The following is a 57,671-nucleotide window of genomic DNA, read 5'->3' on the forward strand; positions in this document are numbered from 1 at the left end:
CATCAGGAACTGGACAGCCGGATTACGCTGCGTGAGGTGTTCCAACACTTTACGATTGAGCAGCAAGCCCAGCTCATCGCAACGCACGGCACAGACACCTATACGGTGATTCCTGCGGCGGCGCAACAGGCGTACTACCCGGTTTCCTCGGCTCAAAAAAGACTGTACATTTTGAGCCATCTGGAAGGTGGGGATCTCAGCTACAATATGCCGGGTGTATTAACCGTGGAGGGGCCGCTTCAGGCCGATCGGCTGGAGGATGCGTTCCGTCAGTTAATAGCCCGCCATGAAACGCTGCGGACTTCTTTTGAAATGGTGGAAGGCGAGGTCGTTCAGCGGGTGTACGATCAAGTGGAGTTTGCAGTAGAGCACCTGCAAGCCAGGGAGTCCGAAGCCGATGCCTATATCGAGTCCTTTGTACGCAGCTTTGACCTTCGCCAGGCACCACTGCTGCGTGTCCGTCTTATTCAAACCGGACCAGAGCGCCATCTCCTGATGTACGACATGCACCATATTATTTCAGACGGTGTATCGTCGAACAATATCGTGCAGGAGTTGGTACAACTGTACGAAGGACAGGCATTGGAGCCGCTGCAAATTCAGTACAAAGACTACGCCGTGTGGCAGCAGCAGGAGATGCAGCGTGAATCATACCAACGCCGGGAACACTTCTGGCTGGAGCATTTAGCTGGAGAGTTGCCGGTACTGAATTTGCCAATTGCTTATCCTAGACCTGCTGTTCGCAGCTTCGAAGGTGCGATGTATGAATTTACAGTGGACGCGAATGTATCCGAGCAACTGCACCGAATTGCGACACAAACCGGAAGTACACTGTACATGGTGCTGTTGAGCGCCTACACCGTTCTGCTGTCCAAATACAGCGGTCAGGACGATTTGATCATCGGTACGCCAGTAGCAGGCCGCTTGTTGCCTGAGCTGGAGCCACTGATCGGAATGTTCGTCAATACGCTAGCCATCCGGCATCAGCCGAAGGGCAACCAAACGTTCCACAGCTACTTGCAGGAAGCCAGAGATCGTACGCTGCAAGCCTTTGAGCATCAGGATTATCCACTGGAAGAGTTGGTGGAAAAGCTGGATGTAGCACGGGATGCAAGCCGTAACCCGTTGTTTGACACCATGTTTGTACTGCAAAATACAGAGTCGCAGGAAACGAAGCTAGAAACGCTGTCCTTCAGTCCATATGTTCAGGAGCACAGCATCTCCAAATTCGATTTGACCTTGTCTATGAGTGATGAAGACGGGGAAATCAAGGGTTCGTTTGAATATTGCACGAAGCTGTTTGGGGCCGACGCTATTGAGAGATTAACCAGAGATTTGATAGCGATCCTGTCCCAGATTGGAATCGATCCAGATTTGCTGTTAGGCGATATTCAGGTTAACTCGGACGAGCGGCCGGAAGGCTTCTCACCGGATTCCATCGACTTTGTTTTTTAAATCCGTTTTCTAAAATGCAATGAGTTCACTTTGCGTGTGCAGAGGGCGGCGGCTTGTCCGACTGCCCTTGCCTGCAAAGTATTCTTTTTCTGACACAACGCTCATGTACGTAACAACGCACCATCCAACCGGGGAACAGGCCCCGAGAAGCAGGAGGGATGTCATTGAAAGCCTTATTTGAGAAGGAAAAAAATTACTGGAGTCATAAACTGGAATCTGAGGATCATACCATCTGCCTACCATACACTAACCATGTGTCCAGAAGTACAACTGTAACGAGTTTAAATTCCCATATGTACACGCTCACATTTCCAACTGAAATTTCCCAAAGAATATCATCTATAACAGGTGGCGCTCCATGGGCCGTGTTTATGGTCCTGCTTGCTGGAGTAGAGAGCTTATTGCATAAATACACAGGTGAGGAACGTGTGCTGCTGGGCATTCCGGTAGCCAAGTCTAGCAACGGTGCTACAAAGCCGATCAACCATCTACTTTTATTGAAAAATACGCTGGATTCCAGCACAACCTTCAAAGCCTTGCTGTCTCAAATCAAAACCTCTGTCGGCGAAGCTATTGAACATCAAAACATTCCTTTTTGGAACTATTCTGAATTACTTGACATTCAACGTGATGAGGATGGAAAGCCTCTTATTCACACCACAGTATCCTTGCGAAATATTCATATTTCTGATTTTTTGGATCACGTACAATCTGAACTAGATTTCCAGTTTCAATGGGAACATGAAGCGGTTTCCCTAAACGTAAAGTATAGTAGCGACCGTTATAGCGAGACGACGATTGAGCACTTTGTTGAGCAGCTTCTGCGGCTGTACACTATTGTTTTGCAGCAGCCAGAGTTGGCGATTTCCACAGCACAAGTGCTGTCAGAGCAAGAAATAGAGCAGCTGCTCCATACCTTCAACGATACAAATGTGGATTATCCACGTCATGCGTCTATTCATGAATTGTTCGAGAAACAGGCGAAGCAGACACCACAGCAGGTGGCGGTAGTGTATGGGCAAGATAGCCTAACCTATGCAGAATTGAATGAAAAGGCCAACCGACTGGCTCATTCTTTACGTAAGCAGGGAATCCGCACCGAGCAGACAGTCGGCATTGTAGCTGAACGCTCGATTGAGATGATTGTCGGTATGCTCGGAATTCTCAAAGCAGGTGGAGCGTATGTACCCATTGATTCTGATTACCCGGATGAGCGTGTACGCTATTTGCTGAAGGATTCCGGTGCGGACATACTGCTCGTGCAGCGAATGGAACATCGGCCCACTGATTTTAAGGGAATGGTGCTTGACCTTAGCGATGCCGCAATTTATGGAACGGATGATGCTGATCGTTACGATCCCATTTTGTCGAATGAGCACGGGACGAATACTGATTCGGGATACGTGGACTGCCTAGATCCGTTCTACTCCATTTCCGCCAGTCCCGAACTTGCTTCTACGACAACCATACAACCAGAAATCATGCAACCAAAAGCTACGCAATCAGAACAAGCAGAACCAGAACAAATACAGCAGACTTATGCAGCTAAAGAACAACCACAGGCGAGCGCAGCTGGTCGCTTGGCCTATATTATGTACACCTCAGGGACTACAGGCCAGCCCAAAGGGGTTATGGTGGAGCACCGTAATGTCGTGCGTTTGGTGACAAACACAAACTATGCACGCTTGAATGCCGACACACGCATTTTGCAGACCGGGTCTGTTGTCTTTGACGCGTCCACCTTCGAAGTTTGGGGTGCGCTATTGAACGGTGGACAGCTGGTGCTGGTGAGTCAGGATGTTATTTTGGACGCGCCCAAGCTCAAGGAAGTTGTCCGCAATCACGGCATTACCACGATGTGGCTGACCGCACCACTCTTTAATCAGCTATCCCAGCAGGACTTGGAACTATTTGAGGGGATGCGGGAGCTATTGGTCGGTGGTGATGTGCTGTCCGTACCGCATATTAATCGGGTATTGGAGGCCCATCCGAATCTACATATTATTAACGGCTACGGTCCGACGGAAAATACGACTTTTTCTACCACACAAGCCATTACTGGCGTTCAATCGGGATCTGTGCCCATTGGTAGCCCGATCTATAACTCGACGGCATATGTCGTGGACGGTTCGATGCAGCTCCAGCCTGTTGGAGCGTGGGGGGAACTGATTGTCGGCGGTGACGGGGTGGCTCGCGGATACCGCAACCGCCCAGAACTGACGACCGAAAAGTTCATTGACAGCCCGTTCCGTGGTGGCGAACGCTGCTATCGAACAGGGGACCTGGTGCGTTGGAATGCGGACGGGACGCTGGAATATAAGGGACGGATCGACGCGCAGGTAAAAATCCGGGGCTACCGGATCGAGCTGGGCGAGGTGGAAGCACAGCTGTTGAAGCTGGAGGCAGTCCGAGAAGCTGTTGTAATTGCACATGAAGATGAACAGGGGCAAAAGCTGCTCTGCGCATATGTGGTCACCCATGCGGAAGTAGCGACAAGTGAGCTGCGTAGCGCTTTGAGTCAGGAGCTGCCGGGCTACATGGTACCGTCGTATTTTGTACAGCTAGAGCAATTGCCACTGACGCCCAACGGCAAGGTGGATCGCCGAGCGTTGCCACAGCCAGAGGGAGGTGTAGGCTCAGGCGCAGAATCTGTACCTCCTCAAAATCAATTACAAGCACAACTGGCTAGCATCTGGAAAGATGTGCTTGAGCTTGAGCGCATTGGCATTAAGGATAACTTTTTTGAGGCAGGAGGACATTCCCTGCGGGCGACACATGTCATATCACTCATCTATAAAGAATTGCATAGAAATGTGCAGCTAAAGGATCTGTTCCAGCATCCGACCATTGAACAGCTGGCGCAAGTTATTGAAGCACTGGAGCAAACCACTTATGAATCCATCCCTGTTACGGAGAATAAGCCATTTTATGCGGTCTCTTCGGCTCAAAAACGGATGTATATCCTCAATCAGCTTGATGGAGCGGGAATTAGCTATAACATACCTGGTGTCCTGACTCTGACCGGTTCACTTAATCACAAGGCACTGGATAGCGCGTTCCGTCAGCTTATTGACCGTCATGAAACATTGCGCACAAGTTTTGAGACCATGAACGGTGAACCTGTCCAGCGAGTACATGACGAGGTTCCTTTTTGCATGGAATTGACTAATGCTCACGGAGCTACCCCAAAGGAAACGGATGAGCTGGTACGTAACTTTGTCCAACCATTCGATCTGGGGCAGGCTCCGTTATTCCGAGTTGGTTTGATTGAAACAGACCCAGAGCATCATATTTTGCTCATGGATATGCATCATATCATTTCGGACGGCACCTCTATAAATGTACTAATTCAGGACTTCATTCATTTATATGCAGGCGACACGCTGCCCTCGTTACGCATTCAGTATAAAGACTACGCCGCTTGGCAACAGAAGCAGCAGCAAAGTGAACGCTACCGGGAACAGGAAAACTACTGGCTCAATACCTTCGCAGGAGAGCTACCAGTGCTTGATCTACCGACTGATTATCCACGGCCAGCGGTGAGAAGCTTTGAAGGAGATGTGCTGGAATTTACGCTTGACCAACGACAAAGCGCAGGCTTAAAAAGCATTGCGGTGCAGACGGAATCGACATTATATATGGTGCTGTTGGCAGCCTATTCGGCTTTGCTTAGCCACTATAGCGGGCAGGAGGATATTATTGTCGGTTCGCCAATTGCAGGGCGGCCCCATGCGGATCTTGGCAGTCTGATCGGGATGTTCGTGAATACACTGGCAATCCGTAATTATCCAGAAGGCGGGAAAACGTTCCGCGATTATGTGTTGGAGGTCAAGGAAAACGCGTTAAAGGCTTTTGAACATCAGGATTATCCGTTTGAAGAGCTAGTGGAGAAGCTGGGCGTGGATCGAGATTTAAGCCGTAATCCGTTATTTGATACCATGTTTGCACTACAAAACATAGAGCAAAAAGAGCAGCAGCTGGCGGGGCTGCAATTGGCATCTTATCCAAGTGAGCAAACGACGGCCAAATTTGATTTGAGTCTGTTCGCAGTGGAGGATGGAGAACAAATTTCCTGTGCTCTTCAATACGGAACTCGGCTGTACAAACGAGAAACCATTGAACGACTGACTGAACATTTGCAGCAGCTTATCAATGCGGTTACTCAACAGCCGGATATCGCTCTTTCGGCTATAGAAATGGTTTCGGCCCAAGAAAAAGAGCTGCTTGTGCAGAGATTCAATGATACGGTAGCAGACTATCCGTATCCACGAGATCAAGCACTGCATGTGCTGTTCGAGGAACAGGTAGCACAATCACCTGATCGGCTGGCCATCACCTTTGCGGACATGCAGCTTACCTACCGTGAGCTGAATGAACGTGCCGACCGTCTGGCACGCATTCTCGCTTCCCATGGGATACGGCGCGGGTCCGAGCCAGAGACACAGCGAGTAGCAATTATGGCTGAACGCTCCATTGAAATGGTCGTCGGTATGCTGGCGATTTTGAAGGTCGGAGGGGCTTACGTTCCCATTGATCCTGATTATCCTGAAGAGCGTATCCGTTATTTACTGGAGGATTCCGGTGCGGGGCTGTTACTGTTACAACGACGTGAGCAGATGCCTTTTGAACCAGGCATTCCGGTCATCGATTTGAGTGATGAACAACGATGGAGTACCAAATCTGAATTTGACGCTCATACGGATGGAACACTTCCGATTACAACAGGGGGATCTTCCTCGGATCTTGCGTATGTGATCTACACCTCTGGTACGACAGGCAAGCCGAAGGGCGTGATGATTGAGCACCGTAATGTCGTGCGCCTAGTGAAAAACAAAAGCTATGCCACGCTTGATGAAAATACACGTATGCTGCAATTGGGCGCAGTTGTGTTCGATGCCTCCACATTTGAAATCTGGGGAACGCTGCTGAACGGGGGACAACTGTATGTGGTAAGTCATGACACTATTCTGGATGCCTCCAAGCTCAAACAGGCAATTGACAAGTATCGTGTTAACACGATGTTCATGACCACGGCTTTATTCAATCAATATTCGCAGCAAGAAATCGGAGTGTTTGCGTCCTTGAAGGAGTTGCTCGTGGGTGGTGATGTGTTGTCTTTACCGCACGTCAATCGTGTGTTGAAGGAGTACTCGCAGCTTCGCCTAGCCAATATTTATGGGCCGACTGAGAACACCACCTTTTCCACCATCTATGACATTACAGAACCGCAAACCCAGGCTATTCCCATTGGACGTCCAATTGATCACTCGACCGCTTATGTGGTCAATCGTTCGTTGAAGCTGCAACCTATCGGGGCCTGGGGGGAACTGATCGTCGGTGGTGATGGTGTTGGGCGTGGATATCTGAATCGGCCCGAGCTTACGGCGGAAAAATTTATTGAAAGTCCATTCCGGTCTGGAGAATATTGCTATCGTACAGGGGACTTAGTGCGTTGGCGTGCTGATGGTGTACTGGAGTACAAGGGAAGAATGGATGAACAGGTCAAAATTCGCGGCTACCGCATTGAACTGGGTGAAATTGAAACCCGTTTGTCCACGATTCCAGGTGTGAAGGAATCAGTTGTTACCGTGCGGCAGGACGATCACGGACAAAAACAGCTATGTGCCTATTTTGTAACAGATAGCGAACTGAGCGCCAGCGACTTACGTAACATTTTGTCGCAGGATCTGCCTGGCTATATGGTGCCGTCCTACTTTGTGCAGCTCTCCAGACTGCCTTTGACGCTGAATGGCAAAGTAGACCGCAGGGCACTGCCCGCACCTGAGCACAATCTCGATACAGGTATGGACTATGTGGCACCCGAGACGGATGTCCAACAGGCACTGGCTACAGCTTGGGGAGCCATTCTTGGTATCCCGAAAGTCGGAATACAGGATAACTTTTTCCATTTGGGTGGTGACTCCATCAAGGCCATTCAAGTATCGTCCCGCTTATTTCAGGCTGGATACAAGCTGGAAATGAAGGACTTGTTCAAATACCCGACAATTGCAGGACTAAGCACATATATTCAGCCTGTTAACCGAATAGCCGAGCAGGGCGAGGTTACAGGAAATGTAGTGCTTACACCGATTCAGCGCTGGTTTTTTGAACAGCCAACGGGAGAACCACACTATTTTAACCAATCTGTCATGCTCTATCGTCAGGAAGGCTATGACGAACAGGCACTACGGCGGGCGCTCCATCAGATTACATCGCACCATGATGCACTGCGTATGGTTTTTAGTTTGTCGGAGAACGGATGTACAGCATGGAACCGCAGTGTAGAGGAAGGCGAACCGTACCATCTAGAGTGCTTTGATTATAATGACAGCGATGTAAACCAGCAAGATTTGGCGAAGATAATTGAAGCGAAGTGCAATGAAATTCAATCTGGTATTTCTCTAAGTGAAGGTCCGCTGATGAGACTGGGGCTGTTCCGTTGCCCGGATGGAGATCATCTGCTGGTCGTGATTCATCATTTGGCGGTGGACGGGGTATCTTGGCGCATTTTATTCGAGGATTTGGCGACTGCCTATGATCAAGCTTCCAAGGGTGAACAGGTGATTCAGCTGCCTCATAAAACAGATTCGTTCCAAACATGGGCCGAGCAGCTGCACGCTTATGCCAACAGCCCAGCTATGGAACGTGAGCAAGCGTATTGGGGGAAACTTGCACAAGCGGAACGGACTCCTTTGCCGCAGGATTACGGGTATAATGAGCACGAAAAGCCATTGATTGGCGATAGTGAATCGGTTACTGCTTTGTGGACACACGCAGAGACAGAGCAGCTGCTCAAACAGGCCAATCGTGCCTACCGTACAGAAATTAATGACCTGTTGCTAACGGCGGTAGGAATGGCATTGCAAGCATGGAGTGGAAATGATCGGTTCCTGATTAATCTGGAGGGACATGGACGTGAAGCCATTTTACCAGAGGTGGACATTACCCGGACGATAGGGTGGTTTACAAGCCAATATCCTGTTTTGCTCGATATGCCTGAAGAACTGGCACTTTCGCAACGGATTAAGCGGGTGAAGGAAGGACTGCGCGGCATCCCGCAAAAAGGGATTGGCTACGGTGTACTGAAATACTTAGCCGATCATCAGACACAGGCACCGGAGGCATCTCCAGCCCTATTTACGACAGACCCCGAAATCAGCTTTAACTATTTGGGACAGTTCGATCAGGATATGAAAGGGAACGACTTGCAATCATCCTCATATGAGGGTGGGATGCCGCTGAGCCCGACCATGGCTCGAACGTATACGCTGGATTTTGGTGGCATCATTTCGGGAGGTCAACTGGGTCTGACGATTAGCTATAGCCGTACCAGCTATAGACCGGAGACGATCGAGCGATTGGCGAAATTACTGGAATCGAGCCTGCGCGAAATTTTGGTGCATTGCATCCATAAAGAACACCCGGAGCTTACCCCAAGTGATATTTCCTATAAAGGAATGAGTGTGGAGGGCTTGGACAGCCTCTTATCTGAAATGGGTGCTGCAGGTGAGATCGACAATGTATATGCACTGACCCCGATGCAGAAAGGGATGCTGTTTCACAGCCAGCTAGATAGTCAAGCAGCCGCGAATGACGCGTATTTTGAGCAGGTTTCTTATGATATGCGAGGTCAGATGGACATTCGGGCTTTTGCAGAAAGCCTGAATATTCTGGTTCGGCGACATGAGGCGCTGCGTACACATTTTTATTTTGGCAGAGATACGGAACCGTTGCAGGTGGTGTATCGAAATCAGGATTGCGGCTTTCAATATGAAGATTTACACCATCTGGAGAAGGATGAAATAGATACCCGGGTGAAAAATTTCAAGCTACAAGATAAAGCACGAGGCTTTGATCTGCGTAGGGATGTTCTGCTGCGTGTAGCGATTTTACGTACCGGAGAAGACAGCTATCATTTTGTATGGAGCTTCCATCATATCGTCATGGACGGCTGGTGTCTGTCCCTTATAAATAAAGAAGTGTTTGAAAGCTATGCAGCACTTCAGGAGGGCAGAGTACCAGAGCTAGCACCCGCAGTGCCGTACAGCCGCTTTATTGAATGGCTCGAAGCACAGGATCGCAAGGCGGCAACCGACTACTGGAGCAGCTATTTATCCGGATATGAGCAGCAAACAGCATTACCAGCTGTAAAATCCGGTCGCAAGAGTGGAGGCAACACGGCTAGTGATTGGGTGACGGTTTTGGAACGTGAGTTGACCCTCCGGGTGGAGGAGACGGCTAAGCGATATCAAGTGACCATGAATACGTTATTACAAACCGTCTGGGGGATTGTGCTGCAAAAATATAACAACCACAGTGACGTCGTATTTGGCAGTGTCGTCTCAGGCCGTCCATCGGATATTATCGGGGTAGAGGATATTATCGGCTTGTTCATTAATACCATTCCTGTTCGCATCCTTAGTGAGGCAGGGGAATCTTTTGCAGAAGTTATGAAGAAAACGCAGGAGCAGGCTCTGGCTTCTCATGCGTATGATACGTATCCACTGTTTGAGATTCAGGCATTGACCGATCAGAAACAGGATTTAATTAACCATATTATGGTATTTGAAAATTATCCGGTAGATGAGCAGGTCGAAGAACTGGGAAGTGACGGGCAGGAACTATTCCCGATTTCCAACGTGGTGGCTGCAGAGCAGACTAACTATGATCTGAGCTTAGTCGTTATGCCAGGAGAATGCATCAAGATTCGTTTTATGTATAATGCGTTAAGTTATGATCAAACAGGCATTAAGCGTCTGCATGGACATTTTGTGAATCTGTTGGAGCAAGTTTTGCTTAACCCGAATGTTTGCATAGAAGAGCTGGAACTGGTTACAGCGGCGGAAAAACAACAAATTACAGGAGAGTTTAATAACACTGCCTCTGCATATCCAAGCAATCACACGATCCAAAAATTGTTTGAGGAGCAGGCAGAGCGTACGCCGGATCATATTGCCGTCGCTTTGGGTCATCAATCATTGACCTACCGGGAGCTCAATGAGACAGCCAACCGATTAGCGCATACGCTGTGTGATGCAGGGGTGAAACCCGATGAACCTGTTGGCATTTTGACGGAGCGCTCGCTGGATATGATTACGGGAACACTCGCTATTTTGAAGGCTGGTGGCGCGTATGTGCCGGTAGATCCACAATATCCGGAGGACCGTATCCGTTATATGCTGGAGGACTCGGGAGCCAAACTGCTGCTGGCTCAACAAGATTTGCTGGATCGTTGCTATTTTGACGGACAGATTGTTAATCTGAATGAGGATACGTCCTACAGTGCAGATGCTTCCAATCTGGGTATAGATGGAGCGGGTAATCATGCTGCTTATGTTATTTATACCTCAGGCTCAACAGGTAAGCCTAAGGGTGTCGTTGTTGAGCATCAAAGTGTCGTGCGCCTTGTCCGCAATACCGATTATGTGCCATTTGATGAATCGACTCGAATGCTGCAGACTTGCGCGTTTGTATTTGATGTATCTACGTTTGAAATTTGGGGCGCGCTGCTGAACGGCGGTCAGCTTGTTCTTGTGCATAAGGATGATCTATTGGACGCGGCCAAGCTTAAAGAGACGATACGGGATCATAGCATCACCATGATGTGGCTGACCACACCGTTATTTAATCAGCTTTCACAGCAGGATAGTAAACTTTTCGGCGATGTGAAGTATTTGCTGGTTGGTGGTGATGTTTTGTCTGCACCCCATATTAACCGGGTTCTGCGTGATAATCCGGACATGAACATCATTAACGGCTATGGACCAACGGAAAATACAACCTTTTCGACGACGTATCACATTACGGAAGAACAGCTGGATTCTGTGCCGATCGGACGTCCCATCTGCAATTCGACGGCGTATGTTGTGGATTCGTCATTTAACCTGCAACCGGTCGGAGCCTGGGGTGAGCTGGTTGTCGGCGGAGACGGAGTTGCACGTGGTTATTTAAATCGTTCTGAGCTGACGGCTGAGAGATTTCTTGCTAACCCGTGGGTGGACGGAGATCGCCTGTACTGTACAGGAGATCTTGTTCGCTGGCGTGAAGACGGCATATTGGAATACGCCGGACGGATTGATCAACAGGTTAAAATTCGCGGTTACCGGATTGAGCTGGGCGAAGTGGAGGCGCGGCTGGCAAGTGTACCGTCCGTGCGGGATAGCGTCGTTATCGCTTTGCGGGATGGAACGGGTCAACAGCAATTATGTGCTTACTTCACTGCCGATGAACAGCTGACCGTCCGTGAGATTCGAGCTGCGATGTCGGCCAGTCTGCCGAGCTATATGATTCCATCCGCATTTGTACAACTGGATCGGCTTCCGCTGACGACAAACGGCAAAATCGATCGCAAAGCTTTACCTGTGCCGGACAAAGGGCTGCACACGGGTATAGAATATGTCGCCCCGCGAACCGATGTGGAGCAGTTGCTGGCATCCATTTGGCAGGAAGTGCTTGAAATTCCACAAGTGGGTATCCATGATGACTTTTTCACGTTGGGTGGACATTCCTTGAAAGTACTGGAGCTTATACGCAAAGTTCACCTTGCCACAGACATTGAGCTCCCCATCCGTAGTGTTATGGACTTCCCGACTATAGAAGAGCAGGCGCTCACATTATTGAAAGCGGATCTGGAATACAAGGCCGATAGTCCAATCATACGGTTGAATGAACACGGTCCGATCTCCATCTTCTGCTTTCCTCCTATGCTTGGATACGGGCTGTCGTTCGCGGAGCTGGCCAAACAACTGGATCAGGACGCAGTCGTGTATGGATTGGAGTTCGTGGATGATGCTGCCGATGAGCAGGCCATGCTGGCACGTTACGTTGATTTGATCGTCAGCACGCAAGCGCAAGGTCCGTATGTACTGCTTGGTTATTCCATAGGTGGTAATCTGGCGCATAAGGTTGCTGACACACTGGAACGTCAAGGTCATACCGTATCAGATATTTTTATGCTCGATTCGGTCAAAAGGGCGGAAGCCCTGCCCTTCACAGCTGAAGAAACAGAGCATGAAATTCATGACATGCTGGAACAGGTTCCCGACTCCTACCGTGAGCTGTTGAATGAAACGTACCAACGTAAAATGATCGCTTACGCGGTGTATGGCAACCAGCTTGTGAATACAGAGAGCGTTCAGGCGAATATTCACGGCTTTGTCGCCGTTGGATCGGAAACGGTGAGGGGTACAGGAGATAATCGACTTTTATGGAAAGACGCTACACAAGGTAGCTATGAAGAGCATAGCTTGATTGGTAATCATTATGAACTACTGGAACCCGGATTTATCGAGAAAAATGTAAAAAGTATCCGTGCCGCAATACAAAAGATAACTCGGAACACGGACAAAGACATGACACAAGATTTAGCACATCATAAATCTTGAAAATCTACGGTTGATGATTTTAAGAACTGAATCACTAATTTTTTAATCTGTAACACATGAATCCTGATCGACAGGTAAGATGCCGTCTGCTTACACGACTCGATCAGGATTCGCTTTATTATGTGCACTCCCGCGATGGGAAGTGCGATGATTCCATAGCGCCATGCTGATGGCTTCCATACGGAGTATAAATATCTGCTCGCTATGCAATCACCGCACGGTTCAAATCATTAAATCAACTTCATACGTAAGGATGGTACTTCAATATGAAGAGTAAAGGCATTTGCTACCTATCCGCATTTTTAGCAGCGTTGTTTCTCTGGAACCTGCTCATTGCTCCGGCATGGGCAATAGACAGCATAACACCTAATTCATTGGAAAAAAAAGTGGACGATATCATGGTTACAAAATTGGAAAAATTGCATATTCCGGGGGCTGCGGTCGTCGTGACTCAGGGAACCCAAATTCTTTTTAGTAAAGGCTACGGATATGCAGATCTGGAGCGGAAAATGGCATTCGATCCAGCAAAGACCATTGTTCGTGTCGGCTCTCTAACCAAATCATTTAGTGCAAGCGCCACGATGCAGCTGGTTGAGCAAAACAAGCTTGATTTGAATGAAGACGTGAATAACTATCTCCACAGCTATAAAGCTACGCAATACCAGAATCAGCCTTTCAATTTGCATCAGCTTTTGACACATACCTCAGGATTGGATGAAGCGCTGTACGACATTAACAGCTCGACTCGGGCAGGCGTTTTACCCACAGAACAGTATCTCAGCACGTATTTTCAAAATCAGCCACCTATCCGCAAACCTGGAATTCAGTATGAATACAGTAATGTCGCCTTCGGTCTGATCGGTAATATCGTGGAGCAAGTAAGCGGTCAGGGACTGAATGATTACCTTCGTACACATCTGTTCCAGCCGATGAATATGCCCAGCGCGACACTGGAATTGCCGTTAAATCATCCTGCACAGGCCCAGTCGTATCAGTGGAAGGATGGAGCGTATTTGAAACAGCCTTTGTCGTATATCAATCTGCCCGGAGCAGGAGCGTTGAACGTCACACCCAACGAGTTTTCCCATTACTTGATCACTCATTTAAACCAAGGCAAGTATGAGGGCAAAGTGGTGCTCCAACCACATACGGTAAAAGTGATGCATGCGCAGCAATTTGCAGTCGATGCACGCCTGGATGGCGTGGGCTACGGATTTTTTCGTGGTCATTTGGAGACAGGAGTACCTATGCTGTGGGCTACCGGGGAAATTGATGATTTTATTTCCGAAATGGTACTGATTCCGTCACAAAAGATCGGTATTTTTGTGATCATTAATTCAGCTGACACGGACACTCTGCTTCATGGAAAAGTCATCGATGCGATAGCCCAAATGCTGCCCGCAAATCCGCAGGCCGCTTCTCAGTTACTGGCTCGTTCTACCACGCAAGTGAAGCTTTCGCCAGAGATTGAGGGCGTATATCAGGTGGATTCTAATCCTGTTCATGGGTGGGGAAAATGGATTCGAATACTGGGAAACATTACATACACCGTGCGAATTCAAGATGATCATACGTTAATTGTTAAAGGAAAATACCCAAATGAGAATGAAGCAACAGACAAAGTTTTTCAAGCAGCAGGCGATGGATTGTTTGTGGAAAAGGAGGGCCAGCTTAAAATTTTGCTGTATCAGGAAAACGGTACGTGGATGATGGTTGCCCCGGATAGTAAAACCATGAAGCAAACGACACTTTGGCACCGCACCTGGACTCTGCTTGTCAGCTATGCAGCCGCCTCCTTATTTTTCATCACAACCTTGCTGATTTGGATCGTAAGATATGTGATCAAAGCTATCCGTAAAACGAATAATCACATTTCGTCCAACCTTGCATTCATTGCGTCACTAAACACGATTTTTCTCGGAGTGCAGGTCGTCTATGGTAACAATCAGATCGTGTATGGCTATTCCGCGTGGTATATCTGGGGAATTTGCACACTGCCACTCATTTCAGCACTCATTGCCGTGTGGGTATTGATCGTGAATGGCGCAAAGCTGATTACAGGGGAAAGAAGAACCCGGGCTGCCGGGAAAATCCTATTTGCGGTGCTCACATTGCTGCATACAGTGTATCTCTTTTATTGGAATTTCCTTCCTATCCATTATTCCTAAAGATTTACAAAACAATGCATATTCGAACATAAATGAATGCTAAAATTTGTATCTGATGCCCCCAGAAGGGCTTTAAACCAACAAACAGGAGGGAAAGAATGGGAATCTTTCGTCGTTTTACATCCCGTAGCTTCAAATATGCAACTGCTATGGTTTTCACTTTATCGTTGTATGCTGGTGTTGCGGGCAGCATGCAACCGGTACGGGCAGAAGGTCCGGCGGACCCAGCCCCCTTCATTGCAGCGAAAGTGGTCAATGAGAACGCTGGTAAAAAAGTGCTGTTTGATAATACTCATGGACAGACAGCTGGCGCAGCAGATTGGGTGATTGATGGTGGATTTTCAGACTTCGGCCAAGCCCTCGCGAGCGATGGCTATGATGTACACGAGCTTCGCCAATCTACGCCCATTACTTACAATGATCTAAAGAATTATGATGTATTTGTTACAGCAGAGCCGAATATTCCTTTTAAACAGAGCGAACAGGCTGCAATGGAGCAGTATGTAAAAGCAGGCAATAGTATTTTTTTCATTGGAGATCATTATAACGCGGACCGCAACAAGAATCGCTGGGACGGATCGGAGAGCATTAATGGCTATCGTCGTGGTGCATGGGAAGACCCTGCGAAGGGAATGAGTGCGGAAGAAAAAAGCTCGGCAGCAATGCAGGGCGTAGTCAGCTCAGATTGGCTGGGCAGCCAGTTTGGTGTGCGCTTTCGCTACAATGCATTAGGCGATATCACGGCCAATCAGATTGTCGAGCCAGCACAGGCGTTCGGCATTACAGCTGGAGTGAGTAATGTGGCAATGCATGCAGGATCAACACTCGCAATTATCGACCCAGCGAAAGCCAAGGGAATCGTATATCTTCCTAAAACCAATCAGGCTTGGGGCAACGCGGTAGATCAGGGCGTGTATAATGGAGGCGGCATTCCGGAAGGACCTTATGCAGCTGTATCGAAAGTAGGACTAGGCAAAGCTGCTTTCATTGGGGACTCGTCTCCTGTCGAAGATGCAACGCCAAAATATTTGCGCGAAGAGACAGGAACCAAGAAGACAACGTATGACGGCTTTAAGGAGCAGGATGACGCCGAGTTACTGGTCAATATCGTAGACTGGTTGTCCAAGAAGGAGGAGTATACCAGCCTGACGGAAGTGAAAAGCTTACAGCTGGACCAGCCGACGGCATTACTGCCTTTTGAAGAGCCACAGGCTTCCACGGAACCACAAGCCGAGCCTTGGTCCGCTCCCGCAGCTGGCTACAAATGGTGGGATCAGCGAACCTTCAAAGCAGGGTCCTATGGCGGACCTACAGCCAGTGCGCAGCCTGTGTACAACATCGTTCGTCAAGAGCAGCTGCCCAATGCACAGCCTTTTCAAATTCGAGTTACTGCCGATCAGCTGGCTCCCAATAGTACGATTAGCGGATTCAGCACAGGTATTTATATAGAGGGCGGCAATCAAGTAGCCCAGATTCAAAATCCGGATGGAAGCTGGCCAACCTCTTACGGCTATAGCGGAACATTTAGTCTGGAGTCCAACGGCAAAGGGCATGCCTATAAGGACTTGACGGTGCGAATCAAGCCGGGAACCAGTGGTTCAGCTAATCTTAGACTGAGGCAAAACGGCAGCAATCTGCTGACTCAATCCGTCGTGTTGGCTGATGTCCCGGCCCAGCCGTTGCCTGAGGAAGGCAATACGGTTCCAGCTCGTATCAGTGTCGCAGAAGCACGGAGTCTCCCGGCTGGTAAAGTCGTGACCTTAGAGGGTGTTGTGACGACAGAACCAGGTGTATTCGGTGGTCAAGCCTTTTACATGCAGGATGAAAGTGGCGGTATTTATGTATATCAGAACCAAAGCGGCTTTCACCAAGGGGATCGAGTAAAGCTTACAGCAAGCTTGGCACTGTTTAATAGTGAGCTAGAGTTAACCGATCCAGTGGCAATTGAAAAAACGGGAGAAGGACAACTTCCAGAAGCTGTACAAGTCACCCAACTCAGTGATGCGAGCCAAGGACAGTTGGTTGAGCTTCCTACGGCAATGATTCGTAATGTGATAGACGCGACTCCCGTAGGTTCGTTTGAATTTGATGCAGTATCAGGTGAAGTAAGTCACCATGTGCGTGTCGATGCACGTACAGGCTTAACACGGACAACTTTTCCATATCAAGAAGGACAGCACGTGAAGCTAAAAGGAATTTCGGCGATTTTCAAAGGGAATTATCAGTTGAAACCGCGTGGACTGGATGATTTTTCAGCTCAGGCAGGTGCAGAGTTGCAAGAAGTAGAGCTTTCACTGGATCAAACGACCCTCAACATTGGGGATACGGCAGTGACACATCTCAAGGGTACGCTGACAGATGGCAGCGAAGCAGATTTAAACCGCGCTTCTGTTCAGTATGTCAGCAGTCATGAATCCGTTTCGCTGGATACGTATGGAGAACTTAAGGCCCTAAAAGAGGGGAGCGCGGAGATTACAGCCAGCGTTACCTTGGATGGTAAAACGGTCGTATCCAATCCTGTAACTGTTAGAGTCGAAAAGACTGGTGTAGGTGAAGTGCCGAGTAAACCTGTGCTGTCGCATGATAACGGGCAGGACACTGGGCTGAAGGATGGCAATTACAACATCACTATGGATCTGTGGTGGGGTACGAATGGTGATGAACTCAAGTTGTACGAAAATGACAAGCTGATTGGCACTCAATCGTTGCAAGCGGCTTCTCCTGGAGCACAGCATGCAGTCATTCCTGTTACAGGTAAGACCAACGGTACCTACACGTATACTGCAGAACTGATCAACGCTTCTGGTAAAACGACCAGCGACCCGTTAACTGTCGAAGTGACCGATGCTTCTCCTGGCATTCCAGTGCTGTCTCATGACAATTGGGATGGTGATGGTGCCTATACTCTTGCTATGAACATGTGGTGGGGCACAAATGCGACGAAATACAACTTGTATGAAAACGGAAAGCTGATCGACGCGCAGGATCTGCTGAGCCAAAGTCCGCAGGCCCAAAGTGCAGTGACCAGCATCCAAAATCAAAAGCCGGGTACATATGAGTACCGGGCCGAGTTAGTCAATGCTTCAGGAGAAGTTTCTAGTCAAACGATAAGTGTAGAAGTAAAGGGCCATGAAGTAGAAATGATGGGCCGTTAAAAAGTAAGAGCATCTATTGACCTCGTGAGAGTCTATAGATGCTTTTTTATTTTTTACGAAGCGGGAATTATCATTTTAGGATTGGGTTGGCGAAGCGGAAAGTCCCTCTATATCTGAGGAGCCATAGAAGAACATGGCAACTAGAATCACAATAATGACAACCTCTGCAAAATATTCTCCATCAAACTCACTCACCACATAAGTCTCCTTTCGCCACTTGTTAATTATTTATTTTCTGTGAAAAGGCTTGTATCACCTGGTCCAGTGTCATATTCCCGTTATCATTTAAAAATTTCACCATATTATCGACATTGGATGGAGTGGATGCTAGTGTTTTGTATTTTCCTGTGAGTCCTAAAAACAATGTTGCTTGTCTGTATAAAGTCACCGAATCGACGTTTAGTTTTCCTGTTAGTAGGAGGGCTGCCACAAGGACCTCCACATTTTTTCCTTGAAGCGCGGAAAAGATAGCCGAATTACTGTTTAATCCATTTTTCTTTTGACCGTTAGGTGGGGATTTGGATTTACGATTCCCGTTTCCATTGCCATTCCCATTGCCGTTCTTTCCTAAGGAAGCCATTGAATCTTCCTCCCGCCATATACTGTTCTTGCCTGGTTTTTATGAAAATTCGGGACAAGGACAGCGGCACTACAGTGCTCATCAAAATACGTTATGATCATACGATATGCGAATAAGAGAGCATTGGTTACTATAAGAATCACCCTGGCTGAAGGCAGTTGGCTACTGTTATCCAGTAATTTATTTCGCATGTTGGTCCGATTTAGAGTAAACTACAATAAAGCAAGCCAAATGATCAATTGCATAAATCCCAGAGCGTTTTCAATCAGCAATGTTTAGACTAAAACGGTTTAGTTCGTTTATTGTATTTTTGAGCGTTGAATTGGAATTAAGCAAAATGCTGAAATAGGAGTTGTAGATAAAATATGTCGAATGAAGAAGTATTGTTAACTAAAGAGGGATTGGCCAAGCTGGAGGATGAGCTAAAGGAACTGAAGACCGTAAAACGCAAGGAGCTAGCCGAACGCCTTAAGTTGGCTATCAGCTACGGCGATTTGAAAGAAAATAGTGAGTATCACTCAGCCAAGGACGACCAAGCGTTTATGGAAACCCGCATTCTCATATTGGAGAAGATGCTGACCAAAGCCCGGGTCGTGGATGAGAGTAATTTAGACCTTAGAACCGTTAGTATTGGATCGACTGTCATTTTGAATGACATCGAATTTTCAGAAAAGATGGAATACAAAATTGTAAGTCCTGCTGAGGCGGATGTTCTTGATAACAAAATTTCCTATGAGAGTCCTTTAGGCAAGGCACTTTTGGGAAAAGAAGTGGGCAGTATCATTCATGTGGATGCACCCATGGCTGTAATTAAATATGAGCTGCTTGAAATTAAGCTCACATAGTTCATTCCCGATTCCCTTATATGAGGGGGCCGGGATTTTTTTATTTCTCGCTGCTTACATACCGTCCATGTGGAGCACAGTTGCACTCCACATACACTGGACAGGATTTTCTTTACTCCGCTAAGCGCACTAAGTTAGTCCGTCATTAGGAAGCCTGCTTGCTCCAATGCAGCGCAGGCATCATTAATTTTATCTTCATCCGAGGCATTCAAGGTGTGCAGGTGGATGCCTCCCGTCAGCTGGGACAAATAAGTGGCCTGGGTGGAGCTGATTTTACGGATAAAATCGTCCACTTCCTTGCGAGTTCCAACCCGTATCGGAGCAGTCAGATCCCCGTATACCGGATGCTCAACAATAACATCCTGCACACTTACACCGTAGTCCACAATCAGCTTTAGTTCCTCTTCTGTCTGTTCAGGTCGATGTTTACACACAATAATACGTGAGGCTAAGGGAGTTGCCTGACCCGCAGGCTCCATATAAATGTATCCTTGACTCGTTGCAAGGATAGGCTCTTGGCTTGCTTTTAACAGGGAAATATCCTGTACAATTACTTGTCGGGAGACGGAGGATCTGCGCGCCAGTTCGCTCCCGGTCAGTGGTGATTCGCTCTTGAGCCACAATAGTAGCTGTTCGCGGCGATCCGTACCTGACCGTTTTAAAGATTCAGTCAACGGGATAAGCTCCTTTCTTTTCGATGCGTCAGGTCTGTCAAAATATCTACCAATACATTCAATTCCTCGATGGTGGTCGTTCTTCCGAAAGAAACACGGATAAATTGTAACGCTTCACGGCCGGATGCTCCAAGCGCCTGTAAGGCAGGCGAAGGATCGTGGTGTCCGGCAGCACATGCGCTTCCAGTGGATATACAGACACCTCTGCGATTACATTCCAGCATAACATATTGTCCCTCGTAACCGTGAAAAAAACAGCCTACTATATGATGAAGCGCTGCTTTATTCTCGCTTTCCTGTACCACCCAACGTAACGGAATGGATCTTTCCTGAATTTTCGTAATAAAGTGTCTTCTCAGGGTAGCATATCGCTCCTGATGCGACTCCATCTGTTCGGTCATCATTTCTGCCGCCGCGACAAAGGCTGCAATCCCGGGAACATTAACCGATCCAGGACGAAATCCGTTTTCATGTAGTGTATCAGGGTACACGGGACGCCATGGGGTTCCGGGTTTGAGATATGCAGCACCGACGCCTTTGGGGCCATACACTTTATGGCTCGATACAGAGAGTGCATCTACTCCCATGGCTTCTACATCTACGAGAATATTCCCAAATGTCTGTACCGCATCACTGTGCAGCAAAATACCCCGTTCGCGTAGCAGGGGAGATAAGGCAGCAAGGTCCTGAACTAGTCCCGTTTCCGAATTGGCGTGTTGTACGGAGACAAGTCCGGTGTTTTCTCTCAGGTGAGGTAAAAGAGCTTCGCGAGACATTCGTCCTTCCCGATCCGGTTGCACAATGGTCAGTTCATAGCCCTGACGTTCCAGCAAAGTAGCAAGATTGTACATCGAGTGATGCTCCAAAGCGCTCATGATCCAATGCTTTTTATGCTGCGGCAACCCGTTCAGGATCGATTGCACAATCAACATATTGGATTCTGTTCCCCCTGTTGTAAAATAGATGCCTTCCTTTTGCCCGCCAATCATATTTGCTATTCGTTGCCTGCTGTAATCCAGCGTGTAGGCTGCTTGACCGCCCGCATCATGAAGGCTGCTGGCATTTCCGAACATTTCCTTATTTAATACGTTATACATATTTAAAGCTTCACCACACATGGGTGTAGAAGCGGCATAGTCGAGATAAATCACACCAAATCCTCCCTGCTTAAAAATAATTCCATTCAAAAACTCTTGAGATTATTGTAGGCATGTGTAAATATAAGTGTCAAGACACTTGTAAATATGAATGTACACAAAGCGGTTATCTGTTCACTGAGAGCGGAACGATCAGCCGCATCGATATGGAGGGATTCTAATGTCTATGCTTGACGTTTTACAAGGAAATCGAGGGCTTATGCCAGAGCATTATAAGACACTGACGGTTGCTGAAATGGAGCAGCGAGTGGCCGAACTGAAACAAAAATGGGGACCCAAGCTGCTTATACCGGGCCACCACTATCAGAAGGACGAGGTTATTCAGTTTGCTGATATAACAGGAGATTCTCTACAGCTTGCTCAAATGGCTGCACAAAATCAGGAAGCGGAGTTCATTGTATTTTGTGGGGTCCATTTTATGGCGGAGACAGCGGATATGCTAACTACCGATCGACAGACTGTTGTCCTGCCGGATATGCGTGCAGGTTGCTCGATGGCAGATATGGCGAATGTGGAACAGACAGAACGAGCATGGAAGCATTTACAGGAGTTGGTAGGAGATACGATCATTCCGTTAACGTATGTAAATTCCACAGCAGAGATCAAAGCCTTTGTAGGACGGCATGGTGGGGCTACCGTGACTTCTTCGAATGCTAAGCAAGTGCTGGAGTGGGCGCTGAAGCAAAAGGAACGTATTTTGTTTTTGCCGGATCAGCATTTAGGTCGCAATACAGCTTACGATCTTGGAATTCCGCTAAATGAAATGGCCGTGTGGAATCCAATGACAGATCAGCTTGAGACTGAACAGGACCCAGCAACCGTAAAAATTATTTTATGGAAAGGGCATTGCTCCGTTCATGAAAAGTTTACAGTAGATCATATTCGCAACGTTCGCGAGCGTGATAAGAACGTCCGGGTCATCGTTCACCCCGAATGCTCTTATGAAGTCGTACAGCTCGCAGATTGCGCGGGCTCCACAAAATTCATCATCGATACCATCCGTGCGGCAGAGCCAGGGACCCAATGGGCTGTTGGCACAGAAATGAATCTCGTGCAACGAATCAAGCAGCAGTACCCTGAACAGCACATTGAATCGCTCAATCCAGATATGTGTCCCTGCCTGACCATGAACCGGATCGATCTTCCCCATTTGCTGTGGGCAATGGAACAGTTTGACCGGGGTGAGCCTGTGGGTGTGATTCGTGTGGATGCTCAGATCAGACAGGATGCTGTACTAGCATTGAATCGTATGCTTGCTATCCGTTAAGTTTTTACCGTAATATAGAGCGTCCTTCCACCGGATTTGAGCATTAGACCGAAGGAGCAGAAATAATTATTTCAGTTGCTTGTGATCCAACCCGTATCTCTAATTAAAGATTAGTCGCTTGTCCGGTTTCGTGCTATAATTGTAGCAACAAACCGAAGGAGGTGAATCCCTTGTTTGAGCTTCAAGACCTACTCCCTTATTTATTTACAATCGGCTTGCTGTGCACAGTGACTTATACGTATCTCGCTCATTTGCACGGCAATGTACCCGAATGCTGGGTCGAAGGTGGGCCCGTGAGGTCTCATGCCTCTCCGCAGATGCCGATGTCTGCCCGTGGACAGGACATGCCTGTCCGGCTGGCCCGACATATCCGGCGTAAAGAAGCGCCGGATGAAGATGCATCCGATTGTTCTCCCTCGTTGAACGATGGCACAGCCAATCAACGAGGAGGAACATATGAAACGATTCAAGGGATTCACCTTTTGGGGTAAAAAAGAACGGATATTTGGATTAATGGTAGCGTTGGCGGTGGTCATGCTACTGTCTGGTTGTGGTGCGAATGCTGCGGAGATAAATGCACAGACACCCGGATTTTTTAATCATTACGTGGTGTTCCCGCTTTCTTGGCTTATTCAGCAATTGGCGCAATGGTTTGGTGGAAGCTTTGGGCTGGCGATTATGACATTGACATTCATTGTCCGTCTGGCCTTACTGCCTCTTATGATGCGTCAAACGCGTGCCCAGCAGGGTATGAAGCGCAAGATGAGCGCTATGCAGCCCGACTTGGACCGAATTAAGAAGAAGTATGAAAACAAGAAAGATACCACCAGCCAGCAGAGTATGCAGCAGGAAATGATGTCGCTTTACAAAGAACATCAATTCAATCCGCTTAATATCGGTTGTCTGCCTATTCTCATTCAGCTCCCGATCTTGAGCGGTATGTATACAGCAATCCGCTTAACCCCGGAGCTCGCATCTCACTCTTTCCTATGGTTCCGGCTCGGACAGCCGGACTGGATTTTGTCAATCGTCGTCGCAATTGTATACTTGGCACAGGCCAAGCTTTCTCAGTTTCAGATGACGCCTGACCAGCGCAAGCAATTTGCGATCATGGGCTATCTTTCACCGATTATGATGGCGGTCTTTTCCTTTAATGCCCCTGCTGCCATGCCATTATATTGGACAGTAAGCGGCACCTTCTTGCTGCTTCAGTCGCTGTGGTTCCGCAGACGCTATCCAATAGAGGAAGCAGAGAGTAAGGTTAAACTTGGAGAAGTCACACCAACCTAATTAGTAGATGATGCTTGTTTAACTTGGGAATTACGTTTGTAGTATGCCACGTGTAATCATAGGATGTCATTCGAGCCGTTTATAAGGCTTGAATGGCGTCCTTTTTTGTTGTTGCTTTTTTCGCTACAGTCCGCTTGCGATTTTGTAGTCAATATGAATTTCTTATATTATAAAATGATTCTGAAAGTGATATTTTTTGAAAACGGGTTTCATTATGTGGAGGATGCAACTAATTCTTTTAATGAAATGATAAGGGAAAAGTGGGCAAAGTAAGACCTATATCTAAGCTAATGCTGCACTTTGTTTTATCACGCAATGAATATTATGGAGGAACTACAGAAAATGAAGCAAACATCAACAAAGCTGCCCATTTCCTTGGCTCTGCTCACATGTATAGTATGTGCATTCGGTTTTGGCTTAGTCGCATTATGGGTGAGTGACCATCAAGTTCGGCATTTTGACCAGGAAATTATTTCGGCTATTGGACAACTGGAGTCGCCCGCCATGACCCGTCTAATGAAATTTTTTACCATGATCGGCAGTGGTATTCCAGTTGTGATCATCATTTTAATTGCCATGTTCGTGCTCTATAGAGTATTGGGACACCGCAGAGAACTGCTTTTTTTGGCGGCGGGTGTATTGGGATCGGTAATGCTGAACACGATACTAAAATTGCTTTTTCAGCGTGCGAGACCGGAGATTAACCGTATTATTGAAGAGAATGGATACAGTTTTCCGAGCGGACATTCCATGACAGCTTTCAGCATGTATGCGGCGCTGACATTTTTAGTGTGGAAGCATGTTCCTTCTAGGCTGGGGCGTATCCTTCTTATTGTACTCAGCAGCCTGCTGATTGTAGCAATCGGCACGAGCCGCATTTATTTGGGCGTACATTATCCGAGCGACGTTGTGGGTGGCTATTTTATGAGTGGCTGCTGGATGGCGGCTTGTATTTGGTTTTATCAGCGGTACGAAGAACGACGAATGTTGTCACTTCGCTCTAAATCACAGCATAACGGGTTGCATAAATAATGAAGTTTCTAAATAAAGCAGACGCTTTAGCGTCTGCTTTTCATTTGGACAGAGGAAGTGTGTTCAGTCATCTTGGTTCTGGCCTGTTCACCAGGCTTGAGCCCCAGCTTCTGCTCCCATTTTTCATAAAATATAATAGCCGCCTGCATAAAGATGCCAGGTAGCTTCCGACTTCGAATGAATTGATGAACGCCGATGGCACAACCTGCACCAATAAGCGCACCTGCCAAAATATCCGAGGGATAATGCACTCCGGTCCATACGCGGGATACTGCGATGAGTACAGCTAAAATAACCCAGAGAACACGAAATTTTTGATGATGAAGCCATAAAATGGCAGCCAGAGAAAACGCTCCAAGTGCATGGTTACTCGGGAATGAAGCATTGGGATCATGATGAATAAGCTGAATGACTGAATGTCCGACAAAAGGCCGATCTCTGTAAAACAAATGTCCAAGACCCCAACTAATTACAAAGCCGATACAAACCGTTATAACGGCTTCTAAAACCATCATTCGATGCGGCATTTTAAAGGTGAACCAGTAAATCAGCAAAGCCACTCCGAATAAATACGGTGCATATTGCGCCAAGAAACGCATGGTTCCATTCAAAAAGGCGAGGGAATTAGCGAGTTCATTGATCCAGTGAAATAAAGCATAGTCTACATTAATTAACATGAATAAATTACTCCTTAACATCAAAAAATTGAATAACAAAGTTATATTATAGAGCGACTACACGGATAAAAGCTTAAAATCAAATAAAAAATGAATGTCATTTCCGTTACTCATTTGTTTTTTCTATAGAAATAGGTGGTTTTGCGATGGAAAAGTCGGTGCTGGTCATTGATGATGAAGAGAAGATATCCAGATTGCTTCAGTTAGAGTTATCCCATGAAGGATATGCAGTTGAAATCGCACAAACGGGCAGAGAAGGATTGGAAAAAGCTCTAACTGGTAAATGGGATATCATCATTCTGGATGTCATGCTGCCGGAGATGAACGGGGTCGAGGTGCTGAAGCAGATTCGAAAAGTGGACAATCATACACCAGTAATTATGGTCACTGCACGTAACACGACTCCTGATAAGGTTTCAGGTCTGGATGAAGGTGCCAATGATTACATTACGAAGCCTTTTGAGATCGAGGAGTTATTAGCGCGGATGCGGGCCAGTATGAGGCATCAAATGGGGTCAACAGCTACCGCTTCACAAAAAGAGGACAAGTTGTCGTCCAGGCTCCAAGTGGATAGCTTGGTGTTGGAACGCAAGACTAGGTCAGTGGTGCGGGAAGGAAACCGAATCGAACTGACGCCCAAAGAATATGATCTGCTTCTCTATCTGATGGAGCACAAAAATCAGGTATTGCAGCGGGATGAATTGATTCAGAACGTGTGGGGGTTTGATTTTGTTGGTGATACGAATGTCGTAGATGTGTATATCCGGTATGTTCGCAAAAAAATTGATCATGGATACAAAAAGAAATTAATTAAAACCGTACGTGGTGTGGGGTACTGCATCAGGGAGGAAGAACATTGAAGCTGCGGACCAAAATCACCCTGCTCAGTTCTATTTTAGTGATGATAATACTCCTGTTTGTGGATGTCACGGTTCATTTGTTGTTCGTCAAAATCGCTACGCGAAATGAAAGAGAAGTGCTGCAAAATAAGTGGACTGAAATCATTGCCGAAACCGGACATACCATGATTCTGAAGAATGCATGGAGTCCAAAATTGAAAGATGAGCTTTCCGGAGATACTATTCTGAGGGTGTTTGATCAGCAATCCCGACTTCTGTATGAAGTAAGTCGCCAGTCACGCTTTAAGCTGGGCGATATTCGTTTTAACACTTCTCAAAGCTCTCAATTGACTGATGTACAGGGTCATAAAATTCTGGTAATCCATCTCCCCGTGCTTTCTCCGGAGGGCAATCAGAAGGGAACGCTGGAGATCGTGGAAAAATGGGATGCACTCGAAACCAATCTCGATATTTTAAATACGATTCTCATCACTTCGACTGTAGGAGCAATGATGCTAAGTTTGGTAGGGAGCACGATTTTGGCGAATGCCATATTGCTGCCGATTTCCAGTAGTATTCAAACGATGCAGGAAATTGAGAGAAGCTTAAAATTTAAAAAAATCCCCGCTGGCAGTCATAATCAAGATGAATTGTCCCAAATGACCGCTACTTTTAACCGAATGATGGAGAGATTAGAAGAAAGCTTTCAGAGCCAGCAGCAGTTTGTTTCAGATGCCTCACATGAACTGAATACCACACTTATGATTATTGAGGGCTATGCCAACATGCTGCGGCGGTGGGGCACGCGTGATGAGGACATTCATAAGGAATCCATTGAATCGATCTATGAAGAAACTCAGCGAATGCGTACGATGACACAGCAGTTGCTGACTCTTGCCTCCTCACAGCAGAAAGACCCTGAGCCGCATGAGCGGATAGAAATGATCGGTTGTTGTCAACAGGTAGTAGCGCATCTCAAGCCTGTACATGATCGTCAAATTTCTATTTTAACCGAAGAGAAAGAAATTTGGCTGGATGCCAACCTGACAAAAATGAAGCAATTGCTAGTGATCCTACTGGATAATGCATTAAAATACAGCTCGGATGAGATTGAAATAGGGTTATCTAAAGATAAAAAGGATGTCTATATCCGGGTTAAGGATTATGGGATCGGAATACCTGAGGGCGAGATCAAGCGGGTCTTCGAACGATTTTATCGGGTAGATAGCTCCAGGCATCGTAAAACTGGAGGGACCGGGCTGGGGTTGCCGATTGCCAAGGCAATTACAGATGCTCATCAGGGTACGATACGTATGGAGAGCGTAGAAGGAGAAGGAACGGTAGTCATCGTCACGCTGCCCCAAAGACAAAAGGAAAGGCTGTCCCTCCAGTAGAAATATCTACTCGCGGAACAGCCCTTTTATTGTTATTTGTAAGTTAAGCATTCGGTGGATGGGAATCAACTAAAATTTATCCTAGAGGACACGACGTGCTGTTGTGTAATTGCGGCTCCACCAGCCCGAATTTAGATCTGTAACCGTTACGCCGCCTTTACCATACGTATGCAGAATTTTGCCGTTCCCCATGTAAATGGCTACATGATGAATTGGCGCATAGAAAAAGACCAAATCGCCTTTTTTCAGCTGACTACGCGGTACGAAAGTGCCAACAGTTGATTGCTGTCTGGACGAACGTGGAAGCTTGATGCCATTTTGTGCAAATACATATTGAGTGAACGAAGAGCAGTCAAAAGATCTTGTATTGCCTGCTGGGGCTCCATGCTCATAACGCACACCCATAAACTGGGAACCTTTAGAAATAATCTGATCAGCTTTACTTGCCGAAGCGGCATGAGTGGTGGCTGGCCCAACGACGAAGCTCCCTGCGCTCAATGCCAAAGTCATAGTAAAGCAAATACCCATCCACAATTTTTTAGAAGTACGTTTCATATATAAATTCCTCCGTTATTCGTATTGTGTTGATGTCCTGAAATGACAATAACACAAATAAAATGTCCGGAATTTACCACTCATGGTTACAAACCTGTTACCCCAACGCTTTGTCCTCATTTATTAGAAAACGATGAGAATTTTCTCCTTAATTTTAGCTTGACAAATTGTATAGACTCCCCTTATAGATAGGCTCGTATGGCAAAAAACGACTTGCAGACGATTGGCACAAGCAATCACGCAAAATATACATACCTATATACTACAATTTATAACTTGTACGGGAGTATGCTCTGATTCCCGTTGACATCGTAAGGATCACACCGTATTTCCGGTCAGGAAGGGGAATTCGTATGGCTTCAAGGCAGAATAAAGCACTCAAAAAACGGCGTCTAACCATTGTTCAGGTCATTTCCAACTATCCCGATGCACAGCCGGTACCCTCTAACAAAGGCGGAACGGAAAAGGTCGTGCATGAATTAACTGAGGAATTGGTGAGACGAGGGCATCATGTATCGCTGTTTGCCGCCCGTGGGAGCAGGAGCAGTGCGCGGTTGATTACCTACCCCAAGGGTTTGAAACAAAGTCAGATCCCCCAATATGTACTCCGGCATATGCCTTCCAACACACATATCATTCATGATCATACTTTTCGTTCTTCTGTGGGACGTAGGAAGCTGCCTTGTCCATCAGTATGCACCGTTCATCTTCCAGTGAAGAGACACGGTAAAAACCCGGTATATGTCAGTAAACGAGCGCGTCAGCTGATGGGCAGGGGCAAAGGTTTTTATATCTATAATGGTATCAACACCCATGAATACGAGTTCAGCAGTGAGAAGCGTGGCTACTTGCTGTTTATGGGCAGAATCATACGAGATAAAGGTGTATTGCAGGCCATTCAGGTTGCAGAACGAACAGGAAAAAAACTGCTTATTGCAGGTCCTATCAAAGCTCCAGAATTTTTCCGTAAAGAGATTCAGAAACGAATTCAGCGTAATCCGAATATACGCTATGTAGGTGCAGTTGGAGGTGCTCAGAAACAGAAGCTGCTGAAACATGCAGAGTGTCTGCTGTTTCCGACACTGTGGGAAGAGCCATTTGGACTCGTAATGGTCGAGGCCATGGCTTGTGGAACACCGGTGCTGGCATTAAAAAATGGCTCCGTTCCCGAGGTACTCTTGGGCTTTCCACAGTTGATTTGCAAATCAGTTAGCCAAATGGCAGGAAAGGCACAGCAAAAAAATTATCCGTCACCAGCGCAGCTTCGTTCATATGTCAACCAAAGATTTACCAACAAACAGATGACCAGTAACTACTTAAGACTATACCGTGAAATCATCCGTCGGCGAGAACAGAAGAGAGGACAACGACAGCCTATACGGAGGTGAAGGGGATGCAGGTCAAACGATATATGCTCGGAAATGGCTCTTGGGCAACTCCTTATTATATAGTCACAGGGGGGCAGAAAGGTCCGTGTGTGATGGTGGTCGCGGGGATACATGGTAAGGAAATAGCAAGCATACGAGCTGCTGAGAAATTGGTGAAGCTTTTGAATCAGCAAAAGCTGCGAATTAGCCAGGGTAAGCTTATAATTGTACCGATTGTAAATCAAGAGGCTTACCGCAAACGGATTAGAGGAATACCTGATCTTAATCGAACCTTTCCGCGCAAAAAAAAGCAGCTAGCAACACAACCGCTTTCCGCTGCTCTATTCAAATTAACACAAAAGCATCAACCTGAATGGTACCTCGACTTGCATGAGGCTAACGGATTGTCACAAAAGGATGCCAAGGTGCTTGGTCAAACGCTGATCTCCAACAAGGGTAATCCGGTGGTTCCTACGGTTCGTCGGATTATTAAGCGAATGAATCGCTCCATCCAGGTGAGCGACCGACATTTCAACATTCGGCTGCATGAGCTTCCAGGTTCCTCCCGCACCGCTGTAGCCCGTATTTTAGGTGCACGCGCGGTTACCGTGGAAACGGGTTGGAGCCTGCCCAAGAAAGTACGCATACACTATCAGTTGGAGATCGTTCAGCATTTTTTAAAAGAAGCCGGAATAGTCAAAGGTAACTGCATCACAAAATAAAATCGCTTCTGGAGCAAGGACTTTTTCACCTTGCTCAGGAGCGATTTTTTATGTGCGACCTGCGACCTTCGTTCAGAATCCGTAGCGTGCATTATATCTGAGGATTTTGCAAAAATCCAATAAGCGACTTCCAATGAACAATATATAGATCGAAATGGTCTAGTTCGTCTATATATTGCACTTTGGAGCGACTGGAATCAAATTTTGCAAAATCCTGATCTATGTGTTGTCAGGACTCGGATTTATAGAAGGCGTTCACCAAGCTGTTTCCCAGACGTACCTCAATTAGCTCCAGTGGTGTATCCAGATCGGCACGGATTGTGTGATGCGTATCGACCGGAATGCTAAATACAGAACCGCTTGCCGCAGCAAAACGTTCTCCGTTCAGCATGACCTCTCCCCGGCCGGACACGATCGTCCATACTTTAAGTCCACTGCCGTGAATACGGCCATTCAAACGTTGATCTGGCAGTACCGTCAGCCGTATGGCCAGTATATCGCTCAGACTCCGATGATCAAATTCGTCCAGCACTCGGTAACTGCCCCAAGAGGTTTCACCATGCATGGGGTGAAGTTGAAGTTTACCTAGCTGCTCCTTGATTACGTGGGCATGGCTCTTGGACGCAATGAGAATGCCATCGGGACTCGCGGCAGCAATAATATCTTCCACACCAATGACATGAAGTGGATAGGGCAGCTCATTAACGATATGCGTGCCGTGAGTCTGCCCACTAATCTGTCCACGCCCGATTACTTGACTGTTTAGCTGCTCTGTTAGAGCCTGCCAGTTGCCGATGTCGTGCCATTCGCCATCGTAGGGCAGGACGATGGCATGTTCGGCACGCTCTGCAATCTCTTCGTCGAAACTGCGAACGGGGAGGCTATCATACATCGCGCATAATGCTTTATCGTTCAGCGGCAGATCACTTCGCTCCATACAGGACAACATATACCGTAATGTAAAAGCGTAAACACCACAGTTCCAGAGCGCGCCCTGATGAATAAGCTGTTGTGCTCCGGGGAGATCCGGCTTTTCTGTGAAGCGAGCAACTTGCGCATAGGAAGTTTTCCCTTCCCGTATCATTTGCAGACCCGGAACGACGTAGCCGTATTGGTCGGAGGGATGAGTGGGCCTTGTCCCAAGCATAGCCAGATCGGCTCCGCTCTCAAACAATATGCCGGAGAGCGCTGCTATGCTATGGAAGAAATCCTCTCCTGCAAACATGTCCGCTGGGGCAATGCAGAGAACTTCATCCAGCCCTGTGCCTCTGGTGTGAAAATAAGCAGCTGCCAGTGCAGCAGCGGTGAAGGTTCCACGTTTGGCAGGCTCGCCCAGAACGGGCAGACGACCTTCTGTATGGCGAAAGGCTAGATTTACCTGACTCCGATGAGCCAGAAGCAGGGCAGAGGAATCCAGCCCGGTTAAGGTAAGCTGACGGTACACCCGACCGAGCATAGATTCCTTATGCCCGTCAGGAGCGGACAACAACCGGAGAAACAGCTTCGACCGGATTTCGTTGGATAGTGGCCATAGCCGTTTTCCGGCACCACCGCATAATAATACGATGCGCACGGACGTTTCCTCCTTCAATGCAGATCTATTTTGGACTGCATCATTTTGCAGGATTTTAAAAACTATTTTAGCGATGATTCAATCTTTGTTTTTGGAGTAAGCTGGTACACCTTGCGTTGATGAAAAGATAAGGAGCGATAGCTCTTGGCCAAGACATCCAATTGTTTTTGCGACAGGGAAGAAGCCCGACGATGAAGCGCTTTATTCAATGACTTGCGCAAAATCATCCGAGAGGGCTGATTACTGTATAAATAGTTGGCATACGTTTCATATTCGGAAAACCCAAACTGTTTTGTCCGGTCTATACTGTGGATAATTGCGTTGTACCAAGGTTTTCCATGACGGGCCTCGATAACTTGCTTGAGCTGGGTAAGCCGCGCTTTTTCAAAAAGCATATAATGAGTAACAAAGGACTTTGGTGAGGGAGCTTTAACGCCCATCAGCTTGTGATGGGTGCGAAAATACTCAGGCTGGCTCCAGCTGCGGTAGTAAAAAATCGTTTTTCCGTCTTTACGGAACGTATGTGGACGAATCAAAACCGTGTCCGCGTCAATGACGAGGAAAAAAGAGGCTTTACTGATTTTGTCGCCATTCATTTTGAGCAATTGTTGATACAGCCAGCCTGAACGGTCCCAGCGCGTTGTTCCGTAATGGATATGTTTTTTGGTAATGGGCAGCACCGTTTTTTCGTCTATAAATGTACATTTCTTGTTTACGCACAGACGGCGAATCCCGGTGCTTTGCGGTGAAACGATATAAATATTTCCAATTCGGTGCTGCACGTGACGGCGCAGACTGTCAATTACCAGCGGTAGTGTGGCAATATCTTTATCAATTGCGGGAATCAGAACATCGATCGTAAGGGAACCCTTCCGTGGACCATCCGATTGCGCTGACATGTTATTCACTCCCTATATGTGCAAATATACGCTCCCAGCGTCTCCCAATATCGTATGCTTGGACAGGCGCTTTCGACCGGGCAAGGTCAAACGTCCATTTCTATGCAGGACAGGGCTGATGAAGCTTCGAATGGGGAGTTAGCGCATACGATAGATTGATCTTTTTTAACAGGAGCGTTCTACCTGAGAGTAGAGAGGAGAGGGGCAAGTGAATTCTTCACAAGCGCAGGCGTTGCGCAGCAAATGGCATAAAACCCAATTGTTGCTCCAGCATGGCAGCATCAAACCTTATGTACCTGAAACTCGGAAATATAACAAAGCAAATTTGAAGTCAATGCTGGAGAAGTACGGTATGGTCTATGTAAAACCCGAGCGAGGTACCTTTGGTAAAGGTGTAATGAGAGTAGAGCAGGAGGCTGGCCAGCGTTTCGCCTATCAATTTGAGGAAGCGCGTCAAGAATTTAAACATTTGGATGCACTATATACCAGCCTATCGAAACATACGGGGAAGAAAAGTTATCTTATTCAAAAGGGAATCCATTTACTACGCCATCAAATGCGTTATTTTGATATTCGGGTCATGGTGCAGCGTAATGAAAAAGGGCTATGGGAGTCTACTGGAATTATTGGACGTCTGGGTCATCCCCGTAAAATCGTGACTAACTATCATAGTGGTGGCAAGCCGATGGCCTTGGAGCAGTTACTAAAATCCCATTTATCGCAAAGCAAACAGGCGGAGCTGGTCAAGAAACTAAATGAACTGGGTCTTACCATCGCCAAACAACTGCAAAAAACCTATCCAAATTTCCGGCAAATTGGTGTGGATATTGGACTGGATCATCGCTTTACCCCATGGATTATTGAGGTGAATACGAAGCCGGACCCATATATTTTTAACCAATTATCAGATAAGTCCATGTACCGTAAAGTATTAAGCTATTGGCGGCTGGCTAATGAAAGAAGGAAGGTTAGGGTCCCAAGCGAAGATACAAATAAAGATAAGAACAAAGATAAGAAAAAAGATAAGAATGTAATTAAGGATTCTAAAAAAGAAAAAGTATCTTGATTAGTGGATTGCTTCATTGCCAGCCCACTCCTATATGAACAATGGAGTGGGTTATTTAAAATTGAACAACCTGTGACCCTGTGCTATGCTTACATGAAAGAGAAGCTAGACGTACTAATGATGATCTTTACTATGCGTATAAACATCTGATGATACGACGAATAGAAAGGATGTACAGCCATGAATTCTGTCATTGAACTTAACAATGTAAGCTGGAAGAGAGATAACCGCACCATACTAGATCAAATCAATTGGCAGGTAGCTGAAGGAGAGCACTGGGCTGTACTCGGCTTGAATGGGTCAGGTAAAACAACGATGCTCAATATGATTAACGGTTACATATGGCCAACCACAGGTAGTGTTGGTGTATTGGGCCATACCTTTGGGGATGTGGATCTGAGGGAGCTGCGCAAATCTATTGGTTGGGTCAGTTCCTCTTTACAGGAAAGAATTAATGGGAGTCAGCGTACGCAGGATGTTGTTATTAGTGGCAAATTTGCCTCCATTGGACTTTATGATCAGACGACGGATACAGATTATGAACAGGCCGTTCAGCTTATGACGCAACTGGGGTGTGCTCATCTCGTGGATCGGTTGTATCAGGGATGCTCACAGGGAGAAAAGCAGAAAGTGCTTATCGCCCGCGCATTAATGGCCTCGCCCAAGCTACTGATTTTGGACGAGGCGTGTAATGGTTTGGACTTTTTTTCCCGGGAAGCATTGCTGGATAGCATTCGCCAGTTATCGGAGTCGCCGGCTTCGCCGAATTTACTGTATGTTACACATCATATCGAAGAAATTCTACCGATGTACACGCATACGATTTTAATCCGCCGGGGCACGGTATTTGCTAAAGGTAAAACGACTGATATTCTAAGCAGTGAAACGCTTAGTGCTTTTTTTGAAACGCCTGTGCAAGTAGAATGGAGACAGAATCGCGCATGGCTCTCTATGGTGTAGAGAGTCTTTTTTTTCTCGCTAGCCTGCCACCAACATAATCAGAATAGGCAATATCAGGAATGAGGCAAGCGTGCTCCACAGGATGCAGGTGGAAACCAGTTTTGGCGATGCATTAAATTTTTCTGCTAAAATGACAGCATTTACAGCAACCGGCATTGAGGCCAGAATGAAGAGAACGGAGAACAAAAGACCTGAAATTCCCAGTATCAGCATAGCAAGACAAGCCGCAAGCGGGGAGAGTAGAAGCCGAATTGTTAGTCCGACGTAGCTGGCTTTTTTAATAGACGACTCCAGCTTGAATATTTTTACATAAGCCATCTGGGTACCCAGAATCGCCAGCACGACCGGAGAATAGGCAGCAGCAATCATCGAGACGCCTGATTGAATCCCTGAGGGAAGATGCCAGTCCAGTAGCCGCAGTCCCATGGCGAGTAGAGCTGCATAGATCGCAGGAAGTGAAAACACCGACTTAACAGCACTTTGAACAGAAAATTCAGAGCGGGCTGCAAAATAAACGCCAATGGTATTGACCATAATTATCTGGATGACGACATACACGGAGGCTTTATCCAGACCGAGCTGCCCAAAGGCAAGTAAAATTAGGGGCAGGCCATAATTTGCACTATTGGTGAGTGTGGAGATTAAGGTAAGTCCAGCCGTTTCCGGAGTGCCCAGTCTAAAGATTTTCCCTGCTAATTGTGCAATTCCCCACAACAGCAGCAGGTTTAATATTGAAAAAGCGGCAGTCTGCGCCACATCATGCCAGGTAAGCTGTGCTTTGAGTAGCGTGTCCAGAATCATGGCGGGGCTTAAAAAATATAAATACAAAGTCGAGAGCGGTTTCGTTTCCAGCTTCATGAATTTTCCAAGTAAAAATCCGGCGATCACCGGAATGGACAGCGGAACGATAACCGATAATAGAGTTGAAAGTACGATTTGAATCATGAATTCCACCCATCCTTTCTGTAATGGCATTTTCCATTATAAGATGCTACTTTCGAGCCCGTCCAAGATGAAAATACAATCAAGGCCATAGGTATATACTATAAAGCCTGCGGCACTTATTGTGAAAATAACAAAAGGGATGCCCACAGCCATGATGAACGGCTAATAGGGCATCCCTTTTGTTATAATGAACCAATAATACTGCTGGTTTATGCAGTAGCCATGGTTTCCGCTTTGGTTCGGCAATCGTCAGAGCAATAGTGCTGATGCTGTTCTTCGCAATCCGGACATGCAATATGCTGGAGATTGCACACTGGGCAGTTGATATAATGATCGCTCGGCGTTTCACAATGGAAGCACTTGCCGACAATGACGTCCTCATCCGTATGATTGATCGGTATCGAGATTCGTTCGTCAAATACGTAACATTTACCGTCAAACAAACGTCCTTGTACTTCCGGGTCCTTGCTATAAGTCACAATGCCGCCATCCAGCTGGCCTACATCGTTAAATCCTTCTTTGATCAGAAGACCCGATAACTTTTCGCAACGGATACCTCCGGTGCAGTACGTCAGGATTTTCTTGCCCTTGAACTGAGTCATATTGTCGCGAATCCATTGTGGAAATTCACGGAACGATTCGACTTCGGGGCGAATCGCCCCGCGGAAATGACCGATGTCATATTCATAGTCATTACGTCCGTCCAGAACAACTACATCTTCTTCTTGAAGCTGTTCATAAAACTCCTTTGGTGACAGACGCTTACCGCTAATTTCATTAGGGTCCAGCTCATCTTCATGACGCAGCGTAACAAGCTCCTGACGATGGCGTACAAATATTTTCTTGAACGCATGACCGTCAGACTCATCTATTTTAATAACGATATCGTGGAATTTCGGATTGGCGCGCAAATCACGCATATATTGCTCCGTTTGCTCTACTGTACCAGACAGTGTTCCGTTGATTCCTTCCGCAGCAATCAAGATTCTTCCCTTGACGCCCAGCTCCTTGCAGTAAGCCAGATGCTCTGCCGTAAAGGTGGCAGGATCTTCAATGTTGACATATTTGTAAAACAACAAAATTCGATAAGTATGTTCACACATGTAAAATCACCCTCTGATTCAAGTCAAAGTTTTTTAAAAGCAATTTTAAATGTACCACATTCTTTTAGTTAGTCAACTTAAATGTATAAAAAGTGGAAATGAAAAAGGAGACGAGCGACAAAAGTAAGGGTTTACATTATAATAGTTACGTACTGATGAGGGGATTTTTGGTAGCAGGATGAGATCTACTGGATGAAAGGATGAATGAAATGAAGCATCATTTGACAGCGCATACACCACCTATGGGGTGGAATAGCTGGGATTGCTACGGTGCAGCAGTACGGGAAGAGGAAGTACGGGGAAATGCTCAATATATGGCGGAGCATCTGAAGGAATATGGTTGGGAATATGTCGTGGTAGATATTCAGTGGTATGAGTCAGGAGCAGTATCTTCACAGTATCGCCCGTTTGTCCCATTGGCAATGGATTCATTTTCACGTCTTATTCCAGCGGTGAATCGGTTTCCTTCGGCAGCAGATGGACGAGGCTTCCAAGCTCTTGCGGAATATGTACACGGTCTGGGATTGAAATTTGGTATACATATTATGAGAGGCATCTCCCGCCAGGCGGTGCATCAGGATACCCCGATTTTGGGAACCACAGCCACGGCGAGACAAATTGCGCATCCCAACTCTATTTGTCCCTGGAACACAGATATGTATGGGGTAGATGCATCCAAGGAAGGCGCACAGGAGTACTATAATTCGTTGTTTGATCTGTATGCGGAATGGGGTGTGGATTTTGTCAAAGTAGATGACATTGCTGCATCACGTCTCTATGGTATTCATTTGGCGGAAATTGAATTGATTAGGCGGGCTATCGCCCAATGCGGACGTCCGATGGTGTTGAGTCTATCGCCTGGTCCTGCACCGCTGGAGTATGCATCTGATTTAATCTCAAACGCGAATATGTGGCGTATGACTGATGACTTCTGGGATGTATGGCCTTTACTGTATGGTATGTTTGAGCGCTGCGAGAAATGGGCAGAACATGTAGGTCCAGGTCACTGGCCGGATTGCGACATGCTGCCACTGGGTCATCTGGGTATTCGTTCGGTAGATTCGGTAGATTCCGGCAGCCATGACAGATGGACACGCTTTACTAAGGATGAGCAGCTAACGATGATGACCTTGTGGAGCATTTTCCGGTCTCCCCTGATGTTCGGGGGCGAACTGCGGGATAATGATGCATGGACTCTTTCTTTGCTGACTAATGAAGAAGTGTTAAATGCTCATCGCAACGGTTTGAATGCACGGCAGGTGTATAGAAAGGATGAACATATCGTTTGGACTTCACATAACGGGAAAGGGCATGTATATGCAGCTTTGTTTAATGCTGGGGATGAATCTTCAAAGGTGCGTGTATCCTTAAAAGACCTTGGTATTGAAGGTCAGGCAAATGCCAGAGATTTATGGAACCATGTAGATTTAGGTGTTTTAGCACAAGAGCTGTCCACAGATTTACCTCCTCACGGAGCAGCTCTATTTATTTTGAAATAGAGGATTTTGCAAAAATCCTGAATAACATAATGTAAGGAAGAACTATGCTGTAGTTCCAACCCAATCACCCTATCGTAAAAGTGAAAGATATCTTTACAATAGGGTGTTTTTTTGCATGTGTAACTTTAGGATATTTTAACGAACTCGACATTATTCTTGGGAATATGACATTTGGAACGTGTTAATTTTATATAGTGCCTATTTCTGTACAAATTTAAATCATTTTAACGAATAGACTCGAGAAAGGAGTCAAATGATGAAATTAAAAAAAATCCACCAAAATGAACAGGACGAGCCTTGGCCCTCTAGCAAACCAATACTATGTATCGGGGGGGCCAATTTGGATCGTAAAATCATGATTAAAGGTACATTTCAGCTTCATACCTCCAATCCGAGCAGTACAAGACTGCAATCTTGCGGTGGGGTAGCACGAAATGTAGCCGAAAATTTAGGGAGGTTGAGCCAGCGGGTCAGCCTGCTGACCGCAGTTGGGGACGATGCGGAAGGTGAATTTATTATCGAACAGTCCAGCCGTTACATGCACGTGGTTCCTCTGCAAGTCCAAGGTGAACCGTCAACTGGGGTTTATACTGCCTTGCTGAACGAGCGTGGTGAACTGATTGTAGCGACAGCAGAAATGGAGATTTATGATCAGATTCGTCCTTCAGTAATTTTTGAAAATGCTCCTTTAATTGCCTCATCCCGACTCGTTCTGCTGGACACTAATTTCTCTATGAACGTAATTGCAGCCACCATACATGTCTGTCATGAGCATCGGATTCCGATTGTCGTTTCTTCGGTATCGGCCTCGAAGATGAGAAAGCTTCCCCGAAATTTGCATGGAGTGGAGTGGCTGGTATGTAAACCGGTGGAGGCTGAAGCCTATTTGGAGCTAGAACTTACAGATGATCAGCATATGTTGGATGCCACCCGAATTTTTCACAAACTTGGAGTTCAGAATGTCATTTTTATCTGCGGTGCTGATCGTGTTTTGTACGCCTCTCAGGATGGAACTCATGGCCAAATTCCCATTCATCCCGTTCAAGAGGTCATTGATGTCACAGGCGCAGATGATGCTTTTATTGCCGGGATGATATATGGAATTACCCAAGGTTATCCTATGGAGCAAGTGTGCCAATTTGGAATTAGCTGTGTCGACTTGACCCTGCAAACGGATCGGACGGTCTCAGAGACTCTTTCTATGAATAAACTTCATTCTAGGTTTCAGGAGCTGTATGGCACACATACGCAAAATTTTGTGTTTTTCAAGGGCGTGTATTTTAAAAAGAATGATACATAATTAATCAAGAGAACTCTAACCTACAACAGCGCATATTTGGAGCTTCACGTATGTAATGGCCTCAATTATTGAATTTGTAAAAGGAGCATGTTGTATGATGGACAGACTGATCTATTCTATGCGGCCCTTACAGGCAGAGCAGGGTAACGAGTTTCTTGCTGTGTAGCAGAAGATTATCTCCTTGACTAGAAATTACATTTCGTGTAAAGTGGTGAAAATTGTAATATATAGGAATAGTGTAGACCAAGGATCAAAGGTTCAATACTCGCTATACAGAGAAGAAACTCATGGGCTGAAAGGTTTCTCGCCGCGAATGAACGTTTCCCTGCCTTGCGAGCTGTAGCGGTTTGTATGATAAACCGTTACCGGCTAGACGCCGTTATCTAATGAAGGACCGTTCCGTGTATGGCTACGGTCAAATGAAGGGTGGTACCACGACACATTCGTCCCTGACGGATGTGTCTTTTTGCGTACATTTTATCGTCCATACAAGGAGGAAGCTACACATGCGCCAAAGCCAATTATTACTGACAACCTTGCGTGAAGCACCCGCAGAAGCTGAAGTGATCAGTCATCAGCTTATGCTGCGGGGAGGATTTATCCGCCAACTGGCGGCTGGAATGTACACCTATATGCCCCTGGGCAGACGGGTGCTCAGAAAAGTAGAGCAAATCGTACGGGATGAAATGGATCGCGTAGGGGCTGGGGAGCTGCTGATGCCTGTATTGCAGCCAACGGAGCTGTGGCAAGAATCAGGAAGATACGATGTTTATGGTCCTGAGTTGATGCGTTTGCAAGATCGGCATGGTCGGGAGTTTGCTTTGGGGCCTACACATGAAGAGGTCATTACGTCTTTAATACGAAATGAAGTGAATTCTTATCGCAAATTGCCTGTAACGTTGTATCAAATTCAAACCAAATTTCGGGATGAACGACGTCCGCGATTTGGCCTGCTTCGCAGTAGAGAATTTTTGATGAAGGATGCCTATTCGTTTGATGCACATTGGGAAGGACTAGATCATACCTATTCGACCATGTTCCAGGCATATCATCGCATTTTCACTCGCTGTGGTCTAAACTTTCGTGCAGTAGAAGCAGATGCGGGTGCCATTGGTGGCGAAGGTGAAACCCATGAATTTATGGCTCTAGCTGATATTGGAGAGGACACCATTGTAGCATGTACCTGCTGTGAATATGCAGCTAATCTTGAAAAATCCGTGGCGCGGTCGACGGGAAAAATAGAAATATCTCCTGTCTCATATAAAAATGAACAAGTCAGCCCTCCTTCTTTTGATACAGCTAAAATGGAAAAATTCCATACTCCAGGCCTGTGTACAATAGATCAACTGGTTGAATCGCTTCACATAGAGCCCAAAGAAATCATCAAAACACTGATTTATATGGCTGACGATCAACCTATTGCTGTAGTTGTTAGGGGGGATCATGAGGTTAACGAAGTGAAAATTAAACATATTTTAGGTAGTGAAAAATTCGAAATAGCAAGTACAGACATCGTGTCAAAGGCGACTGGAACCCCCTCGGGGTTCATAGGCCCATGCGGATTGACAATCCCTGTGTGGGTGGATTACGCCGTTGTCCAAATGTCCAGCGGTATCGCAGGCGCGAACGAGCTGGATTACCATTATCGACATGTGAACCCAAGGCGCGATATAGATCTTCGGCATGTGGCTGACTTGCGCAATGTCATAGAAGGGGATAGATGTCCTCGATGTGACGAAGGGGAATTGAAACTTCATCGTGGAATTGAGATCGGACACGTATTTAAATTGGGCACCAAATATAGTGAGAAGCTGGGTGCGACCTTTCTGGATGCGTCTGGAGCTGAGCAAGCGATGATTATGGGCTGCTATGGCATTGGCGTATCCCGGATCCTTTCTGCCATTGTAGAGCAAAATCACGATCAGAACGGAATGATATGGCCTTATGCACTAGCCCCGTTTCAAGTTCATATTATTCCGATTTCTGTGAAAGACAGGCTTCAGATGCAAATAGCCGAGAAATTATACAACCAGCTGCAGGATCGCGGTGTGGAGGTGCTGCTGGATGATCGGGAGGAACGGCCTGGGGTTAAATTCAAAGACTCCGATTTAGTAGGTATTTCCGTGCGCATCATCGTAGGTAAAGATGCCGAACACGGGAAAGTAGAGTTAGTGGAACGAAAAAGCTGCAACAAAGAGACGATTCGTATTGAAGATGTAGAGAGACGAATATTGGAACTACACTAAGCATCTATATCCCGTAGAATATGGCCTTCTACGAGTGTAATCTCATGAAAGTCCGCCATCTGACGTGCCTGAAACCGGATTGGCTTGTCCCGACCTATCATAATGATATTTTGAACGTCGGCAGCGCCTTCCGAGGGGAGCGAGAAAGTTGAGACATAGGCAAATTCTTCACGCAACGTTGTATGAATGGCATGGATCAAATGGTCGTGTTCACTTTTGCCCATTAAATTCATGATCAGGGAGCCTTCGGAATCCAGCTTTTCTTTGGCCATCTTGAAAAATTCCCAGGATACTAAATGCAAGGGCGTACCCAGCTCCGTGAAGGCGTCTAAAATAACATAGTCATAAGCATCCGGCGCTTCCTTCTCCAGAAGGCGTCGTCCATCGCCAACAGTCACATTATCCTGATCGTATCCAAAGAATGTTCGGCTGAACTCTACAACTTGTGCATCCAGCTCGGCAATCTTAAAACGTTTATCTGTAAAATGACCCGCTATTGTACCTATACCGTGCCCGATAACAAATACATCTTCAAATGATGGATCGTTCAGCTCCATAAGATGGATAATTGCTCTCGGATATTCGAACAAAATGCGTTGTGGATGATTCAAGTCCACCGCGCCTTGGACGGCTGTATTTGAAAACTGCATCACCCGAAATAATCCCTTTTCACCATACAGCTCGGTGGTTTCGTATACTGTGATTTCATGATTATGGCTCAACTTTTTGTACAAGACATCCAAGTGAATGATCTCCTTCAAGTCAGACTTCCTCTTCATCTTAGACATGGATAGGGAGATTGTCCATAGATGAGGAGAAATGAAAGTACACATTTTCAAGCATCCCTAATTAGGTAGAATTGTTTATTTTTCCATAACAGAGTTGTTTAAACTTGTTCGTATGTCCTTTAGGAGATATAATATACAAGGATATAATGAAGTTCGTTGTGTATATTCATACAGGAAGAGAGCGGGATATTATGGGACGTAAGTGGAATAACATTAAAGAAAAGAAGGCATCCAAGGATGCTAATACGAGTCGTATATATGCTAAATTTGGCGTGGAAATTTATGTGGCAGCCAAACAAGGCGAACCTGATCCTGAATCCAATCGGGTACTAAGAGTAGTTCTAGAACGTGCAAAAACGTACAATGTACCCAAAGCAATCATTGACCGTGCTATTGAAAAAGCAAAAGGTGCTGGCGATGAAAACTACGTAGAGCTTCGTTATGAAGGTTTCGGACCGAACGGTTCCATGGTCATTGTAGATGCGCTGACCAATAACGTTAACCGTACAGCATCGGATGTTCGTTCTGCTTTTACTAAAAATGGTGGTAGCCTGGGTGTGAGCGGATCTGTAGCCTACATGTTTGATTCAACAGCAGTTATTGGTCTGGTGGGTAAAACCGCAGATGAAGTGCTGGAGCTACTGATGGAGGCAGATGTAGAGGTACGTGACATCATTGAAGAAGATGAAGCCGTCATCGTATATGCAGAGCCTGATCAATTCCATGCTGTGCAGGAAGCTTTCAAACAAGCAGGAGTAACTGAGTTTACCGTTGCGGAGCTCACCATGCTTGCCCAAAATGATATTTCTCTTCCAGAAGATGCACAGGTTCAATTCGATAAACTGATTGATGCATTAGAAGATTTGGAGGATGTTCAGCAGGTTTACCACAATGTAGACTCTGAGGAATAATCGGATTGCATCATTTACATCTGAGCGTTTTGATAGAATAGATATCCCTAAACCATCGTATTTCGGTACGATGGTTTTTTTTTGTGAATCAACATCTACATAAGATCGCTTTAACTTTTTTGACTGATCGGTCTGTAAAAATTATAATCATAGGCAGGAAGGTGAAAATGAGGTTTGGGAAGAGCTAAAGAATTCGATACTGAAAGGTAAGGATGCAATAGCGATAATTTTTAATGAATCTGTCAGGATTTTGACGGATAAGAGGCTGTCCAAGGAATGCTTTATTATGAACAGTGCTATTGAACAGGTACCGCATCATCATGAAATCAAAGCTTTTATTTCTGAGAACACTGAAAAGCTTGAGCTAGCTTATTACAACGCCCTAGTCCGCGCCCAAAAAGAGGGGGAGATTTATTTTACGGAATCTGAGCTATTGTCAATCGCCAGATTTCTAAATCATGCCCGACTATCGTTGACATTTACTGCTAAGACAGGCGCAAGCACTGAGGTAGCTTAGAGATATCGTGCGTACGACACTATCGATTTTGGATTGATCTCTATGAACGCTTAAGGCGTCGCAAACAGATCCTGATGGCCTGGTTGCGACGCCCTTGTCAGTTGGAGACAGACACTTACATAATGCTTGATGTTACCTTCCAGTTATTGAAATCATAGGTCCGTCTCTCACTATCATGAACCAAATCGAGTTTATTTCCATTATAATCCTGATGCATCCACGGATCATCCAGCAGAGGCCAATTAGCATAATTGACTTCTGCACCCTGAATTTTACGTGAGGTGGCATATACGATTTCCATCTCTTTACCTGTTAATCCTTTGTAATAGACCCGGGGATTCATATCGTTAACACCGCTGAAATCCACTACGGTTTTCGTCAGTATAGCCTCAGCAAAGCAGTCAAGCTCTCTAATACAAGTACCTCCTGCATAGTCCATAAGAGGTGCTGTTTCAACGATGACTGCATTTTTTGCCCCGTCACTCCGCAACGATCTCTGATAACCTCCATATTTCCACGATTCCGTGTCATAAGGCCAAACGTAAGGTTGTGCCGTCCTGACAGCCATCAGCATTTTACCTGTGTGAAAGAATACCCAGCCGTTCCTGTTGAATGGGTCCTGTTCGATCGTTGCTTTAATTCCGTTGTATGAAACAGGGCCGTCGATCCATGTATTTGAATTTGTGATATTGTATACTGCAATGAGTGCACCATCGTCCTGAAGTACTTCCTCCATATTCGTTCCGCCAATCCAATATTCTGAGTTGGACGGATTCAAGTTAATCGGCTCACTGAAGTGTTGCTTCATGAAGAACGTATTTGGTTCGTCACTGTATGTATCCCCCACCCATTTGATGCCCCAACGATGAAGCTGATTTTGTGCGAGCCGATTGTCCTTTTGACTGAATACGGCATAATTCGGGGTGATGTAGCTTGTCTTATACGGTTTGTTACTGTTTCTAGACATCCGTTCCTTATGTGTGTAAGTTGTAGAACGGGCTGTTGCTATACGCTTGAAAATGTCTGGTAACTCGTAGTCCGCAACCGCAAATGGAATCGTGGTAAATTTCAGATTGGTTTCATTGCCGAGATATATCGGCTTACGACTGTCTCCAAACAACATCCACAGCAGTACTGCACTCTCATCAAGTGTATATCCCGGCTCTTGCTGCGCATTATATGTTCTGGCCTGACTGGTCACCCAGTACCCATGCAGCCACTCTCCTACAATACTGGAAAAATACCACTCCAACGTCAGTTTGGCCATATTCCGCAATGTCGCATCTTTCAAGTGTTCGGTAATGAACAATAGCGGTCCCACATGATGGATAAAATATGTCGGAGAGTCGTATTCAAAGTACCCCTGCTTTGTAATTGTGGGAAGTTCGGATAGCAGATAGCTTCTGGCGATGGTAGCATAATTCACCGGATATTCTGGCCATTCTTCCGCTCCGACAACCCCGACCGCTGCGTACATGAGCCGTTGATTTTCTGTATTTCCCGACAGAGCCGTCCCATCAGCATTCAAAATGTTAAAACTGAGCATTTTTGCTTTTACTTTATTCTTTAACTCAGATGTGTAATACTCTTTAAACTTCATATAAGCTTCCATTACGTTAATTCCCCAGAACATGTCTTTGTTCCGATCCAAATGAATGTTGACGTAGGCAAGTCCAGTGCTGATATCTCCTTTTGAAAATTGGGCCATAGCCGCATAACCACCGACCTTTCGCCCCTGATCGTACTCATTGTAAGGATAGCCCAATGCTGCTACATCATCGATTACGATCTGTTTGCGCTCCTGTAGTGAGCTTGTTAAAATCTCATTTTTAAACATAATTACAGCCACATCCCTAATCATAGAATAATAACGCGAAAATAGTATGAATAATTGTTAGAAGAGATTGTTTTTGTAATTATAAGGAATTTGTCTATTAATTTCAGTAATTTACTATATTATATTATGAAAATATTGCATTAGATGGAGAAGCGTATCAATCCACATGTAGTGTTGATGGATGTTCAAATGCCAGAAGGGGAGGGATTGAGTCTGCCCCAGTTATAATGCTACAAAAGATATAGGCTACTGGCTAAAGTGGGATGCCTATATCTTTGCATACAAATCCAATCCTTAAGGCCGAAACTATCCGCTAAAAAATTACCTAAAGCAGTAAGAAATGCGCATGAGATTATGTTTTTTTAATGAGAGCACGGACAAGACACACGTTCAGCGGATTCTTCAGAGCCCATCCTTTGGGTAAAAAGAATACCCGGGATACTTAACGACAGGCCATTTTACCTTTCGTAAATTAGATATCACATCAGTACCTACATGTAAATTACTCTGAATCAGTTCTGTAGGCGTAAGGGCCATCCATTGATTCAAGGAAACATCTGCAAAACGGTCACTTTTAAACATTTCAAGAAACCAAAGTGTGCTGGAGCCTGTATTTTGAATGTAATGACCGTAAGCAAAGGGCACATATCCAACATCTCCGGCTCTAAAATCAAACGTACGGGCTGCACCATTACCGCCAAAGACAGTCATCCGTCCTTGCCCGGCAAGATAGTATTGCCATTCGTCATTATTAGGATGCCAGTGCATTTCCCGCATGGCACCGGGTTCAATCTCAACAAGAGCAGCTGCGATGGTTTTGGATATCGGAAAATTGGAGGAGTCGACGATTCGTACGCTTCCGCCCGGCGTTTTGATTGGGGGCTGGGCTAGTAATTCATGCTTGAAGGACTGAGGTATCGTACCATAGGGAGAGGAAACCGCTTGGCTTTGAAGAGAACCGGGAACGGAATCCTGATAGATATATACTTGGTCTTGAGGAATTGCTGCAAAATCAGCTTCTGGTACACCAAAATTTGCAGAAAGTACGTCTTTGGGAGTATGTGCAAACCAATCGGAGATGGATAGGGTGTTCAGATCGGAGAAACTACCATCATCAAAAACCAGCAAAAATTCGCACCCATCCTCAAGTCCCTGTATAGAGTGCGGAATGCCAGGAGGGAAATACCAGAGATCTCCGGGACCCACATCAGCAATAAAATTACGTCCATTTTGGTCTACTGCCGTAATGCGAGCACTTCCCAACAGCATATATGACCATTCCGCTTGCTGATGCCAGTGAAGCTCACGTACACCACCCGGTGTCAAACTCATATTCACCCCGGCAAGGGTTGTAGCAATAGGTAATTCCCTTACCGTTACTTCTCTTGACCACCCACCGTGATTAAGCTGCATATGGGCATCAGAAAAAGAAAATCTCATATTTGGAATGAGACCATTGTCCGTTACGGGGGGAACCAGCATATCGGGATTCTGTAGATCCCTCATCACATCACGTGGACCCTTGTCGATGCCCCCAGCACCATCACATCTGATGGGTTGGGGGATTCTTGCATTTTTAGGGCAATCATTATGCATCATTAAATCTTCCTCTCCAGGTTGAAGCTTGATGAAGTATGGGATAAGAAAATACGCATAAAGATTTTATGATCATGTAGTGAGTTTTATGCTGTATGCGTTAGATCTGTAAACTGAGCCTGAATGATTTGAGCTAAATCGTGCGGACTTAACTCCAGTTGGGTCCCAATTTTCCCACCGCTTACAACGATGGCTTCCAGTTCCAATGCAGGCTGGTCGATAAAAGTGGGGTAGAGCTTTTTCATTCCAATGGGGGAGCAGCCACCGCGAATATATCCCGTAAACTTTTGCAAATCCTTAACTGGAAGCATTTCAATTTTTTTCTCTCCCGCGGATTTGGCTGCTTTTTTGAGATCAAGCTCTTTATGTACAGGAATTACAAAAACAAACAGATTTTGTTTGCTGTGTGCAACCAAAGTTTTGAAAACTATCTCCGGGGCTCTATCGATTTTCTCAGCCACATTCATACCGTCTATTTTTCCATCTTGATGATCATAACTCAAAATATTGTATTGTATATGTTGCCCGTCCAATATGCGCATGGCGTTTGTTTTGCTGGCACTCATCTTATTTCTTCCTTTCTTTAGAGTTTTTCCAAGTGATCCACATAATCCTTTGCATCCTTAAGGGAAAGATCCTTAGCCGTTCTCAGTTCTTTTATGGCTTGAATCTTTTTTCCTTCCCTAATGAGCAGGAGCAACCTTTCATTGATATCTTCTGAAGCTCCTGCGTCTAGAATATGTGGAGGAGAGGCAGCGATGGTGCCTGACAGCGATGTTCCTTGTATTCCTGAACGATTTTCTAGACGCTCCACGTCGGATTTCAAGTCATTAAGCCGAGATTGAAGGCTGTAGACCTTAATTAAAAGTATGACGGAGAGGAGCAATGCGATGATTGCTATATACTCAATAGTTGACAACAGAATTCCCCCCTATTTAAGTGACTTTCAACGCAGAAATGCTGCACTAAAAATTTATTTCTTATTTATAGTATAGCATGATGATAGAGGAGAAGAGGAAAAGGCGTACAAATTGACTTTTTACAGGCAGAGCGTTATATTACAACTTATTATAAACCTTTTAATAAATACTGGAAAAGGAGTGTATTCAAATACAACCAGTCTCCAATAACACCATTCGGGTTAAACAAATTAATGTAGAGTTAGTTAAAAACACACTGAAATCCAAGGAATATGCAACCAAGTCATCGATAGCCAGTATCACAGGTCTTAGTGTGGCAACCTGCGGAAATATTCTGAATGAGCTTCTTCAAACCGGGGAAGTATTAGAGACGGAATTGGAAGAGTCGAACGGCGGACGTCCGGCTAGACGTTACAAATATAACGCTGATTATTCTTATATTATCTGTTTAAATGTGAAAACGGAAGGCGGTATACATTCTCTTACTTATGCTGTTGCTAATTTGCTTGGTGATATCATCATCGAGAATACTTCCATTGTGCCTCATATTGATTATGAGGTCATAGAAACCAAAATTGGAGAGCTGATTAATAACTATGGAAACGTCAAAGCCATTGGAATTGGCATCCCCGGGGTTGTTCATCAAGGAATTATCGATGTTTGTGATCTCGACCTGCTCATAGGAGTCCCTGTAGGTCCACAGCTTCAAGATAAATACGGATTAGAAGTTACCATTGAAAATGATATGCATTTAACAGTCTACGGATTTTATAACATGCAGAATTATGATGAGGATAAAACCTTTGCTATTGTTACGTTTCCAAAAGACAATTTCCCCGGAGCGGGTTTTATTGTCGATGGACATTTGTTAAAAGGAAATACCAAATTTGCGGGGGAAGTTTCCTTCTTACCTTTTGATTTAACAAGAGAGGAACAGCTTAAACAGTTAAATAGCATAGAGGGCTTTGTTCCTCTGGCGATCCAAACGATAACTTCCATTATTGCGATTATAAACCCTGTATCTATCGCTTTGACTGGAGAGTTATCCAAGCCGAATCTGTTGGACGATATTTATAGCGGCTGTCTAAAAGATATACCCAAAGAACATATGCCCGAGATTTTTGTGAAAAACGATACGCATGATGAATACATGTATGGCTTGATTTCGGTGACCCTTGAAAGTCTGACGTACAATTTGCAATTGGTGGAGAAAAGGAAATAAGACATCGTTCAATAAAGCATGAGAGGATGAGATTAATGAATCAAAAATCGATTGCATGGACTACAGGGACATGGACTAATCATCCTGTATCATCCATAGAAGAAGACCAGTTCCTTAAAGTTGAAACCAGAGAAGGAAGCGACTACTGGGAAAAAACTTTGTATGGGTTTGAACGCAGTAGCGGACATTCCCTGCTTACAGACTGGGAAGAAGGCTCTGCCATCGAAGTCACGTTTCAATTAGGCTCATTTACGGAGCTTTACGATCAGGCCGGTATAATGCTGTATCAAGGACAACAAAAGTGGATTAAAGCCGGAATCGAATTAAATGACGGAATTCCTCAGCTGGCAGTCGTAGTCACAGATGGCTATTCCGATTGGTCATTAGCTCCTGTACCCGATTGGGTAGGGAAAAATGTCACGATCCGTGCTTCACAACTACAGGACGCGGTTATCATTAGAGCCCGAACCGAAAATCAAAGCTGGCGCACTGTACGTGTAGCACGTTTTCCTTATGAAACGGGACAACAGGCAGGTCCTTTTGCCTGCGCGCCGACTCGAGCCGGCTTTCAGGTTATCTTTACACGCTGGGTAAGTACTGAACCAGATAGAGATATTCATGTAGATCCGCCATTTGAAGAATAGTCATTTTACTCAATAATAGAAGAGTTATAAATATGGGAATAATTATTGGAGATAATACTATGATAAGCTCTGGATGTTTTTAAAATAAAACTTGACATGAAACGCGTTACAAACCTTAAGATTCAATTAGAAGTACTTTATAACACATTTGCATAGGGGTAACGTGTTTCTATCCTAGTTAATAAAAAACATCAGCAAAGGCGGAGAAAATATGAGTACACAGTTTCCAAAAGATTTCCTGTGGGGCGGAGCAGTTGCTGCTAATCAGCTCGAAGGCGCTTATCAAGAAGATGGAAAAGGCTGGTCCATTCAGGATGTAACTCCTCGTGGTGGTTGGGGGCCCGTTACGGATGTACCCACAGAAGATAACATGAAATTGATCGGTATTGATTTTTATCATCATTATAAAGAAGATATCAAACTTTTCGTGGAAATGGGCTTCAAAGTATTCCGTACTTCTATCGCATGGTCACGTATTTTCCCTAAAGGTGACGAACTGGAGCCAAACGAAAAAGGCTTGCAATTTTATGATGATTTGTTTGATGAACTTCACAAATATGGAATTGAGCCACTCGTTACACTATCTCACTATGAAACACCTTTACATTTGTCCAGAGAATACGATGGTTGGGTAAACCGTAAGCTTGTTGATTTTTATGAGCGCTATGCTACAACTGTATTTAATCGCTACAAAGATAAAGTTAAATACTGGTTGACTTTCAATGAAATCAACTCCATTCTTGAAGCACCATTCATGAGTGGAGGAATTAGCACACCAAAAGATCAACTTAGTGAGCAAGATCTTTATCAGGCTATTCACCATGAGCTTGTAGCGAGTGCAAGAGCGGTAAAAATCGGTCATCAGATCAACCCTGATTTCAAAATTGGCTGTATGGTGCTGAGTATGCCTACTTATCCGCTGACACCAAATCCAGACGATGTCATTGCTGCAATGGAATTTGATCACAGAAACATGGCATTTGCCGATATTCACGCAAGAGGTCAATACCCAGGTTACATGAAACGTTTCTTTAAAGAAAACGGAATCACTATTCACTTTGAACCAAGTGATGCCGCAGATTTGAAGCATACCGTTGATTTTATCTCGTTCAGCTATTATATGAGTACTTGTGAGACAGCTGACGAAGCTAAAAAAGTCAAAGGTGAAGGTAATATCCTTGGTGGTGTCATCAATCCGCATCTTGAGGCAAGTGAGTGGGGCTGGCAAATTGATCCGCAAGGTTTACGTTATGTCCTGAATACGTTCTATGATCGCTTCCAAAAACCACTATTCATCGTTGAAAATGGTCTGGGCGCCGTTGATGAACTGATTACAAATGAAAAAGGCGAAAAAACGGTTGAAGATGACTACCGGATCAACTACCTGAATGATCATTTGGTTCAAGTTGGAGAAGCTATTGAGGACGGAGTAGAGGTTTTGGGCTATACGTCTTGGGGATGTATTGACCTTGTTAGCGCATCGACCGCTCAGCTTAAGAAACGTTATGGCTACATTTACGTAGATCGTCATGATGATGGCAGCGGTACACTTGAAAGATATCCGAAGAAATCGTTCCATTGGTATAAAGAAGTTATTGCTACGAATGGTGAAAGCTTGAAACGTTAATTTATAAAAACAAGTGATTAAGTACAATATATAAATGAAGGCTTATAGATAGCGACCGCTTTTTTCTTTTACGAAGCGGTCGCTAATTTTTTAGGGGTGTTAGAATTGGACAAAAATTAATTACTAATATATATTAAGACTTATTAAAACGATAATAATAACTATACAGAAAATAGAGTCCAGTATAAATTAATGATTTTTAATGATGAGGGCTACAGAAGGAGGAAAATAATGAAGATTGAGCATGTAGCGATCTGGGTGAGAGACTTAGAAAAGATGAAGAGTTTTTACGAGCAATACTTTGATGGGAAATCTAATGATAAATATTATAATGCGACAAAAGGGTTTGAGTCCTATTTTATCACTTTTGAGGATGGAGCAAGGTTAGAAGTTATGCGCAAAACGGGAGTAGATCATTCTCCACAGATCAATATTACGGGCTGGGCTCATGTGGCATTTTCCGTTGGAAGTAAAGCACTGGTGAATGAAAAGACAGAGCAGCTCATGCTTGCAGGATATGAAGTAGTGGGTCAGCCAAGATTGACAGGTGACGGCTATTATGAAAGCGTAATTAAAGATCCAGAAGGTAATTTAGTGGAAATTTCAATGTGAGTAGCTTTTCAGTTCTGAAGAGTGAGCATGTGGAATCCTACAATGAAGCTTTAAAAGAAATCTGACTTCTGTATCTAAATAAGCGAAGCGAGGATGGATCGGTGGTAATGTGCCTTCTGGTGTGATTGCGGTTGAAAACCCTTGCAAGGTCACCCGTAAAATCACCGAAGATGATAAGTACAAATATAAAAGGAATAACAATAAACTACAGCTCACTCGGAGCTGTAGTTTATTGTCTTAAAAAGAGTATGACCAAACGAAAGAACATTTTTGCACAGATTTGTTTAGGGAATAATGCAATAATGTGCTTAAGTGGAATATTTTCAGCCTATTCAGAAAGGAAAGAATAATTATGAAATTGATGTTTATATCAGATATTCACGGCTCACTGCATTGGTTGCAATTGGCACTGGAAAAGTTCAGGGAGGAGAAAGCCGATCGTCTTGTCCTGCTCGGAGATTATATGTACCACGGACCACGTAATCCGTTACCAGAAGGGTATAATCCGGCAGAAGTCGCCGCACTGCTGAATAAGCACAAGTCCCATATTGCGGTTTCTGTGCGCGGAAATTGCGATGCAGAGGTGGATCAGATGCTGCTGGAGTTTCCTATGATGGGTGATTATGCTTTGCTATACCATGAAGGACGGAGAATCTATGTCACGCACGGACATGGCTTTAGTATCGGAAATTTACCACCACTAGAAGCGGGAGATGTGTTTATCCAGGGACATACTCATATTCCGGTAGCGGATGTGGAAAATGGGATCTTTATACTGAACCCCGGTTCGATCTCGCTGCCAAAAGAAAACTATCCATCCTCTTACGGTGTGTTGGAGGGGGCACAATTCACTGTGAAGGATTTTGATGGGAATACAGTGAAAGCAATCACATTTTCAAAGTAATTTACTCCAATGTGAATGTAAATTATTGAAAGTTTTCCGCTTCGATTGAGACAAAGATCATATTATTGTATGATAGGAGCGGAGTCTACATTATGAAAAAGAAAGAGAGCTTCAATACATGCAAATTAAGGATTCACATTATAAGATGCCGCCTGAATGGGCGCCACATGAACGCACGTATATTTCTTGGCCTGTAAAATCTTCAATGGTTTACCCGGATATGCATGCTGATGTATGCAAGGGCTATGCCGGAATTGTACGCGCCATGGCGGAATTTGAACCAGTTACTGTGGTCGTAAATCCGGAAGATTTGGAGAGCGTTAAGGCGCTTGAACTTGGGGAACGGGTAGAACTGCTGTCGATTGAGCACAGCGATGCGTGGCTGCGTGATAACGGCCCTACTTTTCTCACAGACGAGCATGGTCAGTTGGCAGGTGTTAACTGGAAGTTTAACGCCTGGGGTGGCAAATACGCCCCATGGGACCTGGATGACCAGGTTGCACCGCAAATTTTGGACAAACTTGGAGTTCCACGGTTTGATGCACCGGTTGTGATGGAAGGCGGCTCACTGCACGTAGATGGCGAAGGCACACTGATTACAACCGAAGAGTGTTTGCTCAATTCCAACCGAAATCCGGAATTAAGCAGAGAAGAAATTGAACGGCATGTATGTGAGTATACAGGTGCCGAGAAGATAATATGGCTAAAACGTGGTCTTAGTGGCGACGAAACAGACGGTCATGTGGACAATATTGCTTGTTTTGCAGCTCCTGGCAAGGTCATTATGCAAGTGTGTGATGATCCTGAGGATGAAAATTACGAAATCACGCAGGAAAACCTGCGCATTCTGGAGCAAGCAACGGATGCCAAAGGCCGTAAGCTGGAAGTGATTCGAATCGGTCAGCCGCCGCGTGTGGATTATGAAGACAGCCGATTGACACTGAGTTATATTAACTTCTATTTTGTGAATGGCGGTATTATTTTGCCAGTGTTCGGCGGCACTGCCGCTGAGAGTGATCTTGCAGCTGAGCAAGTGCTGGCAAATGTATTCCCAGATCGCACCATTCGTACTGTAGACGGTATGGCGGTCATCCGTGAAGGCGGTAACGTGCACTGTACGACCCAGCAGATGCCTGCTGTAAAGCGTTGAACGATACAACATCTAAAAGGAGGACTAAAGTGAGAAAAGTAAAAGTTGCAGCAACTCAAATGAGCTGTTCTACCAATATCGAAGAAAATATTAGTAAAGCAGAGAAGTTAGTACGTGAAGCGGCTGCGCAGGGCGCACAAATTATTTTGCTACAGGAGTTGTTCGAGACTCCATATTTCTGCCAGAAGGAAAAGTCTGATTATTATTCATATGCCACTGAGCTGGAGCACAACAAAGCGGTTAACCATTTTAGGAAAATCGCCAAAGAATTACAGGTTGTGCTGCCAATCAGCTTCTATGAAAAGAAAAACTACGCGCGCTACAACAGTCTTGCCGTCATTGACGCAGACGGTGAAGTGTTAGGTAAATACCGCAAAAGCCACATCCCGGACGGTCCTGGGTATGAGGAAAAATTTTATTTTAATCCGGGCGATACCGGTTTTAAAGTATGGAATACACGTTATGCCAAAATTGGGGTAGGCGTGTGCTGGGACCAATGGTATCCTGAGGCGGCCCGCTGTATGGCGCTCATGGGCGCAGAACTTTTGTTCTATCCGACAGCTATTGGCTCGGAACCGCAGGATTCTGCCATTGATTCCAAGGATCACTGGCAGACTTGCATGCTGGGTCATGCGGCTTCCAACCTGATTCCAGTCATAGCTTCCAATCGGATCGGAACTGAAACGGACGAAGACTCCAGTATTACATTCTACGGTTCATCCTTTATTGCCGGACATCAAGGTAACAAGATCGCAGAAGCGGGTCGTACCGATGAAGAAGTGCTTACTGCTGAATTTGACCTGGATGAGCTGGAAGTAGGACGGATTGAATGGGGCATTTTCCGTGACCGTCGTCCTGAACTGTACAATATGATTGCCACCTATGATGGTGATTTAAAAGTATAATCTTGATACGGATAGACAAGTCTCCCTTGACATCAAGCCGGGGTGTTTCCTTTCATTGGACTCACCCGGCTTTTCGGGCAGGGGATTTTTGGTTTCTGAATGGAGCACTTCTAGTGATGGATAGGAGGAAAGAAAACAGCAATGAGACATAAGGGGATAGACCAATCACTCGCACAGTTCTCAACTTCGACAGAAGAGGATCAAGAGTGGGAATACTCGAATGAAAGAGATATGGCTATTCTGGGCTTGTGGGACGAATACACACTATCTGCTCAGCGTTTATGTGAACGAATGGCTACCGAAACCCACCAATTCAGACCTTCTGAGTTCGACCCGTTCCCAACTCAGTTTGAATGGCTGGAACAGAAAGAAACAGACTTGATTATTGATGGAATATGGTCAGCTGATTTGCATGGTGATCATTGTCTGTTTATGAATATTGGGGAGCATCACCCAGAACGGCATACATCTATTGAGGCTTATATTTACGATACCCAGGTCATCGACGAAGGATTTTTCCTTAAATATCTGAATACCTCTCCTAAAGCCTCAGCCTACGCACCTTTATTCGAAGTAAATGGATATACCACAATGTGTGGACTGCTGGACAGATACGTTAGGGAAGGGATTTTGGTACGTGTACCCAACGGTTTTAAAAGAACAGCTCGGTAGATGGATACCAGAATATAAGCATGATTTTTCCACACCAAAGGGACATTCCTCACAGGATTGTTCCTTTTTTATTTTATTTATAACTCCAGTTAATCTATAGATTGAAACTATGATTTAGTACATAAAATAGCATTAGAATTTATGGATTAGATGATATAAAATCAAGTCATAAGGAATAATCGTACTCAATAACATCTCGATATTCCCAAAAGTGAAATAAATCACATATGAGAATGCTTTAATGGAAGCTTGAACATGAAATTTGTACACTCGCAAGGAGGAAGAACAATGAACCACTATCCTGCTATCTTTGAACCTCTAACCATACGACGCATGACCTTGAAAAATCGGATTGTTATGCCCCCAATGGGAACTAACTTTGCTGCCATGGACGGAAGCTTTGTTCAGGATCATATTGACTATTACGTGCAACGGGCCAAAGGTGGTACCGGCTTGATAACAGTAGAAAATGTTTGTCTGGATTTCCCAATGGGTACAAACGGAACAACCCAGCTGCGTATGGATAACGATCAGTTTATTCCCGGACTGTTTAGATTAACAGAAGCCCTACACTCTTATGGAGCTTGTGTTTCTGTACAAATTAACCATGCGGGTGCTTCAGCTTATGCGGGACGACTGAACGGAATTCAGCCTGTATCTTCTTCCAATATTCCTTCTAAAAAGGGCGGAGCGATTCCAAGACCTTTGCAAAAAGAAGAAATTTACGCCATTGTGCGCAAATACGGAGAAGCAGCGGGAAGAGCGCAACGAGCAGGATTTGACTGTGTTGAAATTCATGCGGGACACTCCTACTTGCTGAGTCAGTTTCTTTCGCCGATGTATAATAAACGCACGGATGAATTTGGCGGCAGTGCAGAAAACCGTACCCGTTTTGCCAGATTAGTCATTGATGAAATTCGTTCAGTGGTAGGCCCATTCTTCCCTATTTGCTTACGTTTTAGCGCGGAAGAGTTCACAGAAGGTGGGAACACACTGGAAGATACACTCGAGTTATTGGAGTATCTTAATGATGAGGTAGATATTTTGAATGTTTCTGCTGCTCTGAATGATTCCATCCAGTTCCAGATTGACGGGATGAACCTGCCAGATGGTTGGCGCTCATATATGGCCAAAGCGGTAAAAGAAAAATTCGGGAAGGTAACGATGACCTCAGGTAATATTCGGAGCCCACAGGCTGCGCAGGATATTTTGGT

General features: G+C 45.5%; 43 protein-coding genes (1 of these 43 running past the window's edge). 29 read left to right on the forward strand and 14 right to left on the reverse strand.

Features of this window, described 5'->3' with window-relative positions:
- From G9G53_RS21225 to G9G53_RS21240, 4 genes are all read left to right on the forward strand, one after another.
- Positions 1–1,455 (forward strand): condensation domain-containing protein (locus G9G53_RS21225; protein ID WP_238796280.1); only part of this gene is annotated, 1,455 nt, incomplete at its 5' end.
- Between the two features lie 164 nt (positions 1,456–1,619).
- On the forward strand, positions 1,620–12,839 hold the full coding sequence (locus tag G9G53_RS21230) for a non-ribosomal peptide synthetase (protein ID WP_165150053.1): 11,220 nt from the start codon (positions 1,620–1,622) through the stop codon (positions 12,837–12,839).
- Positions 12,840–13,105: 266 nt separating this feature from the next.
- Positions 13,106–15,007: a serine hydrolase domain-containing protein gene (locus G9G53_RS21235; protein WP_165150055.1), complete on the forward strand. Its 1,902-nt coding sequence runs from the start codon at positions 13,106–13,108 to the stop codon at positions 15,005–15,007.
- A gap of 98 nt (positions 15,008–15,105) precedes the next feature.
- On the forward strand, positions 15,106–18,162 hold the full coding sequence (locus G9G53_RS21240) for an endonuclease (protein ID WP_165150057.1): 3,057 nt from the start codon (positions 15,106–15,108) through the stop codon (positions 18,160–18,162).
- Positions 18,163–18,382: 220 nt separating this feature from the next.
- Here the strand turns inward: G9G53_RS21240 and G9G53_RS21245 are convergent, their stop codons facing one another.
- Positions 18,383–18,742, reverse strand: coding sequence for a hypothetical protein (locus tag G9G53_RS21245; protein WP_029514846.1), 360 nt, complete (start codon positions 18,740–18,742; stop codon positions 18,383–18,385).
- A 365-nt stretch (positions 18,743–19,107) separates the two neighbouring features.
- On the opposite strand from G9G53_RS21245, the gene greA reads away from it, so the two are divergent.
- Positions 19,108–19,587: a transcription elongation factor GreA gene (gene greA, locus G9G53_RS21250; protein ID WP_013310174.1), complete on the forward strand. Its 480-nt coding sequence runs from the start codon at positions 19,108–19,110 to the stop codon at positions 19,585–19,587.
- A gap of 134 nt (positions 19,588–19,721) precedes the next feature.
- Here greA and G9G53_RS21255 read toward each other — a convergent pair whose 3' ends face one another.
- The gene (locus G9G53_RS21255; RefSeq protein WP_029514848.1) at positions 19,722–20,261 is read right to left on the reverse strand and encodes a transcription repressor NadR; all 540 of its coding nucleotides are present in this window, start codon (positions 20,259–20,261) and stop codon (positions 19,722–19,724) included.
- A complete protein-coding gene (locus G9G53_RS21260) occupies positions 20,258–21,412 on the reverse strand; it encodes an IscS subfamily cysteine desulfurase (RefSeq protein WP_165150059.1) in 1,155 nt (384 codons plus the stop codon). Before G9G53_RS21260 ends, G9G53_RS21255 begins: the two co-directional genes overlap by 4 nt.
- Positions 21,413–21,578: 166 nt before the next feature.
- Here G9G53_RS21260 and nadA point away from each other — a divergent pair, with 166 nt between their 5' ends.
- The 4 genes from nadA (at position 21,579) to G9G53_RS21280 (ending at position 25,007) form a co-directional block, all read left to right on the forward strand.
- The gene (gene nadA, locus G9G53_RS21265; RefSeq protein ID WP_165150061.1) at positions 21,579–22,685 is read left to right on the forward strand and encodes a quinolinate synthase NadA; all 1,107 of its coding nucleotides are present in this window, start codon (positions 21,579–21,581) and stop codon (positions 22,683–22,685) included.
- A gap of 161 nt (positions 22,686–22,846) precedes the next feature.
- Positions 22,847–23,176, forward strand: a complete 330-nt coding sequence (locus G9G53_RS21270; RefSeq protein ID WP_223830783.1) for a hypothetical protein — start codon at positions 22,847–22,849, stop codon at positions 23,174–23,176.
- A complete protein-coding gene (yidC, locus tag G9G53_RS21275) occupies positions 23,142–23,975 on the forward strand; it encodes a membrane protein insertase YidC (RefSeq protein ID WP_069011673.1) in 834 nt (277 codons plus the stop codon). The genes G9G53_RS21270 and yidC overlap by 35 nt, the downstream gene beginning before the upstream one ends.
- Positions 23,976–24,317: 342 nt before the next feature.
- Positions 24,318–25,007: a phosphatase PAP2 family protein gene (locus tag G9G53_RS21280; RefSeq protein ID WP_165150063.1), complete on the forward strand. Its 690-nt coding sequence runs from the start codon at positions 24,318–24,320 to the stop codon at positions 25,005–25,007.
- 26 nt (positions 25,008–25,033) lie between these two features.
- Here the strand turns inward: G9G53_RS21280 and G9G53_RS21285 are convergent, their stop codons facing one another.
- A complete protein-coding gene (locus G9G53_RS21285) occupies positions 25,034–25,684 on the reverse strand; it encodes an undecaprenyl-diphosphatase (protein WP_029514856.1) in 651 nt (216 codons plus the stop codon).
- Between the two features lie 146 nt (positions 25,685–25,830).
- On the opposite strand from G9G53_RS21285, the gene G9G53_RS21290 reads away from it, so the two are divergent.
- Together G9G53_RS21290 and G9G53_RS21295 are read left to right on the forward strand one after the other, a co-directional pair.
- Positions 25,831–26,544 carry a response regulator transcription factor gene (locus tag G9G53_RS21290; RefSeq protein WP_165150065.1) on the forward strand — a complete coding sequence of 238 codons (714 nt, stop codon included), beginning with the start codon at positions 25,831–25,833 and terminating at the stop codon, positions 26,542–26,544.
- Positions 26,541–27,917 carry a sensor histidine kinase gene (locus G9G53_RS21295; RefSeq protein WP_029514860.1) on the forward strand — a complete coding sequence of 459 codons (1,377 nt, stop codon included), beginning with the start codon at positions 26,541–26,543 and terminating at the stop codon, positions 27,915–27,917. Before G9G53_RS21290 ends, G9G53_RS21295 begins: the two co-directional genes overlap by 4 nt.
- A gap of 81 nt (positions 27,918–27,998) precedes the next feature.
- On the opposite strand, the gene G9G53_RS21300 is transcribed toward G9G53_RS21295, so the two are convergent.
- The gene (locus G9G53_RS21300) at positions 27,999–28,472 is read right to left on the reverse strand and encodes a C40 family peptidase (RefSeq protein ID WP_029514862.1); all 474 of its coding nucleotides are present in this window, start codon (positions 28,470–28,472) and stop codon (positions 27,999–28,001) included.
- A gap of 353 nt (positions 28,473–28,825) precedes the next feature.
- On the opposite strand from G9G53_RS21300, the gene G9G53_RS21305 reads away from it, so the two are divergent.
- Positions 28,826–29,860 (forward strand): glycosyltransferase family 4 protein, encoded by a 1,035-nt coding sequence (locus G9G53_RS21305; protein ID WP_029514864.1) that lies wholly within the window; start codon positions 28,826–28,828, stop codon positions 29,858–29,860.
- A 5-nt stretch (positions 29,861–29,865) separates the two neighbouring features.
- Positions 29,866–30,561 carry a succinylglutamate desuccinylase/aspartoacylase family protein gene (locus tag G9G53_RS21310; RefSeq protein ID WP_165150067.1) on the forward strand — a complete coding sequence of 232 codons (696 nt, stop codon included), beginning with the start codon at positions 29,866–29,868 and terminating at the stop codon, positions 30,559–30,561.
- 229 nt (positions 30,562–30,790) lie between these two features.
- Here the strand turns inward: G9G53_RS21310 and G9G53_RS21315 are convergent, their stop codons facing one another.
- Both G9G53_RS21315 and G9G53_RS21320 read right to left on the reverse strand, forming a co-directional pair.
- Positions 30,791–32,134 carry a sugar phosphate nucleotidyltransferase gene (locus G9G53_RS21315; RefSeq protein ID WP_029514867.1) on the reverse strand — a complete coding sequence of 448 codons (1,344 nt, stop codon included), beginning with the start codon at positions 32,132–32,134 and terminating at the stop codon, positions 30,791–30,793.
- 62 nt (positions 32,135–32,196) lie between these two features.
- Positions 32,197–33,033 (reverse strand): DUF6492 family protein, encoded by an 837-nt coding sequence (locus G9G53_RS21320; protein ID WP_029514869.1) that lies wholly within the window; start codon positions 33,031–33,033, stop codon positions 32,197–32,199.
- A 208-nt stretch (positions 33,034–33,241) separates the two neighbouring features.
- Between G9G53_RS21320 and G9G53_RS21325 the strand changes: the two genes are divergently transcribed.
- Together G9G53_RS21325 and G9G53_RS21330 are read left to right on the forward strand one after the other, a co-directional pair.
- Positions 33,242–34,099: a YheC/YheD family protein gene (locus G9G53_RS21325; protein ID WP_165150069.1), complete on the forward strand. Its 858-nt coding sequence runs from the start codon at positions 33,242–33,244 to the stop codon at positions 34,097–34,099.
- A 180-nt stretch (positions 34,100–34,279) separates the two neighbouring features.
- Positions 34,280–35,059, forward strand: a complete 780-nt coding sequence (locus G9G53_RS21330) for an ABC transporter ATP-binding protein (protein ID WP_029514871.1) — start codon at positions 34,280–34,282, stop codon at positions 35,057–35,059.
- A gap of 18 nt (positions 35,060–35,077) precedes the next feature.
- Here G9G53_RS21330 and G9G53_RS21335 read toward each other — a convergent pair whose 3' ends face one another.
- A complete protein-coding gene (locus tag G9G53_RS21335; protein WP_165150071.1) occupies positions 35,078–36,004 on the reverse strand; it encodes an AEC family transporter in 927 nt (308 codons plus the stop codon).
- A gap of 209 nt (positions 36,005–36,213) precedes the next feature.
- Positions 36,214–37,107: an oxygen-dependent tRNA uridine(34) hydroxylase TrhO gene (gene trhO, locus G9G53_RS21340; protein WP_165150073.1), complete on the reverse strand. Its 894-nt coding sequence runs from the start codon at positions 37,105–37,107 to the stop codon at positions 36,214–36,216.
- Between the two features lie 209 nt (positions 37,108–37,316).
- On the opposite strand from trhO, the gene G9G53_RS21345 reads away from it, so the two are divergent.
- From G9G53_RS21345 to G9G53_RS21355, 3 genes are all read left to right on the forward strand, one after another.
- Complete coding sequence (locus G9G53_RS21345) at positions 37,317–38,606, forward strand: glycoside hydrolase family 27 protein (protein ID WP_165150075.1); 1,290 nt, start codon at positions 37,317–37,319, stop codon at positions 38,604–38,606.
- 256 nt (positions 38,607–38,862) lie between these two features.
- Positions 38,863–39,906 carry a carbohydrate kinase family protein gene (locus G9G53_RS21350; protein WP_029514878.1) on the forward strand — a complete coding sequence of 348 codons (1,044 nt, stop codon included), beginning with the start codon at positions 38,863–38,865 and terminating at the stop codon, positions 39,904–39,906.
- A gap of 506 nt (positions 39,907–40,412) precedes the next feature.
- On the forward strand, positions 40,413–42,152 hold the full coding sequence (locus G9G53_RS21355) for a proline--tRNA ligase (protein ID WP_165150077.1): 1,740 nt from the start codon (positions 40,413–40,415) through the stop codon (positions 42,150–42,152).
- Here G9G53_RS21355 and G9G53_RS21360 read toward each other — a convergent pair.
- Positions 42,149–42,913, reverse strand: coding sequence for a spermidine synthase (locus G9G53_RS21360; protein ID WP_165150079.1), 765 nt, complete (start codon positions 42,911–42,913; stop codon positions 42,149–42,151). The two genes, G9G53_RS21355 and G9G53_RS21360, sit on opposite strands and share 4 nt — an antisense overlap.
- Positions 42,914–43,131: 218 nt before the next feature.
- On the opposite strand from G9G53_RS21360, the gene G9G53_RS21365 reads away from it, so the two are divergent.
- Together G9G53_RS21365 and G9G53_RS21370 are read left to right on the forward strand one after the other, a co-directional pair.
- Positions 43,132–43,851 (forward strand): YebC/PmpR family DNA-binding transcriptional regulator, encoded by a 720-nt coding sequence (locus G9G53_RS21365; protein WP_013310214.1) that lies wholly within the window; start codon positions 43,132–43,134, stop codon positions 43,849–43,851.
- 286 nt (positions 43,852–44,137) lie between these two features.
- Positions 44,138–44,368, forward strand: a complete 231-nt coding sequence (locus G9G53_RS21370; protein ID WP_238437981.1) for a hypothetical protein — start codon at positions 44,138–44,140, stop codon at positions 44,366–44,368.
- A 115-nt stretch (positions 44,369–44,483) separates the two neighbouring features.
- Here the strand turns inward: G9G53_RS21370 and G9G53_RS21375 are convergent, their stop codons facing one another.
- The 4 genes from G9G53_RS21375 to G9G53_RS21390 all read right to left on the reverse strand — a co-directional run bounded on the left by G9G53_RS21375 (position 44,484) and on the right by G9G53_RS21390 (position 48,720).
- Positions 44,484–46,205 (reverse strand): hypothetical protein, encoded by a 1,722-nt coding sequence (locus tag G9G53_RS21375; protein WP_165150081.1) that lies wholly within the window; start codon positions 46,203–46,205, stop codon positions 44,484–44,486.
- 402 nt (positions 46,206–46,607) lie between these two features.
- The gene (locus G9G53_RS21380; RefSeq protein WP_185156376.1) at positions 46,608–47,801 is read right to left on the reverse strand and encodes an oxalate decarboxylase family bicupin; all 1,194 of its coding nucleotides are present in this window, start codon (positions 47,799–47,801) and stop codon (positions 46,608–46,610) included.
- An 86-nt stretch (positions 47,802–47,887) separates the two neighbouring features.
- Complete coding sequence (gene ybaK, locus G9G53_RS21385; RefSeq protein ID WP_069011189.1) at positions 47,888–48,367, reverse strand: Cys-tRNA(Pro) deacylase; 480 nt, start codon at positions 48,365–48,367, stop codon at positions 47,888–47,890.
- Positions 48,368–48,384: 17 nt separating this feature from the next.
- On the reverse strand, positions 48,385–48,720 hold the full coding sequence (locus G9G53_RS21390) for a ribosomal protein L7/L12 (protein WP_165150085.1): 336 nt from the start codon (positions 48,718–48,720) through the stop codon (positions 48,385–48,387).
- 314 nt (positions 48,721–49,034) lie between these two features.
- On the opposite strand from G9G53_RS21390, the gene G9G53_RS21395 reads away from it, so the two are divergent.
- The 9 genes from G9G53_RS21395 to G9G53_RS21435 all read left to right on the forward strand — a co-directional run.
- A complete protein-coding gene (locus tag G9G53_RS21395; protein ID WP_165150087.1) occupies positions 49,035–49,943 on the forward strand; it encodes an ROK family protein in 909 nt (302 codons plus the stop codon).
- A 35-nt stretch (positions 49,944–49,978) separates the two neighbouring features.
- Positions 49,979–50,587, forward strand: a complete 609-nt coding sequence (locus G9G53_RS21400) for a DUF1349 domain-containing protein (RefSeq protein WP_029515109.1) — start codon at positions 49,979–49,981, stop codon at positions 50,585–50,587.
- Positions 50,588–50,798: 211 nt separating this feature from the next.
- Positions 50,799–52,214 (forward strand): glycoside hydrolase family 1 protein, encoded by a 1,416-nt coding sequence (locus tag G9G53_RS21405; protein WP_165150089.1) that lies wholly within the window; start codon positions 50,799–50,801, stop codon positions 52,212–52,214.
- A 231-nt stretch (positions 52,215–52,445) separates the two neighbouring features.
- On the forward strand, positions 52,446–52,826 hold the full coding sequence (locus tag G9G53_RS21410; protein WP_069011186.1) for a VOC family protein: 381 nt from the start codon (positions 52,446–52,448) through the stop codon (positions 52,824–52,826).
- Positions 52,827–53,178: 352 nt separating this feature from the next.
- Complete coding sequence (gene yfcE, locus G9G53_RS21415) at positions 53,179–53,730, forward strand: phosphodiesterase (protein WP_029515104.1); 552 nt, start codon at positions 53,179–53,181, stop codon at positions 53,728–53,730.
- 118 nt (positions 53,731–53,848) lie between these two features.
- On the forward strand, positions 53,849–54,880 hold the full coding sequence (locus tag G9G53_RS21420) for an agmatine deiminase family protein (RefSeq protein WP_069011185.1): 1,032 nt from the start codon (positions 53,849–53,851) through the stop codon (positions 54,878–54,880).
- 29 nt (positions 54,881–54,909) lie between these two features.
- Positions 54,910–55,785, forward strand: coding sequence for an N-carbamoylputrescine amidase (gene aguB / locus G9G53_RS21425; protein ID WP_029515101.1), 876 nt, complete (start codon positions 54,910–54,912; stop codon positions 55,783–55,785).
- A 141-nt stretch (positions 55,786–55,926) separates the two neighbouring features.
- Positions 55,927–56,457, forward strand: coding sequence for a hypothetical protein (locus tag G9G53_RS21430; RefSeq protein WP_029515099.1), 531 nt, complete (start codon positions 55,927–55,929; stop codon positions 56,455–56,457).
- Positions 56,458–56,745: 288 nt separating this feature from the next.
- On the forward strand, positions 56,746–57,671 hold the start of the coding sequence (locus G9G53_RS21435) for an NAD(P)/FAD-dependent oxidoreductase (protein ID WP_029515097.1). The gene runs 1,096 nt beyond the window's last position; only the first 926 of its 2,022 coding nucleotides appear in the window; its start codon is at positions 56,746–56,748; its stop codon lies beyond the right edge, outside the window.

The organism is Paenibacillus sp. EKM206P (genome assembly GCF_011066155.1).
In the GTDB taxonomy this organism is placed as follows: domain Bacteria; phylum Bacillota; class Bacilli; order Paenibacillales; family Paenibacillaceae; genus Paenibacillus; species Paenibacillus polymyxa_D.

Coding starts and splice junctions, on each gene's coding strand:
- nadA (WP_165150061.1), top strand. CDS start 21,579: ATGTCTATGCTTGACGTTTTACAAGGAAATCGAGGGCTTATGCCAGAG.
- G9G53_RS21365 (WP_013310214.1), top strand. CDS start 43,132: ATGGGACGTAAGTGGAATAACATTAAAGAAAAGAAGGCATCCAAGGAT.
- yidC (WP_069011673.1), top strand. CDS start 23,142: ATGAAACGATTCAAGGGATTCACCTTTTGGGGTAAAAAAGAACGGATA.
- G9G53_RS21345 (WP_165150075.1), top strand. CDS start 37,317: ATGAAGCATCATTTGACAGCGCATACACCACCTATGGGGTGGAATAGC.
- G9G53_RS21350 (WP_029514878.1), top strand. CDS start 38,863: ATGAAATTAAAAAAAATCCACCAAAATGAACAGGACGAGCCTTGGCCC.
- G9G53_RS21405 (WP_165150089.1), top strand. CDS start 50,799: ATGAGTACACAGTTTCCAAAAGATTTCCTGTGGGGCGGAGCAGTTGCT.
- G9G53_RS21240 (WP_165150057.1), top strand. CDS start 15,106: ATGGGAATCTTTCGTCGTTTTACATCCCGTAGCTTCAAATATGCAACT.
- yfcE (WP_029515104.1), top strand. CDS start 53,179: ATGAAATTGATGTTTATATCAGATATTCACGGCTCACTGCATTGGTTG.
- G9G53_RS21420 (WP_069011185.1), top strand. CDS start 53,849: ATGCAAATTAAGGATTCACATTATAAGATGCCGCCTGAATGGGCGCCA.
- G9G53_RS21245 (WP_029514846.1), bottom strand. CDS start 18,742: ATGGCTTCCTTAGGAAAGAACGGCAATGGGAATGGCAATGGAAACGGG.
- G9G53_RS21235 (WP_165150055.1), top strand. CDS start 13,106: ATGAAGAGTAAAGGCATTTGCTACCTATCCGCATTTTTAGCAGCGTTG.
- G9G53_RS21330 (WP_029514871.1), top strand. CDS start 34,280: ATGAATTCTGTCATTGAACTTAACAATGTAAGCTGGAAGAGAGATAAC.
- G9G53_RS21310 (WP_165150067.1), top strand. CDS start 29,866: ATGCAGGTCAAACGATATATGCTCGGAAATGGCTCTTGGGCAACTCCT.
- G9G53_RS21355 (WP_165150077.1), top strand. CDS start 40,413: ATGCGCCAAAGCCAATTATTACTGACAACCTTGCGTGAAGCACCCGCA.
- trhO (WP_165150073.1), bottom strand. CDS start 37,107: ATGTGTGAACATACTTATCGAATTTTGTTGTTTTACAAATATGTCAAC.
- ybaK (WP_069011189.1), bottom strand. CDS start 48,367: ATGAGTGCCAGCAAAACAAACGCCATGCGCATATTGGACGGGCAACAT.
- G9G53_RS21370 (WP_238437981.1), top strand. CDS start 44,138: ATGAACAGTGCTATTGAACAGGTACCGCATCATCATGAAATCAAAGCT.
- G9G53_RS21285 (WP_029514856.1), bottom strand. CDS start 25,684: ATGTTAATTAATGTAGACTATGCTTTATTTCACTGGATCAATGAACTC.
- G9G53_RS21335 (WP_165150071.1), bottom strand. CDS start 36,004: ATGATTCAAATCGTACTTTCAACTCTATTATCGGTTATCGTTCCGCTG.
- G9G53_RS21305 (WP_029514864.1), top strand. CDS start 28,826: ATGGCTTCAAGGCAGAATAAAGCACTCAAAAAACGGCGTCTAACCATT.
- G9G53_RS21380 (WP_185156376.1), bottom strand. CDS start 47,801: ATGCATAATGATTGCCCTAAAAATGCAAGAATCCCCCAACCCATCAGA.
- G9G53_RS21320 (WP_029514869.1), bottom strand. CDS start 33,033: ATGTCAGCGCAATCGGATGGTCCACGGAAGGGTTCCCTTACGATCGAT.
- G9G53_RS21300 (WP_029514862.1), bottom strand. CDS start 28,472: ATGAAACGTACTTCTAAAAAATTGTGGATGGGTATTTGCTTTACTATG.
- G9G53_RS21280 (WP_165150063.1), top strand. CDS start 24,318: ATGAAGCAAACATCAACAAAGCTGCCCATTTCCTTGGCTCTGCTCACA.
- G9G53_RS21430 (WP_029515099.1), top strand. CDS start 55,927: ATGAGACATAAGGGGATAGACCAATCACTCGCACAGTTCTCAACTTCG.
- G9G53_RS21400 (WP_029515109.1), top strand. CDS start 49,979: ATGAATCAAAAATCGATTGCATGGACTACAGGGACATGGACTAATCAT.
- G9G53_RS21410 (WP_069011186.1), top strand. CDS start 52,446: ATGAAGATTGAGCATGTAGCGATCTGGGTGAGAGACTTAGAAAAGATG.
- greA (WP_013310174.1), top strand. CDS start 19,108: ATGTCGAATGAAGAAGTATTGTTAACTAAAGAGGGATTGGCCAAGCTG.
- G9G53_RS21375 (WP_165150081.1), bottom strand. CDS start 46,205: ATGTTTAAAAATGAGATTTTAACAAGCTCACTACAGGAGCGCAAACAG.
- G9G53_RS21290 (WP_165150065.1), top strand. CDS start 25,831: ATGGAAAAGTCGGTGCTGGTCATTGATGATGAAGAGAAGATATCCAGA.